Genomic DNA, 55,188 nt, shown 5'->3' with positions numbered 1-55,188 from the left:
TGCTCACCCAGTCCGCCGTTGCCATGCTCTCGCAGGCCAACAGCATGCCTCAGATGGCTCTGCAGCTCATCGGCTAAGCATCATCCTCAACGAGGAAACGTTCCAGGGGAGGCTCGCGAGAGCCTCCCCTTTTTGTATGAAGAAAGCCTCCCGCCAGGCGGGAGATCTCCAAAAAGCCTCGAGCATCGCACAAGCTCAAAAATCTTCTTTTGATTTGCCGCCACCCTGCCGCGGTCTGTCAAGGGCGGCAGGCTGGTCAAAAGCGGCAGGCGTCGTCCGGCGCTCAGGCCGGCTTGTGGTTGTCCGCCGGGGGAGCGACGGGGGAGATGTCGGCATCAACGATGTCGTCCGCCGTATCGCCCGGCCGGGCAGGAGGGACATCCGAAGGGATCTCCGCGATCGGAGCGGCCGGCTGGGACGCGGGATCCGCGGCGGGCAGGGCATTGAGGGCCGCGGGCGGGATCTCCAGCGGCGTTTTGCCGTCAGGCAGCAGGATGATGCCGGTGCGTTCCAGCACGGTCTGACGGAAGGCGTATTCGCGCTCCATCTGATGATGCCGGTAGAGGAAGAACTGGCGGGTCACATAGCAGACGGTAAGGAAGATGACGAGTCCGCCCACGATCCAGGGCAGATAGATCAGCAGCGCGCCGCCCAGATGGCCGAGCGTGTCCACCAGCCCGTCCACGAAGAGCAGCAGTCCGCCGAAGACCAGCAGGGAGAGCAGGATGACCACCGTGGGCGCATGGCGTATGATGCTGTAGAAGCGCTCCACATGCGGCGGCAGAGGCGTTGCGGCAGCCTGCCCGGCGTTCTGCGCTCCCGCAGGCGTCTCCCCGTCGGCCGGGCGTTCCAGCGTCCGGGCCACCATCAGGCCGGAAAGATGCAGGATCAGCAGGAGGCCCACGGGCAGCAGCAGGGCGGCCAGCCCCCAGCCCAGCCAGGGAAAGCGCGGCAGCGGCGGTCCGCCGGGCTCGACGGGCTCGGCATGCATGATGCCGTAGATGGCGGAGGCTCCGCCCACGGCCAGCTCCAGCAGGAAGATGGCCACAAGCAGATAGATGATGACGTCCTTGTGGCGGCTTTCCGCCCAGTGGGACGCGTGAGTCGTGGTGGATGATGCGGGCTTTTTCATGTACCAGTCTGTAGCAGAAAGCCCCGCAAGTGACAAGGCGGCGTGGAAAGCCGCTTGCCCCTGCGCATCTTCTGGCATACTCTCAGGAGGGAGGAGCAAGACCATGCATGTGCTTGTCACCGGCGCTGCCGGCTTCATCGGCTACCACCTTGCACAACGGCTCGTGACGGACGGTCACAGCGTCGTGGGGCTGGACAACTGCAATGACTATTACGACGTGCAGCTCAAGCGGGATCGGCTGGCCCGGCTGGAAGGGCGGCCCGGCTTCCGCTTCGTCGAGGCGGATCTTGCCGACGGCGCAGGCATGGAAAAGCTCTTTGCGGCCGAGGGCTTCAGCCATGTGGTCAATCTGGCCGCCCAGGCCGGGGTGCGCTACAGCCTGCAGAATCCTGCCTCCTACATCAGCTCCAATCTGGTGGGCTTCGGCAACGTGCTGGAAGGCTGCCGCCACCACAAGGTGGAACACCTCGTCTTTGCCTCCTCTTCCTCGGTGTACGGCCTGAACACGCATCAGCCTTATTCCGAGCATGCCGCGGTCAACCATCCGGTGAGCCTCTATGCCGCCACCAAGAAAAGCAACGAGCTCATGGCCCATGCCTACGCCCATCTTTACGGGCTGCCCTGTACAGGCCTGCGCTTCTTTACGGTGTACGGGCCCTGGGGCAGGCCGGACATGGCGCTCCAGCTCTTCGCCCATGCCATCATGCGGGACGAGCCCATCAAGGTCTTCAATGAAGGCCGCATGCGCCGGGACTTCACCTACATCGACGACATCGTGGAGGGGATGGTGCGCCTGCTGCCGCTGGCGGCCCGGCCCGATCCCCGCTGGGATGCCGATGCGCCCGATCCCGCTGCCAGCAGCGCCCCGTGGCGCATCTACAATATCGGCAACAACCGGACAGTGGAGCTCAACGACTTCATTGCCGCCCTGGAGGAAGCCCTCGGCCGCACGGCCCGCCGGGAGCTTTTGCCCATGCAGCCCGGCGACGTGCGGGCGACCTGGGCCGACATCGACGATCTTGCCGCCGCCACGGGCTTTGCGCCGCTGACGCCCCTGAAAGAGGGCATGGCGAAATTCGTGAGCTGGTTCAAGGAATATTATCACTATGCATGACATCCCTCTGCCCACGCCGCAGCGTCCCGAGATCCTGGCCCCGGCAGGCGATACGCCCTCCTTTCTGGCGGGACTCGCCGCCGGAGCCGACGCCATTTATCTGGGGCTCAAGCATTTTTCCGCCCGTATGCAGGCGGAGAACTTCAGTCTTGCCGAGCTGTCCCGCCTGACGGATCTTGCCCACAGCGAACAGGCCCGCGTCTATGTGGCCATGAATACGCTGGTCAAGCCCGGCGAGCCGGCGGCCGCCTACCGTCTGGTGCACCGGCTGGCCCGTCAGGTGAAGCCGGACGGGCTCATCGTGCAGGACCTGGCCTTTGTGGACATCGCCCGTCAGGCCGGCTTCGAGGGCGGGCTCTTCCTGTCCACGCTGGGTAACCTCACCAGTCCGCAAAGTCTGCGGACCGCAAAGGCGCTGGGCGCGAGCCGCGTCATCCTGCCGCGTGAACTCTCCATCGACGAGATCCGGCTCATGGGCGAGGCCTGTCCCGACGGGCTCGATCTGGAATGCTTCATCCACGGCGCGCTCTGCTATTGCGTTTCCGGGCGCTGCTACTGGTCCAGCTACATGGGCGGCAAGAGCGGCCTGCGCGGCCGTTGCGTACAGCCCTGTCGTCGCGTCTACCGGCAGGGGGGGGGCGCCGCCGCGGCCCTGCTCCGGCAGGCCGAACAGCAGAACGCCCGGGAAGAGGTCCGGCACAAGGGCCGTCAGCTGCGGGAACTGCAACCGCAGGGCCGGGAAGGGCGCGACCAGCGCCGTTCGCCGGGCAAGGGGCGTGAGGGCCGCTTTTTCTCCTGCCTCGACCTCTCGCTGGATGTGCTGGCCAAGACGCTGCTCAACATCCCGCATCTGGTTTCCTGGAAGATCGAGGGCCGCAAGAAGGGCCCGCACTATGTCTACCATGTGGTGACGGCCTACCGCATGCTGCGGGACAATCCCGGCGATGCGCAAGTCCGCAAGGACGCCGAGGAGATCCTCGAGCTGGCGCTGGGCCGTCCCGGCACCCGGGCACGCTTCCTGCCGCAGAAGGACAATACCATCCCCACCTCCCCTTCGGGCATGACGAGTTCCGGTCTGCTGGCGGGCAAGATTCGCATCGAGCAGGACGGTCGCGTCACCCTCAAGCCGCATTTCGAGCTCCTGCCACAGGATTATCTGCGCGTGGGCGTGGAGGATGAACGCTGGCACGCCACGCTTCCGGTGACGCGGCGCATCCCCAAGGCCGGCACGCTGCTCCTGCGCCTGCCCCGGCACAAGACGCCCAAGGCTGGTACGCCGGTCTTCCTCATCGACCGGCGGGAACCGGAGCTGATGGCGCTGCTGCGGGAATGGCAGTCCCGGCTTGCGGCCTTGCCCGTGCGGGAAAGCCGGGCCGTGGAGAAAGCGCCGGTCTTCCCTCCGGCCGTCAAACCCTCGCCGCGCCCGGATACCGTGGTGCGGCCCGGTCTGCCGCAGGGGCGGGAGACGCGCGGCGGCCGGCAGCAGATCACCGGCCTCTGGCTGTCGCCGCGCACGGCGGACATCTCGCGGACCGTGGCCCCGCGCATCAGCTGGTGGCTGCCGCCCGTCATCTGGCCCGAAGAGGAAGAGGCCCTGCGGCGGCGCATCGAACGGCTCTGCCGCGAGGGCGCGCGGCATTTCGTCTGCAATGCTCCCTGGCAGAAGGACCTTTTCCCGGCGGACCTCAAGGGAGATGCGCTCGACCTTGTGGCCGGCCCCTTCTGCAACATCGCCAATGCGGCGGCGCTTGCGGTCCTGCGGGACATGGGCTTTGCCGCCGCCTACGTCAGCCCGGAACTCTCGCGTGAGGACTATCTGGCGCTGCCGAAACAGAGTCCGTTGCCGCTGGGCATGGTGATCGCCGGTTTCTGGCCCGTGGGCATAAGCCGTTTCGGCCTGCTGGGCGTCAAGCCCAACGAGCCTTTCCTGAGTCCCAAGGGCGAGGCGTTCTGGGCGCGCAACTACGGCGGCAACATCTGGATATACCCCGGCTGGCCGCTGGATCTCGGCGAGCAGCGGCAGGAACTGCAGGCCGCGGGCTACAGCTTCTTCGCCCGCCTTGAGGAGCATGTGCCGCAGGGCCTGCCGGAGGCCCGCCGCCCCGGTCTCTTCAACTGGGAAGGGGCCTTGCTGTAACTAGCCTTTGGGGGGAAGGGGGATCCCTCGCCTCGCGCGGGAGGGGGCCCCCTTCCCTCCAAGCCCCCCATCCCTTCCCCAGCGCGCTTTTACCAGACGAAATTTCGGTGTACGAGGTAGGCGCTCACTAGCCCTTCCCCAGCGCGCTTTTGTCTGGGGCTGCGAATCCATCCAGCCCAGCTTTTTTCCGCAACACCGCCATGTCCGACATCTGCCTCCCCACTTCCGTCGCCGCGGCCCGTGCCGCCTTCCCCTGCGGTCTGGAACAGCCGGCGGGCGCGTATCGTTTCGGCGCTGACGCCCTGTTGCTGGGGGCCTGGGTGGCCCGCTGCCTGGGCGAGAGCGCCGCCGTCCCGGCGGTGGCTGAGCTGGGCTGCGGTTGCGGGGCGGCGCTCTTTGCGCTGCTGCTGCATCCCGCCCTGAGCGGGGAGCCTCCGCATGTGCTGGGGATGGACAGTGAAGCGGCGCTGTGCGCCGCCGCCCGGGAGAATGCGGTGCGGCTGGGGCTGTCAGGCTGCCGTTTTGTCCGGGGGGATGCGGGAGATGCCGCTGTGTTGCGGCAGTGCGGCCGGCATGCCTTCGGCGCGGTGCTGGCCAATCCGCCATACGCTCTGCCGGGCAGGAAGGCGGCGCGGCCGCTCAGGGCGCAGGCCTTGCAGGGCGGAACGTCTCCTGCCGGCGGGAGAGGAGAGGAGGCAGCGTCCCGCCCGGCGGTACTGGACGTGTTCTGCCGGGCCGCCGCCTCCCTGCTGAACCATCACGGCCGTTTTTACGCCATCTTCCCGGCCGCGGAGATCAGCCGTCTGCTGTTTGCCCTGTCCGCGGCCCGTCTGGGACTGCGGCGACTGCTGCCCGTGCATCCCGACCGGCGGCATCCGGCGATCCGCCTGCTTGTGGAAGCCCGGCGGGAGGCGGCTGCGGACTGTCGGCTGCTGCCGCCGCTTTTTCTGCATGAGGAGGACCGGACGGACGGCCCGCGCTGGACGGCGCAGGCTCGCGTCTTCTGCCCTTGGCTCGACGGCGGGGACGAGGCCGGTCGCCGCTGAGGGCGGATTCTGGCCCGGACGTGTCAGGGTCTGCCCGGTCCTGCCCGGACCGTTGCCGTATGTGCCATGCCATATGGTCCTTCCCCCCAAAAAAAAGACCGCCAGACGCGGCACGTCCGGCGGTCTTGATCTGGCATGAGGCGGCCTACTGCGTGGTCTTCATGTCCTGCACGATGCTGTTGAGCGTGCTGGTCTCATGGGCAAGGTCATTGACGGCCTGTGCCGCCTGTTCCATGGCCGAGGCGTTCTCGTTGGCCACCTTGTTGATATCGGAAATGGAGCGGTTGATCTCCTCGCTGGCGGCGGATTGCTGCTCGCTGGCGGCGGCGATGGCGCGCACCTGGTCCGCGGCGCTCTCGGCAAGCTGGACGATCTCTTCAAGCGCCGTGCCGGAGGTGTTGGCCAGATCCGTTGCCTCATTGATGCCGTTGACGGCCACGTCCACCTGGTGGATGGACTCATCCGCGCTCTGCTGGATGCTGCGGATGGCCTGGCCCACCTCGGAGGTGGAGGCCATGGTCTTTTCAGCCAGCTTGCGTACTTCATCGGCCACCACGGCGAAGCCGCGCCCGGCCTCGCCGGCGCGCGCCGCCTCGATGGCGGCATTGAGGGCCAGCAGATTGGTCTGATCGGCAATATCGGAGATGACGCCCATGATCTGTCCGATGGAAGCGGCGCTTTCACCCAGCTTGCCCATGTCGTCCTTGAGCACCAGCGAGAGCTGATGCACGCCCTCGATGCTGCTGACCACCTTGCGAACGATCTTGGCGCCGTCCTCAGCCTTGAGCCGCATGGAATTGGAGACTTCCGCGGCGCTGCCCGCGCTGCGGGCGACTTCCATGACGGTGGCGTTCATCTCGTTCATGGCCGTGGCCGTTTCGGCGGCACGGTCCGCCTGCTGCTGCGCTCCCTGGGCGGAGAGCTGCACCTGGGCGGAGAGCTCCGTGGCGGCCGAGGAAATGACGTTGGTCGCGCCTTCCAGTTGTTCCGCGGCATGGAGGATGCCTTCGCGCTTGGCCACTTCCGCCCGCTGGAACGCCTTGGTGGCGGATTCCGTCGCTTCCCTGGCCTTGGCCGTTTGTTCTTCCGCTTCCCTGGCCTTGGCCTTGGACATCTCGATGCTGCTGGTGAGGTTGTTGACCATGTCGCCGAGCGTCAGATGCAGCTTGAGCAGCTCGCCATAGAAAAGCTTGCTGTCGGGAATGGCGCTGTAATCCCCCCTGGAGACGGCATCGGCGGCCTGGAGCATGATGCCGAGGGGCCTGGTGATGCTGCGGGTGATCAGCAGAGCGATGACAAGCGCAATGAGCGTGATGCCTCCGGTGATCAGCAACAGCCGCAGGACGGCCGCGTCGCACTGGGCATAGATCTCTTCCTCGGCCTGCACGGCGGCCAGTTTCCAGCCGTTGGCGGTGGTGAGCACGTTCACGCGGGCGGGCGTCCCGGCAATGGTCGTGGTCTGGATGCCGGAGCCGGCCCGCATGATGGCGGCATACCCCGGATCAGGCAGCTCCTTGCCCACGAACTTGCCCACATTGGCGGCGGTGATGGGATCGCAGAGGACGCGGCCCGTGCCTTCCAGCACCAGAAAGTGCCCGGTCTTGCCGAAATTGAGCCGGGACAGCATGTTCGAAAAGCTCTTGAGGGAAACGTCGATGCCGACGATGCCGGCCAGCTTGTTGTCCGGCCCCAGCATCTTCTGGGTGACGGCAAAGACGATATCGCCCGTCAGGGACACATAGGCTTCGGACAACAGCCCGTCCTGGGAGGAGGCCGCCGTGGACGTGAACCACGGCCGCTTGCTGGTATCGAAGCCGGCGGGGACCTTCATCTCGGCAGCGCCTGTGGCGTATGCCCCGTTGGGGAAGCCGACGTACACCTCAAGGTAGTCGGCATTCTTGCCGCTCATGTTACGGAGGGGGACAAGAGCGCTCTTGACCTCCGGGCTGCTGACGGCTGACGCATAATCGCTGTCCTGGGTGGTGGAAGCGAAATTGGGCATCTTGTCGGCCATGCCCTGGAGTTGCTCCGTGGACGCCACCAGGGCGGCATTGGTCCGTGCCGTACGCAGGAAGTTGTCCAGATAGTCGTTGAGAAGATCAAGCTGCCTTCCTGTCGACTGGGCAAATTCGTCGTCGGCGTCATCGCGCATCTGCATACTGGCAAAGAAAATGCCGCCGCTTGCCGTAAGGAGAATAGTCAGGAAAAATCCCAGAATAATACGCAGTTTTATACTCATTCGCCCTCCTGCCGCCGGTCGGCTCGCGACCACGCGTTGACTGCTTCCTTATCCCTTAACGGCAGGATTCGTTTCGGCTATAGGCCGGGGCGGAGCTTGTCCGCATCATGCGTCGGATGTGTTGTCGTTCCCCTCCGTACGCAGACGGGCATAGTCGATCTTGCCGGAACCGAGCAGCGGCAGGGCGGCAAGGCGGCGGACCCGGCGCAGCATGTGCAGACCGGAGAAGCCCTCCGCCTGCAGGACGGCATTGACCTCGGCGCAGCTCAGGGGCAGCGTGGTATAGAGCGTCAGTTGCGGCTGATCCGCCGTATAGATCGCGTCCACGGCAAGGCAGGGGCCGTCGCCGTCCTTCGCGGTGAAATGTCGTCGCAGCGTCTCTTCCAGCTGCGGCAGGGAGATCATCTCCCCGCCCAGCTTGAGGAAGCGTTCCCGCCGCCCGGCAAAGCTCATCAGGCCTGTGGCGTCCGCCCGGACGAGATCGCCGGTGCAGTACCAGCGCCGGCCGTCCAGCATGACGAAAGGATCGGCGGGGGCGCTGTCCTCCGAGGCGAGGTAGCCGGCGAACACATTGGGGCCGCGTACGAGCAGCATGCCTGTCTGGCCGGTCGCGAGGCGCCGGTAGGGCGGATACGGGGAGACCACGGCCACGTCCACCGAGGGCAGGGGGCGTCCGATGGTGCAGGGGTGGGGATCCTGCGGCAGGTTGACGCTGATGACCGGGGAACATTCGGTCACGCCGTAGCCTTCGCACAGCAGACCTCCGCCGGTCTGGCGGGCAAACTCCGTGTACAGACGCTGCGGGCAGGCCTCAGCGCCCACAAAGCCCAGCCGCAGGGACTCCAGATCGCCGGGGCGGGCCTGGCGCAGCAACCCGTCGAGGAAGCTTGGCGGCGTGACCAGCAGGGTGGGTCGCCAGCGGCGGCAGAGTGCGGCAAGCCGTCCTCCTTCGGCGGGGTTGGCATGGTAAACCACCGGCATGCCGAAGCAGAGCGGCAGCACGATATTGCCCGTCAGGCCCAGGGAATGGAAGGGCGGCAGCATGGCCAGCATGACGTCGTGGCTGTTCAGGGCCAGCACGCCGGCCACATCGCGGCAGTTGGCCAGGATGTTGTCGTGCGTCAGCGGCACGCCCTTGGGCGAGGATGAGGAACCGGAGGTGAAAAGGATGGCCGCCTGTGGCGAGACGGCCTGTCCCACGGCGCAGCTTTCCCAGCCGAGCAGCGAGAGACGGGCCCGCAGGAGGCCTTCCAGCCGCAGGCTGAGCGGCAGGGCGGCCGCCGCTTCCTCCAGCAGCAGCCAGTGGGCTCCGCTTTCGGCCACGGCCTTGTCGAGCGCGCGTTCGTCGAGGCGGCGGAGCAGCGCGCGGGCGCTGATCAGATGGTGGACATGCGTCAGCGACAGCGCATGCCGCAGGTTGCGGACGCCGGTCGTCCAGTTGAGCATGACCGGCGTATTGCCCGAGAGCAGCACCGCGAGCCAGGCGACGGCCGCTGCGGCGGAGGCGGGCAGCATGATGCCGAGATGCCGGCCGCTGCCGAAGCGCCGGCGCAGGAAGAGGGAGAGGACGACGGCGCGCGTCCAGACGTCGCCTGCCGTCAGCATCCGCCCGCCGTCGGCCAGCAGGGGCCGTGACGGCATGGTGCGGAGCTGGCGCAGGATGGTCAGCGGCAGGCTGGTCGCCCGCGGCAGAACGAGGGGCCGTTCGGGCAGGGCCCGCAGGCAGGCCGACCAGCGTGCCGCCTGCTCCCGCGCGGCGTTTTCCTGCGCGGCGGAACGCGGGACAAGCTGCCCGCAGGCGGCCAGCAGACAGTCGTTGACGGTCAGCAGATCGCCTGGTTCCACAGCGTCCTGACCGGACAGGGCGGCGAGTTGCAGGCTCAGGTCGACGGCGGCCAGGCTGTCCAGCCCGAGGTCGGCGTCCAGCCGCTGTTCCGGTCGCAGTTCCTCCGCCCGGGGCCGCAGGGGGGAGAGCCCGGCCAGCAGCCGCATGACCTTCAGGCGGGCATCTTCATCCAGGGCCGCCGGCGGCCGGCAGTCGCTATGGCATTCGCGGAGCGCCAGCGGCTGGTCGGGGAGCGCCGCCTCGTGCCGGGAGAACGGCACACGGCGCAGCACATCCGGGGCGGCGGCGTAGCAATCTTCCAGCAGGGCATTGAGCGCCGCCACGCCCTCTTCGGGGCGCGGCAGGGGCGCGGGCCGGACAAAGGAGATGCGTACCTCGCGCCGGCGGAGGAAAAAGATGCCGTTGCGCAGCAGGGCAAGCAGGCCCCGCAGCAGGGCGCGGCCCAGCACGGGCGCGCCATCGGCCCAGCTGAAGGAAGAGCCCCAGAGTCCCTGTGTGCGAATGACCAGGGGCACGCAGTCGGGCACGGCCCGCAGCAGGCGATAGGCTCCGCTGTTGCCGCCAAGATGCGTGCGGCCGTCATGGCTCAGAGTGCCGGAGGGATAGACGAGCAGATGCTCTCCCTGCTCCAGGGCCGCGGTGCAGCGGGCAAGACTCTCCTGTACCTGACGGCGGGCGGCGATGCCTTCCCGACGCAGGTCGGGCAGGGGGATGCAGCGCATGAAGGCCGCCAGCGGGCGCAGCCAGGGCCGGCCGATCTGATGTCTGTCCGCCAGGGGGCGCGGCGACAGCGGGGCAAGCCAGGCGCAGAGGATGACCGGATCCACAAAGGCGGGATGGTTGGGCAGCAGCAGCAGGCCGTGTCCGCGCGCCTGGGCGTCGGCGGCGGCCTGACGGAGGACATCCTCTCCCTCGAGGCGCACCCGGTAGCGCAGGGAGAGCAGTCCCCGGAGGCCGGCCCCCAGCAGGCGGCGTACGGGATGGAAGGCGGGACGGGCATCGTCCTGCCCGGCGAGGCGCGGCAGGCGGGCGATGGCGGCGGCGAACAGGGCCGCCGTCACCAGGGCGATCACGCCCAGCAGGGCCTGGCCTGCGGCCGGGCTGAGCAGCGACAGCGGGGAATAGCAGGCCCCGGCAAGCAGCATGGCAAAGAAGGAGAAGAAGTTGCACAGGCCGAGGATGCGTCCCTTTTCCTCGGCTGCCGGGCGCAGTTGCAGGTAGCTGGAGACGGGGACGATGTAGAGGCTGCCGCAGATGCCGATGGCGGCGTAGCAGAGGCAGAGCAGGGCAAAGCGCCATGCCGCCGGCGCATGGGGGACGCAGGACACGAGCAGCAGCAGGATGCCGATGGTCGCCGTCGCCGCGGGGACGGTGCGCTGCCAGTGCTGCTGCCGCCGTCTTGCCGTCAGCAGAGCGCCGCCGCAGATGCCGAGCATGAGCGCCCCCGGCAGCAGGCTGGTCAGTGTGGCGCTGAGGCCGAGCTGACCAAGGCCGAAGGCATTGATCTCCAGCAGGACGAGGACGGACAGGCTGTAGAAAAAGGCGTCCGCGCACAGGCAGAGAAAGATGTCCCGGCGCGGGCGCAGACGGAGGAGCGCCACGGCGGAATGCCAGACCCCGAACAGCGGGAAGGGAGGGAGCTCTTCCCGCTGTGCGGCGGCGGGACGGAAGGGGATGAAGGCCACGGAGGCGAGTCCCAGCCCCGCGACGAGCAGTACCGTCACGGCGACCAGCCAGCGCCCGAAGGGAATGAGGGTGGCGAGCCAGCGGCATTCCAGGGCCGCGCCGGCCAGCGCTATGCCCAGCAGGATGGCCAGCGTGGTGGAGAGCTTGAGCAGCGCGTTGACCTGCGGGACCTGCGCGCTGGGGAATACCTCGGGCAGGGAGCTGTTGAGGGCCGGGCTGAACAGGGTCGAGCTGACACCCATGAAGAAGAGCATGGTCAGCATGCCCCCCCAGTTGAGGGTGAGCAGCCCCCAGGCCCCGGCCAGCATGGCGGAAAGTTCCAGCAGCTTGGCCGCCAGTACCACGTTGCGCTTGGGGAAGCGGTCCGCCAGCCAGCCGGCCCAGGAGGAAAAGAGCACGAAGGGCAGCGAAAAGAGGATCGTGCCCCAGGACTGCATGTCGTTGAAGTGCAGGCTTACGGCAAGCAGAAGGACGGCCTGCTTGAAAAAATTGTCGTTGAATGTGCCCAGCGTGTAGCTGAGCCCCAGCGTCATGGCCTGGCGGGCTAGCTTCTGTGGCATACGCGTGCTCCTTGCGGCATCTGCGTATGGCGTCAGGCCTGTTCCGTCGCGCCCTACCCGGTGGGGGCGGCATCGCGTTCTTCCGCGGCCAGCTCCGCGACGGCGTAATCCCGCACGCGATCCAGCATCTCCAGCGTGAAGGGGAGATCCCGCCGGTAGAAGACCTCTTTGCCCGAGCGTTGCGGCCGCAGCAGGCCGGCGCGCACCAGGACGGTCACATGGTGGCTGACGGCGGTACGGCTCATGCCCACGGCATGCACCAGCGCGCTCAGGCTGATGCGTTCGCCTGGTTCAAAAAGCAGGAGGATCTTCTGGCGCGTGGCATCTCCCATGGCGGAAAAGACCTGCGCCACACGCTCCCAGTCGTCCGGCAGGGCGGTGATGTAGTGGATGTTCATGCCCCTGTGTAGACGGCGGGAATGTGGCTGTCAAGGAATACGGTAGAGGGAGGGGAGAGCTTTGTCAACTAAAAAAGTAGTTATTTAGATTTTTAGATTGAAAGGCGCGGCGGAACGGGCCAAACGACACACGGGGATGTCGTATGCGCTATGCACGGCTCAGCGGCCGTTCAGGCAGTGCCGCGCCCAGAGTTCCAGCATGAGCAGGGCCCAGAGTTCGCGGGTGTTGTTGGCTGTCCCGTCCATGTGCTGGGCGACGAGGCGGCGGATCTCGGACTGGTTCACCCATTCCCGGATGGTGCATTGGGTGCTCATAAGCGCATCAAGCACCAGCGTACGCAGCGGGCCGCGCAGCCAGCCTTCCAGCGGGACGACGTTGCTGACACGCCGCCGGAATACCAGATCGTGCGGGAGGTGGCGCAGGCCGACCATCTTCATCAGCCACTTGGTTTCGTAGCCCTTGCCGGAGCTGCCGGGACGGCGGTCGGGCATGCGGCGGATGCGCATGCCCACGGGCAGGCTCATGGCGAAATCCGCGATGTCGTTGTCCAGCATGGGGATGCGAATATCCACGGCATGGGCGGCCGTGGCCATATCGATGCGCGGCAGCAGGCGGCCGGCAAGGAAGTGGTCCAGTTCGAAGAACTGGATCTTGTCCAGCCAGGTGGCGCGCGGGCAGCGGGCAAAGGCCCGCAGCATGAACATGATGGTCAGCTGAGGATCGGCCGCGCCGCGCAGATCCATGGAGCAGAGGCTTTCCTTGCGGTTGCCGAAGAAGAGGGCGACCTGGCTGTAGTAATAGCTTGCGCAGGGGTCCATTTCGGAGAGCAGGCTCTTGCCGCCGTAGGCGTGCGGCACGGTCTTGGTCAGCTCGGTATGCACCTTGCGCACCTCGGGCGGCAGATCCGGCGTATCGTAGAGGAAGGGCGCAAGATAGCGGGCATAGCCGCCGAAGATGTTGTCCGTGCCGCTGGTGGTCACCGCGGCCCCCACATGCTGACTGGCCATGCGGGCAAGCCGCCAGGAGGTGAGCAGCGTCGGGTCGGCGAAGGGCTCGCCCATGTGGGCGACGATATCCGGCAATTCTTCCGTGACGCTGACGTCCAGCTCGCCGCTGACATGGCGCGTGCCGCAGATCTCCGCAGCCTGGGCAGCCTGACTGTTGACCCCGTGGTCGGCATCCACATAATCCAGCGAGAGGCTCAGCATGTCGCCCGTCTGACGGGCCGCCTTGCTGGCAAAGAGCGTGGAGTCCAGCCCCCCGGAAAGGAAGAGGCCCGTCCCGGGCGTGACATGCCGCCGGGCCATGCGGTCCAGGAGGCTGTCCAGTTCCTCGATGGCTTCTTCGTCGCTGCCCGTGAATTTGCGGTCGCCGTCCACGGTCCAGTAGCGCAGGAAGAAGGCGGCACGACCGGGCTGCCACTCCAGCCAGCTTGCCGGTTCGAGCTTGTGGATGCCTTCAAAGGCCGTCAGCGGCGCGGGCGGCATCATAAAGGTCAGGTAATGAAAAAGGGCATTGTCGTTGGGGCGTCGCTCCAGGGCCGGATGCTTCAGCAGGGACATGACCTCCGAGGAAAAGAGGATGCCCTTGCCCGAAGAGGCGTAGTAGAGGGGCTTTTGCCCGAAACGATCCCGGGCGAGATAGAGCTTCTGATCCCGCAGATCCCACATGGCGAAGGCGAACATGCCGTTGAGCCGGTCAAGGCACTGCGGCCCCTGGGAGAGGAAGAGATACGAGAGGATCTCCTCATCCTGGCGGCTGCGGAAGACATGGCCGCTTTTTTCGAGCTCCTCGCGCAGTTGCGGCGCATTGTAGAGGTGACCGTCCAGCACGATGAGGTAGCGGCCGCACGGGCTGAGGAAGGGGCGCTTGCCGCTGTCGCCCTCCGTCTCGCTGCCGCAGTAGCCCATGATGGCCTTGTCGCCAAGGCTCCCCTGCTGCGGGGCGTTTTTCCCGCGGTGGGACAGCGCGTCAAGCATGGCCGCCAGGGCCGTACGGTCTTCATCCCCCACAACTTCCGAGGTCAGGACACCACAGATTCCGCTCATATTCACATCCTTGGGGCACGGACCTGCCCGCTCCCCTCGCGGATGACGAGGCAGGGCAAAGTCTTTTGGTTATCATGCAGCACTTGGCGACAATAGACAATAGCCGTTCCCGTGGCGGGAGGGCCGCTGCGAGCCGGCGCGGGGCGTCAGTTGAAGTTGATGGCGATCTTGAGACTGGGGGCCTCATACTGACTGAAGAGCGCCATGCGTCCGCCGGTGGCGGGACGGGCGTTGTCGGTCAGCGTGAACGGCTGGTCGCAGACCCAGCGGTCGATGGTGTCGCCAAGGGTATAGACCTTGCCGTCCTTGACGCGCACGGCATGGACGTAAAAGACCGTATTCTTGCTGTCCACCTTGAGATGGAAGGTCTTGCCGGGCTGGATGCTGTACCAGCCGTCGGTGGACCAGTGCCCGGACGGGCGCAGATAGTGCACGGCCATAGCCACCACGGAGCGGGAATTGTTGTTGGCTTCGATGTCCAGCGCATGAGCAAGGCCGGCACTGCACAACAGGCCGCAGACGAGCAGCAGGGGCAGGAGGAGAAAACGCATGGCAGATCTCCCGTATGTTGACGGTGAACGGCGCGCGGGATGCCGCGCCCTTCCAGCATGCCAAAGGTGACCCGCAATGTCGAGGCCCGGGGGAGACGCCGGGGCATGCGGCCGCCCGGACGCGGAAGGCCGCCCCTGCGGACGGCCTTCCTGCGGATGCCGGCATGCGGCGGCTGGCTGTCGCCCGTCAGGCGGCAAAGGTGTAGCCGGCTTCCAGCGCCTGGATGTTGGCGGGGATGAGTTTGGCGTAATGGGCGTTGACCACGCTGTGCATGGCCTGCTTGACCGCTTCCGGGTCCAGGGCGCCGGTGGCCCTGAGCCACGCGCCCAGGGCGACCACGTTGGCCATCTTCACGTTGCCCAGTTTATGCGCCATGTCGTTCACCGGAATGTAGACCGTCCTTTTGCGGGCATCCAGCAGGTCGCGGGAGACCAGCGAGGCATTGACGATCTGCACGCCGTCTTCCCGCAGGCGCGGCTGAAACTTGTGCAGGGAGGGTTCGTTGAGGATGATGGCGGACATGGGCCGGTTGACCAGCGGCGAGCCGACGGGATGCGTGTCCAGTACCACGGTGCAATTGGCCGTGCCGCCGCGCATCTCCGCGCCGTAGACGGGGATGAAGCTCACCTCGAGGCCCTGTTCCAGTCCGGCCTGTGCCAGCAGGTTGCCGATGAGCATGACGCCCTGTCCGCCGAAACCGGCCATGATGACATCCTGATAGCCGTTCATGCCCGCACCTCGCTCTGTCTGTCCGCCTGTCCGGCGGCGCGCTCCCCGCGTACGTCCCGGAAGACGCCCAGCGGGAAGACGGGGATCATCTCCTCGCTGATGCGGCGGTTGGCCTTCAGGGCGTCCAGATGCCAGTTGGTGGGGCAGCCGGCCAGCAGTTCCACGAAGCTGAAGCCGAGCCCCTGCACCTGACAGGTGAAGGCCGCGTGCAGGGCCTTCTTGGCCTGCCGGATGTGCTTCACGCTGTCCAGGGCGCAGCGTTCGGCATAGGCCACGCCGGCAAGGCCGCTCATAATCTCGCTCATGTGGATGGGGCCGCCCTCGCCCAGCAGATGCCGCCCCAGCGGGGTGGTGGTGGTCTTCTGCCCCAGCAGGGTGGTGGGGGCCATCTGACCTCCGGTCATGCCGTACACGGTATTGTTGATGAAGACGGCCGTGATGTTTTCGCCGCGATTGGCGGCGTGCACGGACTCCGCCAGTCCGATGGCCGCCATGTCGCCGTCCCCCTGATAGGTGAAGACGATGCTTTCCGGCCGGGCGCGACGTATGCCCGTGGCCACGGCGCAGGCCCGCCCGTGCGGGGATTCCACGGCATCGACGTTGAAATAATCGTAACTGAAGGCCGAACAGCCTACCGAGGCCACCAGGATGGTCCGCTCCGCCAGGCCCAGCTCGTCCAGCACTTCGCTGACCAGACGGTGCGCGATGCCGTGATGGCAGCCGGGGCAATAGTGGGTGGGTCTGTTCGCCAGGGTCGGGGTGGCGTCAAAGACCAGTTCTTCGCCCGCGCCGGGGCGCAGGCGTTCGTCCGAAGTCGCGTCCTGCATGTCAGTCCTCCCTGAGTGCGGTGAGAATGGGCTCCACGAGGTCGTCCGCGCCGATGAACAGGCCGGGCATGATGCCGTGCCAGCTGACCGTGGAGCGACGGGCCAGCACGTCCAGGGCAAGGCGCACGTCCTCCACCATCTGGCCGGTGTTCTGTTCCACCACCAGCAGGCGACGGTCGCGCGCCACACGGCGCAGCGCCGCTTCCGGAAAGGGGAAGAGCGTGATGGGGCGGAACAGCCCCACGCGGCAGCCCTGTTCGCGCAGCTGGCGGACGGCGCTGCGGGCGATGCGGGCGATGGAGCCGAAGGCCACCACGATGAGCTCGGCGTCCTCGCACTGCCATTCCTCCCAGTCCGCATGGGCGCGCATGGCTTCATACTTGCGCATGAGCAGCACATTCCGCTCGGCCAGCGCGCCCTCGGCCAGATAGACCGACTTGAGCAGGCGCGGCGTCGCTTCCGGCCCGCGTTTGCCGTAGCCTTCCAGCCGCCAGGAGGCGGAAAGGGCGGCGTAGTCGTCGGCCGTCAGCGCGTCGGCTGGCGGCTGGCGGCGCACGCCCTCCTTGATCTGGGCCACGATGGCGTCGCCGAGCACCATGACGGGGTTGGCGAAAGTGAAGGCCAGACGGAAGGCGCGGAACATGAAGTCATAGCATTCCTGCGCCGTGGACGGGGCAAGTACGAAGTTGCGATGGTCGCCGTTGCCGCCGCCCTTGACGGCCTGAAAATAATCCCCCTGGGAAGGACCGATGTCGCCGAGGCCCGGGCCGCCGCGCATCATGTTGACAATGACGCCGGGGATCTGGCTGCCCGCCATGTAGGAAAGGGATTCCTGCATGAGCGCAATGCCGCAGCTTGAAGAGGACGTCATGGCCGGGATGCCGCAGGCCCCCGCCCCCAGCAGCATGGCGCTGGCGGCAAGTTCGCTCTCGGCCTGCACGAACTGCCCGCCGTTTTCCGGCAGCAGGCCGCTCATGGCCTCGGGGATCTCGTTCTGGGGGGTGATGGGGTAGCCGAAATAGCAGCGGCAGCCGGCGTCCAGAGCGCCGTAGGCCACGGCCTCGTTGCCCTTGATGAGGATGCGTCCGTCATTCATGCCGTTTTGCCTCCGCTCTTGTCGCGGAAGACGCGGATGGCCGTGTCGGGGCACATGACGGCACAGGAGGCGCATCCCGTGCAGCGGCCTTCCGTTTCCATCACTTCGTAGCCCTGCCGGTTGAATCGCCCGGCGGGGCGGATGATATGCGCGGGACAGGCTTCCACGCACAGCCGGCAGCCCTTGCAGCGCTCTTCCAGAAAAACGATTCGTGACATAGATGATTACCCTTTGCGATCGCGGTATGCGCAGCGGTCGCCAAGCCGTATTTGATTACTGTTCAGCCGAACAGTCAAGCGGGAAAGTCGCTTGACTTTTGCCGCGTGGCGCTTTTTGCGTCGTATTCCCCCGGCAGGCTTGACCTTGTGCCCTCTATTTCCTACCCCAGGAAGCGGGGCCGCCCTCCCGGAGGGAAGGGCGGCCGCCTTGCGTCCCGCGGGGAGGAAGGGCGCGGGGCGTCAGGATCAAACCGACGGAGGAGGCTGCCGTATGGTACTGGGGAACAATGGTGCGGGCTTGCTGCTGGCGCTTTTGACGGCGCTGTTCTGGGGGGCCTTGCCGCTGGCGGTGAAACACCTGCTGCCCGTCATGGATGCGGTGACGCTGGTCTGGCTGCGTTTTTGCGTGGCGGCGGTCTGGATATGGTGCGTTCCGGCCGTCCATGCGTCGCGCGGGCCCCGGCAGTCCGCGCCGGTCGCCGCGGCCGCCGCGCCGCCGTCCCGCCGGCGTACCTGGCTGCTGTTGCTAGTGGCCTCGGCCGGTCTGGGCGCCAATTTCGTGTTCTTCAATTCTTCCGTGGCCTATCTCAGCGCCTCGGCCTGTCAGATCCTGGCCCAGGCGGGGCCGGTGCTGCTCCTGCTGGGCGGGGTCTTCATCCTGCGGGAGGCCTTTTTGCCGGTGCAGGCCGTGGGGGTCATACTGCTGCTGGTCGGGCTTTTGCTCTTTTTCAACGTGCGTCTGGCCCTGCTCTGGGGCGGGGACGATGATTTTTCCTTCGGCATGCTGCTGGGGACGTCCGCGGCGCTGGTCTGGGCCTGTTACGGACTGGCACAGAAGATCCTGCTGCGGTATCTTGCGCCCATGCGCATCCTGCGGGTCATCTATCCCTGCTGCGCGCTGGGGCTCGCGCCGCTGGCCACGCCCGCGGACATCCTGCGCGTGGATGCGGTGCAGCTGATCTGTCTCGTTTTTGCCTGTCTCAATACGATCGTGGCGTACGGGGCCTTCACCAAGGCCATGAGCATCTGGCACGCGGCCAAGGTCAGCGCCGTCGTGGCGACCACGCCGCTGTTCTCGCTCGTGCTGGAAGTGCTGCTGAACCGTCTGTGGCCGGCGGCCTATCCGCTGGACAGCGTGGGCCTGCTCAGCCTGCTCGGGGCCTGCGTCGTCGTCCTGGGGGCGCTGGGCATCGCGGTGGGGCCCATGCTGCATCTGCCCCATCTGCCGCATCTGCCGCGACGGCATCGCTGAGGAGTGCGGGCGGCGGACCGGGAGCCGGAGCCTCCCGCACGGACGATTCCGGCCCCTCTGTTTCTGTGCGGGGCGTCGTTCAGGCCTGTTCCGCGGCCAGACGGAGCACCGCCGCCACGCAGTCTTCCAGCGAAAGACGATCCGTGTGGAGCACCAGATGCGGGTTCCGCGGCAGGTCGACCGGCGTCTCCGTTCCGGCCATCTGGCGCACGGCGCCGGCCTGCGCCGCGGCATACAGGCCCTTGGGGTCCCGCTGGCGGCGGACTTTCTCCGGCACATCCAGAAAGATCTCCCGGTAGCCGGGCAGGTTTTCCCGGTTCCAGGCGTGGATCTCGTGGAACAGGGAAATGGTGGCGATGATGACCGTATGCCCCTGCTCGGCCAGCAGCTTGCAGAAGCGGGCATAGGTGGCGGCCAGCTCCAGACGGCTTTGCCGGTCGAAGCCGGAGCGCGTCGCGCCCAGCACGGCGCGCAGTTCGTCGCCGTCCAGCAGGATGGACGGCGACAGGCGGTCCTGCAGGGCGCGGGCCAGCGTGCTCTTGCCCGCGCCGGAGAGGCCGGTGATCCAGAAAACGCGTCCTGTCCGTTCGGTCATGGCCGTTTCAGTCCGCGCGGCGGGCGATCCAGGCCCGCGTCGTGTAGGGGATGGCGATGCCGTCCCGGCCGAGCCCGGCAAGATACTGTTCGATCTCCGCGATGATGGACGCGAACTTGTCGCCCGCCTGACGGTGCAGGGTGGAATGGGAGTGCCAGGCCTCCACGATCTCCGCCGGACTCTGGACGTGCCGCACTTCGCCTTCCACGGGGGTGATGTCCGTGAACAGACCGGAATCGCGAATGACGCCTGTCTGATCCTCGCGGCGCGTGCCGTAGCCGTATTCGGGGATGGCCTTCTTGATGATGTTTTCGATCTCCTGCTGGACGGGATCCTGCAAATCCCGGTGATTCCAGAGACAGACGAACCATTTGCCGGGCTTGAGCAGGCGATGGGTCTCGGCCAGCGCGGCGGCGCGGTCGCAAACGTTGAAGGAGGAGCCGAAGGAGACGAAGTCGTACTGTCCTCCGGGGCGTCCGGTGTGTTCGCCCGTCCCCTCGAACCATTGGACGGCGGGAAGATCCGCCGTGCGCTGCCTGCCCAGCGCCCGCATGGCGTCGTTGGGCTCCACGGCATCCACCCGGCAGCCGAAGCGGGCGAGCGGCAGGGTGAGGTGGGCGACGCCTGCGCCGATGTCACAGACGTGATCCCCGGCGTGCAGACCGGCGATGCGGAAGATGTCCTGCAGGGCGGACGGCGCATAGTCCGGCCGCTTGAGGTAGCTTTGGGCCAGCGAGGTATAGTCCCAGGTTGTTTTCATGGATTCTCCGATGGCAGGGGGCGCTTCGGCGTCGTCAGAGCGCATACCCCGGTAGTCGTGCCGTTTACTTCGCCCGGCGGGCGATCCAGGCCCGCGTCAGGTATTCGGCTTCGATATCCCGCAGATCCGCCGTCCTGTCCCGGACATAGGCAAGAAAGGCGGCGAACCGTTCTTCGCCAAGCTGCACGCGCACGTCATTGACGGACTCCCACAGGCCCAGGTAGCGTTGCGGGCTCTGGTGCTCGATGTGGCGTCCTTCAAGGTAGATGACTTCGTCGAATTCCTGGCGGGCGGCAAGGCGTTCCGTCAGCTGGTTGCAGAAGGCCGAACGGCCGGAAGAGACCCGCCGCATGTCCGGGGCCAGGCTGTGCAGATGCGCTTCGATCTCCACCAGCAGCGGATTGGATTCATAGTAGCGGGTATTCCAGAGGGCCATGAAGTAGCCGCCCGGCTTGAGCAGGCGGTGGAACTCCCGCACGGCGGCGTCAAAATCCGGCCAGTGGAAGGAGGAGGCCATGCAGGCCAGATCGAATGCTCCGCTTTCCAGTCCGCTGTCCTCGGCCGATCCGGCATGCCAGACGATGGCGCAGGCGCCGTTCTGCCGCTGTCCGGCCGCGCGCATGGCGTCGTTGGGTTCCACCGCGTCCACGCGTGCTCCGGCCGCCGCCAGCTGGCGGGACCAGATGCCCGTACCCGCGCCGGCATCCACGCAGCGGGGCTGTGCCTGTCCGCTCAGGCGGACGAAGACCTCGGCGATCAGGGGCGCATAGCCGGGACGGTAGTCGGCGTATTTTTCCGCCAGAGCCGTAAAATCACCATGTTTCATGCGGGATACCTCCTGCTCCATCTTTGAGAAAGCTGTGCGCGCATGCGAAAGGCTGCGCCTCCTCAGCGCCAGTCATGCTCCCAGCCGCCCTGCTCAAGACGGCTCTCATAGGCGCGCAGATCGTCCTGATCGTCCACCTCGCACCAGCGCCCCCGGACGGGCACGGCCGCCACCGGGACGTGGCGCGCCAGGAGCAGGCGGAGGAAGTTCGTCATATCGGTACGGTCCACCGCGTCGCCAAGCTCCCGGCAGACGTCGGCAACGGTCCGCCAGCCCTGCGGCGTCAGCCGCAACAGGCCCATGTACTGTCCGTGGATGTCGTCCAGCCCGCAGGGCTTGCGGCCGATGTCGCACAGCAGACCGTCCCGGCAGGCGAAGCTTTCGGCGTCCGACAGCGGATCGGCGAACCGGACGCGCCAGAGGGATTCCCACTGCGTATCGTAGGTGATGGCCACGGGGCTGTCGCCGCCGCCGGCGCACAGGGCGCGCACATGGTCCGCCGGATAGACGATATCCGCATAGCTGATGACCACTTCCGTCTCGCCGCCGGCAAAGATCGTCTCCAGCCACGGACCGGCGCACAGCAGGGAAGCCAGCATGTTGCATTGCGCCCAGCGCGGATTGTCCACCGTGGCAAAGGCCCCGGACGGCAAGCCGGCGGCCTCGGGCACGAGGCGCTCCGCCAGATAGCCGCGCACCACCATGATCTGGCGCGCGCCGGCGGCGTGCAGGGCGTCATACTGCCAGCGCAGCAGCGGCCTGCCCGCAAGGGAGACAAGACATTTGGGCCTGTCGTCAGTCAGTTCACGCAGCCGGGAACCACGCCCGGCGGCAAGGATCAGCGCTTGCATTCATACCTCGGCATGCAGGGGAGTTATACGTTTTCCGGCGCAGTCCAGCAACAGCAGGCCGGCCTTGCCGGCACGTTCGTAGAGGATGCCGCCGCAGCCGATGGCGGCGGGCAGGCCGTATTCCGCACAGCGGATGGCCATGTGGGAATTGGCCCCGCCGTAACAGGTGACAAGGCCCGCGATGTCGCGGGTGAACAGCCAGTCATAGCCGGGATCCGCGCTTTCGATACAGACGATGTGCCCCCGCAGTTCCCCGGCGCGGGCCTCGCCGCCGTCCAGCACCGCCACCGGGGCCTCCACGCGGCGGTGGGTGATGAAGTTGGGTTCGCTGCGCTGCTGGGTCGCCACATAGACGTCCCGTTCCGACCGGATGAGGGGCGCGAGCCGCAGCGAACGGGCCAGCTCATGCTGGCGGCGCTGTTCCGCAATGACGGAAAGATAATAGGGGCGGGCCTCATCGGGGAGGGGGGCGTGCAGGCTGCCGGCAATGACGTCCAGCGGCAGCATGGCGCAGGCCTCGCGGTCGAGCTCCAGCCGTTCGCCCCAGGCGGCGATGGTCTCCAGCACGGCGCAGACATGGCGGGTGAAGATGAACTTGATCCATTCGCGGCCGGCAATGGCCCGCCGGGCATAGTCCAGCAGATGAGGCGGCGTGCAGTCCAGCCCGGTCTCGTCCAGCAGTCGGCTCAGGGCCTCATGCTCGGCGGGCGTCAGGGCAAAGGCCGCGGGCGGCGGCGGTTCGGGGGACAGGGTGGCGTCGGCGAAGAGATCGCGCCGGGCATAGCAGGGGACCAGCAAGTCGTAGGTGCCGGGGCGGAGATGTCCGTACCGTTCCATGAAGGCGGGACGCCGCTCGGGATGGCGCACGGCCTCGGCAAAGTCGTGTGAGAGCTCGCCGGAGACCGTGCGGATGGTACGCTTGAAGGCGGCCAGGCGCTCTTCGCTCAGGGCCTCGCGGCGCACGGCGGAGCGCAGCAGGCTTTCCGCCATGAAGGCATGGCGGGCGGCGATGGAAAAGGGCAGCGTGCCCCATTCCCGGCATTCCTCCAGCAGGGAGGTAAGCGAGGCCGCCAGCGAGAACGGCGTCCCCGCCGGCAGGGCGGAAAGCGCGAGGGAGTGTTGCCGCCGCTCCAGCTCGCGGGCATCCTGAAAGGCTTTTTCCAGACTGCCGGGCGCGGGCGTCTGCCCGGCCGGGCGCAGGGCCCGGCTGGTCAGGCGGCGCAGGGCGGCCTTGAAGGTCAGGTGTTCCGTGGTGGAGAGCGTTTCCGGGTAGCGCTCCCGGAAGGTGGCGTCAAAATCGAAGTCCAGCACCGTGGGCACGATGGCGAATTCGACCTTGTCGTGCAATTCGGGGTGCGCGTCGAGGCGGTCCAGCCAGGCGTCCACCAGACGCTCGGCCAGCGGATCGGGGATGCCGTCGGGCAAAAAGGAGTTGAAGCTGGCGCGCACGTCGATGTACGGGCGGCCGGCCAGGGAAAGCATGAGTTCCACCGGCGGCAGGGCCCGGTAACCCATCTGCCGGCGTGCCAGACGCCAGACCTGCCGGGTGATGATGTCCCGGTACAGGCTCATGGCCAGCGGGCGCGGCGTGATACCGATGATCTCCGCCGGGTTCCAGTCCGGCATGACGCCGAGCATGCTCCGCCTGCCCGCCAGCCCCGGGCGCGGGGCCATGATGTCGCGGGCATAGGTCTCCACATGGCGGATGTGACGGGAAACGGCCTCCGCCACCTGGGCGCGCCAGTGCCGTGCGGCGGCGATGGGGCGGGCCTGCAGCAGGTGCACCACGGCCCCCGTGTCCACCACGAACTCCACATCCAGCGGCAGGCCGGCAAAGAAGGCTTCCAGCCGCCGCACCAGATCCAGCACGGCGCGCAGACGGGGCGAATCAAAATATTCCGCCCTTACCCCCCGGTAGATGTAGACCGTCTTGCTGATGCCGCTGCCGCTGGTGATGGTGTCCGTACGTCCTGAGATATCGTCATAGTTGATGACATAGTAGGGGGAACCGTCATCCAGCGTGCGGGTCATGACCACGCCGCTCATGGCCACATGGGGGATCATGGGCTGGACGAGCACCTGATCCGCGTCATGACTGTAGCGGGAGACCACCTTCATGATGGCGCCCCGCAGGGCCGCGACATCCTGCGAGGGCACATGCAGCACGCTGTCGAAAGCGCCCGCCAGGGACGCCGTGCCGCTGTCCTCCCCGCGGGCGGACGACCGCACGGCCAGCGAGACGGCGGGAAAACGCGTCGCGATCTCGGCAAGGACGGCCTCCGGTTCGGCCGTCCAGCGGGCGCGGGTAAAATAGAGCAGGGGAGGCACCGGGAAGGCGTGGGCATGCAGCAGGGCCAGGGTCTCCGCCTTGGTGTCGGGGGTCGGGTGTGAACCGGTGGAAGATGCCGTCATGGTGGACAAAGGCCTCAGTTGAGGGTGAACAGCCCCTGCATGAGGGGCAGATCACGGGGCGCGGGAGCCGCCTCGCGTTCCGGGTGCCAGAGGATGCCCCGCCACGGCAGGACGGCATGGGCGAATGCTTCCACGCTGCCGTCCTCGGGACAGATGGCCTGCGGGATCAGGCAGGCGGGCAGGCGGGCGGCCTCCAGTCCCCAGGCATGATAGGAATTGACCTCCCCTCCGCCTTCACGGGGCAGGCCGCCGGCGCGCACATCCGCCGCCTGCCAGACGACGGCATGGCGCGCGGCCACATGCCGCTCCCGCGCGAGGGGGACGAGCTCCGCTCCGGCCCGGCAGGCCAGCAGCTGGGCCCCGCGACAGACGCCCAGTACCGGCAGGCCTTCCTGTTCGGCCCAGCGGAGCAGGGCCGTTTCCGTGGCATCCCTGTCCGGCGTGGCGCCGAGGTCGTCGCCGCCGGTCAGGAGCAGCCCCCGGACGCCCTGCCGCCGGGCAAAGGCCACGCAGGCCTCCCCCGTATTGGGCAGCATGAGCCAGTCCGGCGCATAGCCTCCCAGACGTCCGAGCCTTTCAAACAGGACAGGCCAGTCACGGGCCAGCGCATCACGCGTCTCGCCGTGGTCGGAGCGAACGACGCGCATGGTCACGCCTATACGGCGGGTGTGTGGCATACGTTCCCCATGAGTGCTGCCGGACAGCGAAAAAACGGGATTTTTTTCTGGACAGACAAAGGATGTCCTTAGCATCGGCTTCCCGCCCCTGTCCAGACGTATTTCCCCGCTTCCAATGCTGAACGGACGGCCTCGCCGGGGCAGGCGGAGACCGTCCGTCCATGATGTGTGCGCCGGATATGCCGTTACGGCTTGACCGGTTCCCGCGTGAGGTCGTCCTTCGTTTCGCGGGCATGCCGGATGAACACGGCCCGGACGCCGGCGATCTCGCCAAGGCCCAGCAGGTTGGTCTTCACCTGGAAGCCCTGCTTGCGCAGCCGGGAGGCCCAGCTGTCCGCGTCCTCGCCGGCAAGGTCGTTGCGGGCGTGGTCGCCGGCCACGACCATGAAGGGTTGCAGCCAGAGGGTCTTCAGCTTGCGGGCGGCAAGCTCCCGCGCAAGGTCATCGAAGGTGCGCGAGCCCTCCACCGTGGCCATGAACGTCAGGCCGTCCGCCTCGACAAAGGCCCGGCGTATGCCTTCAAAGACAAGGTCGGCCCGGCCGTGCGCCTGTCCGTGGCCCATGAGCACGAGCCCCTCCCCGGCGGCGCGCCCGGGGCAGCTTTGCAGGACGGCCGCCGCGACTTCGCGGGCATCCTGCCGGGATTCCAGCAGGGGCCGGCCCAGATAGACGGCCTCGAAGCGGCCGGGATGGGCCTTGACGTCCAGCAGCACGGCCCGTTCCAGCGCGCTGAACTCTTCCCCGGGCATGACGTGCAGGGACTGGACGCGGACGACCTTCACCCCCTTGCGGGCAAGGGCCGCCAGACCGTCGCTGATGCCGCCCACGGGCGTGCCGCGCGCGGCCAGCTTCTTACGGATGATCTGGGACGTGTAGGCCCACTCCACGGCGGCCTCGGGGAAGGCCTCCCGGAGATCGTTATCAAGAGCTTTCAGGGCGGGCACGGCTTCGGGCACGCTGGTGCCGAAGGCCACGATGAGCAGGCCCTCACGCGGCCCTGTCTCCGCCTGAGCGGCGGGGGGCAGGCCGACGAGCCAGATGGCGAGCAGCAGGATGAAAAAACGGGAGAAATGCTGGATGTGTGACATGGATCCTCCTCAATGACGCGTTAAGGTGTGGATGGAGAGCGGGTTTCGGACTTGAGGGAATATGACGGCCCATGCCGCCGGCCTTCGCTTCGCCTTCACCGCTTGCGCGACTGGCTGTTCGGACAGGCTGCTGTCCGTGAAGCTCCGTACCCTCTTACCGCAGCGCGACTGTTTCCGATTCGCACGGAATTCCCCGCGATATGCTTTTTCTGCCTAGGTGAGGAAAGCCTCCCTGTCAAGCGGGCCGGACGGGACACGCCGCATCCGCCCGCTCGAGCGGCCTACTGCCGCAGATCCACCACGCGCCTGGATTTGCTGAAGGTGCGCGGCAGGCTGCCCGGATCGCAGATGCGCACGTCCACACGGGCCAGGATGGCCTTGTGCAGGCGGCGGCCCAGATGTTCTGCCAGGGCGGCGTCGCCGTCGGCGGACGCCCGCGGGGCGCGCTCCACGGTGAGCGTCATGTGATCGAGCGCCCGCTCGTCCCGGCGCAGCTCCACCTGATACTCGCCGCCCAGTTCGGCATAGCCGCCGATGACGTCCATGATCTGCCCCGGATAGATGTTGACCCCGCGGAAGATGATCATGTCGTCCGAGCGGCCGAGGATGCGGTCATGGCGGGGCATGCCCAGGCCGCAGGAGCATTCTCCGGGCAGCAGGCGGGAAAGGTCGTGGGTGCGGTAGCGCAGCAGCGGCACGGCCTCCTTGCGCAGGCTGGTCACCACCATCTCGCCCACCTCGCCCACGGGGAGGGGCTGGAGCGTCTCGGGATCGACCACCTCGATGATGAAGAGGTCCGCCCAGTAGTGCAGGCCCTCGTGAGCATCGCAGTCCATGGCCGTGCCGGGGCCGTACATCTCGGTCATGCCCGCGATGTCGTAACTGGCCTCGAGGCCCAGCTTGCTCTCGATGGCCAGGCGCATCTTTTCGCTGCGGGTCTCCGAACCGCAGATGACCTTTTTCAGCTTCAGCTCGTCGCGGATGCCCGTCCGCTCCACCTCCTCGGCCATGAGCAGGGCCATGGACGCCGTGGCTCCGAAGCAGGTGGCCCCCAGATCGCGCAGCAATTGCAGGTGCATGTCCAGATTGCCCGGGCCCACGGGGATGGTCAGCATGCCGAGCTTCTCGCTGCCACGCTGGAAGCCCGCGCCCGCCGTCCAGAGGCCGTAGCCGACGGCCACCTGCATGCGGTCGGCCGGGGTCAGCCCCGCCAGCTCGTAACAGCGGGCCATCTGGAGACTGAAGGTCTCGATATCCTTTTGCGTATAGGCAAGGATCTTGCGTTTGCCCGTGGTGCCGCTGGAGGCATGGATGCGGACGATCTCCTCTTCCGGTACGCAGCAGAGGGGCAGGGGATAGCCCGCGCGCAGGTCGTCCACATCCACCGTGGGCAGGCGGCGCAGGTCATCCAGACTGCGGATGTCGCCGGGCTCGACGCCGCAGGCGGCGAGCTTTTCCCGGTACTGGGGAGAGCGCAGGGCCTGCGCCACGGTGAAGCGCAGGCCGTTAAGCTGGATGCGGGCCAGTTCATCAGCGGTATAGCTGGGAAGAAAACGGTAAGCCATGCCGAACACCTCTTGTAGAGCATCTTCCGTTTGGAACGCATTGCGCTCCAAACCATACGGCCTGTCGTTTCGCGGAAAACGTGCGGTTTTTCCGCCTGATTTTGGCCGGGCGGCGCTGCCGTCCGCCACGGGCATTGTGCGCGTTTCCCGCGCCTGCCGCAAGAGGGCGTCCGTCTTCCCCGTCCCTTCCGGCGGGCGGGCCGCCCGACCGGGACGGCTCAGCGGGGATGGCCGTCGCGGGCCGCCCGGCGTTCCTGCCGCTGCCGCCAGAAGCGCCGGGCCAGCTTCAGCAGGACGTAGGCCCCCGCCAGCAGGAGCACGAAGGCGATGCCGAGCACGCCCCAGGCGTGCATGCCCGCGCCTTCCCAGAGGCCGAGCACCCAGAAGAGCAAAAAGCAGCCCACCAGAAAGGCGGCCCAGCCCAGTGCCGGGCGGCGTTCGATCTGGGCGAAGAAGCTGATGCCCGCGGCAAGCGCCGCCACGGCCACGACGCTCATCACGAGCAGGGCCAGAAATTCCACCATGAGAGTCTCCGTTACTGTGTTGGGGTGAAAACGTCCGGGGCGGGGCTCCCGGTTCAGGGGCGGCGGGGCCGCAGGGGGAGCGGTTCCTCCAGATCGACGCCCTGAGCGGTGATGCGGGCCCGGAAGGGATGGATCTCCACCCCGGCCGCCACGGCTTCATACAGCAGCTCCGCGTAGTCGGGGTCGATGAAGTCCGCCGGCGCGAAACATCGGCCGTCCGCCCGCTGCACCAGATAAAACATGGCCGCCCGTTCGCCGCAGCGTACGATGTCCATGAGTTCCCGTAAATGCTTGCGGCCGCGCTCCGTGGCCGCATCCGGGAAGCAGGCCGCATCGTCTTCGGTCATGGTGACGTTCTTGCATTCCACCCAGAGCGGCGGCCTGTCCGGCGCGGTGAAGCGGGCGTCCAGCCGGCTTTTTCCGCGTACGGCCTCCCGGCGGCAATGGGTGTAGCCGGCGGCAAAGGGGAGCCGTCCGGCATGGAAGGCGGCCTCCAGCAGACGATTGGGCACGGCGGTATTGACCCCGACCCAGAATCCCCGCCGCCCGGGCAGGGCGCCGCCGCGACCGTCCGGGAGGACATCGCCCAGCCAGACGGCCTCCTGCGTATAGGCCAGCTTGCGGGCGGGGTTGGCGGCGGGGCTGGCCAGCATGGGACTGCCCGGACGGGTCAGCCCCAGCATGCTGCCGGAATTGTTGCTGTGCACCCAGACATCCCGGCCGTCCAGGCGCATCTCCACGCTGAAGCGTTTGTGGCGGCGCAGGAACGTACCGCAGACGCAGGGGGCGACAAACGGCAGGAGCGGGGCGGGGCGGGGGGAGCTGGACTGCGGCATGAAGGGCCTCGTTCGCCGGGCGGCGTCGGTTTACAGCGTTGGGGGAAATGGCTACCCTTAACCGTTGTCCCTGCTGACGGATGGGCCGCCCCGCAGGACAGCCAAGCTTGCAAGGAGTCCCACATGCAGATTTCCGAACGGTTGCGCACCATCAAACCTTCCCTGACCCTCAGTGTCAACACCCGCGCCATGGAATTGCGCGAACAGGGGGTGCAGCTCATCAGCCTTGCCGTAGGAGAGCCGGATTTCCCCACGCCCAAACATATCTGTGAGGCGGCCAAGGCCGCCATCGACGCCAATTTCTGCCGGTATACCGCCGTGCCCGGCATCCCCGAGCTGCGGCAGGCCGTGGCGGGGTATTTCAAAAAGGTCTACGACGCCGACATCAAGGCCGAGAATACCATCATCTCCGCCGGCGGCAAGCATGCGCTCTACAATTTCGCGCAGGCCACCATAAATCCCGGCGACGAAGTGCTCATCCCCGCGCCGTACTGGCTGAGCTACCCGGACATCGTCTGTCTGGCCGGCGGCGTGCCCGTCATCGTGCAGGCCTCCGCCGCGCAGGGCTTCAAGATCACTCCGGCCATGCTGGACAAACACGTCACCAGCCGGACCCGGCTGCTTATCCTCAATTCGCCCAGCAATCCCACCGGCGCGGTCTATACCGCCGCCGAACTGGACGCTCTGCTGGAGTGGGCCCATGCCCACGGCATCTTCGTGCTCTGCGACGAGATCTATGATCAGCTCGTCTTCGCGCCGGCAAAGATGGCCAGCGCCATCCATCATTTCGTGCGCCGCCCGGACGAGATCGCCATCCTGGGCGGCCTTTCCAAGAGCTTCGCCATGACCGGCTGGCGCGTGGGCTATCTGGTGGCCCATGCCGACCTCATCAAGAAGATCTCCAGCATGCAGGGGCACAGCACCTCCAACATCTGTTCCATCGCTCAAAAGGCGGCCGTGGCGGCGCTCAACGGTTCGCTGGACTGCCTCGCGCCCATGCTGGAAGCCTTCCAGCGGCGGCGCGACATGGCCATGCAGGCCATCCGCACCTGGCCCTGGGCCGTCTGCCCGCAGCCCGACGGGGCCTTCTATCTGTTCGTGGACGTGAGCGGCTGCTACGGCGGCAGCGTGAAGAACTCCACGGAGCTGTGCACGCGTCTGCTAGATGAGGCCCATGTGGCCCTGGTCCCCGGCGCGGCCTTCGGCGACGACAACTGCATCCGCTTCTCCTACGCCGTGGCCGATGATGTGCTGGCCAAGGCGCTCGAGGCCTGCGGCAAGGTGATGGCAAAGCTGGCTTCAGAAAAATAACATATTGAAATAATTTGTTAATTTTTGAAGAAAGATTTTTTTGCGTTCTTGAAAATTTTTCGTTGACAACGGGGGGTGTTTTCGGCAATATCCATCTTGTCCGAAGGGGTTGTAGCTCAGTTGGGAGAGCGCTTGAATGGCATTCAAGAGGTCGGGAGTTCAATTCTCCCCAGCTCCACCAGAAGATACGGGGACTTCTCAGAAGTCCCCTTTTTCTGTTTTTGCAGCCGGCGGGATCTGTTCACGCCGGCTTTTTTGCGTCGCGTGTTCGCGGGGCATGCTGTGCCGATGCGGCGAGCATGCGGGCTTCAGCGGGATGCGGCGGATGCGACTGTTGACGCGGCGGGCAGCCGTGACGTTTCCCGCAAGGGGGGCTCGGGAAGAAATGCGGGAGTGACAGTGTGCGGCGAGTGGATGCCTCTTGTCCGCCTCCTCACTGAGGATACGGGAGCACACGCCGGACGCTCCCGGGGAAGGATGCGCCGGGATGGGGACACAGGCGGACGCGGCGTATCGTGTTCCGCGCTGCGCTCTGATCAGACAGCCGCATCTGGCGGCTTTGGAACCGGAAAGGATACGGATTCAGGGGACAGGGGAGCTGGGTCCGACAGCCCGTCGCGGGGCGTGTCTCAGCGCCCGCCGCCGTCCCGTGCGGTCTTGCGGCCGGAACGGAAGGGCCAGGCCGCGCGGGGGGCCGGGTCGGCCTGCTGCCGGGGCTCACCGCGCCGTCGCTGTCCGTTGCCCGCGGGCCGCTCGCGTTCAGTGTTCCGGCCCGGGTCGGGTCGTCCGAAATGCGGCATGAGGATACGGTGCTGGCGCAGGCGGTCGGCGTCGCTGCGGGCCACATAGATCGGTTCGCCGCTCTCGTCGCAGCCGGCGTAGAACATGGCCGTGGCCAGACTGCCCGGCGTGGGGATGAAGCATTGCGTCTGCTGCGGGCTCCAGTGACGGCGGGCCAGCCACTGGGCCAGTTCGCGCATGTCCTCATCCGTGCAGCCGGGAAAGCCGCTCATCAGATAGGGGACGACATACTGTTCCCGGCCAAGACGGCGGCTCTGGCGTACGAAACTTTGCAAAAAGGCCTCAAAGACATCGAGCGGCGGCTTGCGCATGCGTTCCAGCACTTCCGGCACGCAATGCTCCGGGGCCACCTTGAGCTGACCGCCGGTGAATTCGCCGGTATAGGCGGCCAGCGCGTCAGGCTCGCGCAAGGCGAGATCCGCCCTGATGCCGCTGGCCACGCGTACCTGTCGCACGCCGGGCAGGCGCTGTACGGCCCGCAACAGCTCCACATGGCGCATCTGCGGCGTGATGAAGGAGCGGCAGACCGTGGGGAAGCAGCAGCTCGCGCGGCGGCAGCGCGGCCGGCGGCCGTCGGCAAGGCGTTCGCTGTCCAGCGCGCAATGGCCCTGCCACATGTTGGCCGTGGGGCCGCCCACATCGGAAATGGCAAGACCGCCACGGCGCGAATTGCTGTTTTGCGCCAGCTCCGCCGCTTCGGCAAGGATGGAATCTTGTGAGCGGGAAGAGATGCGCCGCCCCTGATGCAGGGCCAGCGAACAGAAGGAACAGCCCCCGCCGCAGCCCCGGTGACTGGTGATGCTGGTACGCAGCATCTCTTCGGCCGGGACGGGCTCGGCATAGGCGGGGTGGGCCTTGCGGGTGAAGGGCAGGCTGTAGAGGGCGTCCATTTCCTCCGTCGTCAGGGGCGCGGCCGGACGGGCCAGCACCACGGCGCGGGAGCCGCCCACGGGCTCGAAGGCCCAGCGGTCAAGCCCATGCACCTGCTGTTCCAGCAAACGCGTCTGGCGCAGGAGCTGGGCGGGCTCCTCCTTGAGCTGTTCGTGCGAGGGCAGGAGCATGCCCACGCTGCCCGCCAGCTCCGGCGGCAGATTGGCGGGCTGGCCGCCCGCCGTGAGACCGTCCATCCAGGCCGACCCGTCGATGCCGCGGATGTCTCTGTCCTCGCGCAGGCGGCGGGCGCATTCCAGCGTGGCGCGCTCGCCCATGCCGTAGAGCAGCAGATCCGCCTTGGCGTCCATGAGGATGGAGCGGCGCAGGCTGTCCGTCCAGAAGTCGTAATGGCTGACCCGCCTCAGGGAGGCCTCTATGCCGCCCAAGATGACCGGCAGGCCGGGAAAGGCCTGCCGCGCCAGATTGGCGTAGACGATACAGGCCCGGTTGGGGCGGGCTCCGGCCCGCCCGCCGGGCGTGTAGGCGTCATCATAACGTTTTTTGCGGAAGGCCGTGTAATGGGCCAGCAGGGAATCCAGCGCGCCGGCGCTGATGCCGGCGAACAGGCGCGGCCTGCCCATGACCAGCAGGTCGTCCGGGCTTTCCCAGCGGGGCTGGCAGACCAGCCCGACCCGGAAGCCGTGCGCCACCAGCCAGCGGCCCAGCAGCACGCTGCCCATGGCATAGTGGTCCACATAGGCGTCCCCGCTGATGAAGAGCACGTCCAGCTCGTCCCAGCCCAGCGCGTCCATCTCCCGCCGGCTCATGGGCAGGAATTCCGGTTGCGGCGCGCCGAAAGGCGTGCGTGCGGGCACGACGACCTGTGCCGGGGCCTCGGGCACGGCGGCAAGGTCGACGCCGGGACAGGCGGCCCGGCGGCCTGGCTGGGGGATGGGGACGTTACGCGGCATGGACGAGCATCCTTGTCCGGCTATTTCGCAGGCGGCATGACCAGCGGCACATCCTCACCAGCGGGAGCGGCGGGGGCGGCCTCCTTCTGGGCGGGAGCGGGCATGCCCGCGCGGCCCTTGGCGTGATCCACCGCAAAGCCGAACCATTCCTTCTCGCTGATGCTGCCGTCCTTGTCCGTGTCGATGGCGGTGAAGGCGCCTTTCTGCATGTTGGGGTAGGCGGCGAAGAATTCTTTTTCGCTGACCTTGCCGTCCTTGTCCGCATCCATCCTGGCGAATTTTTCCGCCGCCGCGCCGTGGCCGGATTCCATGCCCGGCATGGCCTGAGCGGCGGTGGAGAGGGAAAGGGCAAGGGCGCACAGGGCGGCGCAGGCCGTCATGGCAAAGGGAACATATTTCATGTGGGAGCTCCAGTCCGGGACGCGGCCCGGTCAATGGGGGGAGAGGGGGACGGCTCAGGCGGACAGCGAGGCGATGAAGACCTGCATGTCGTCCGGCTGGCCGGGCTTGTGATCCTCAGGGTAAAGCAGGGCGGACATATAGAAGAGCGAATCCAGCCGCAGGGCATTGTTGGCGCTGGCCGAAAAGCAATGCAGACGATGGCGCAGGCGTTCGCGTTCCTGCGCGTCCATATCCGCGGGCAGGGCGGCCAGCAGGGGCGCGACATCCTTGCTGATGGCGGCCAGCAGGCGGGCCTTTTCGTGCATGCCTTCGGAATGGCCGGGCAGATCGCCCTTTTCCAGGCAGGCAAGGGCCCGGTTTTCCGCGGCCATGACCGCGGCGTGACGTTGTTCGAGCCATTCCCGGAGCGCGGCGCAGGGGGTAGCTGACATAGGGGGTCCTCCATAAGGGCGGAAGGGACGCTGGCCGAAAGGAGGTCGAGTCCCGGCCGTGCGCCCCTTCCGCAGTGCTGATGCCGCCTCCGAAGGGAGGCGGAAAAGGGTCTGGAGCATTTCCACTTTGAAACGCGTTGCGTTTCAAACCATATGGCCTGGCGTTTCGCGAAAAAACGCGGTTTTTCCGCGCACTTTCGGCCGGGCGGCGCTGTGCTGCCGCCTCGCATCTTGCCTTTTTCAAAGGCAAAATGCTCTAATCCCAGTGACGCTTGTCCTCGATGGGGCGGATCTGCGGCGGCAGGCTGCCGGGCGCAAGGATCTTCAGCTCGGGACGCAGCTTGATCTTTTCGCGGAACTGATGCAGCAGCTCTTCTTCGCGCTTGAAGCCGCTGGTCTCGATGAAGAGCGTCATCTCATCGATGCCGCCGGGGTTGGTGACTTCGATCTGCCAGCGCTTCACTTCCTCGAAGCGGCTCATAACCTGTTCCACCTGATGCGGATACACGAACATGCCCATGATGCGGGCCGTGGTGTCCACGCGGCCCACGATGCTGCCCAGGCGCGGGCTGGTGCGGCCGCAGGCGCAGGGGCTGCGGTCGATGTAGGACAGGTCGCCCGTGGCAAGACGAATGAGCGGATAGGTCTTGTTGAAGGCCGTCACCACGATCTCGCCCACTTCGCCATCCTTGAGCGGGATGCCCGTGTCGGGGTGGCAGATTTCCACATAGCAGCGGTTGGCGATGTGCAGGCCGGTCTTGTGGAAGCATTCGTAGCCGATGCAGCCCACGTCCGCCGTGCCGTAGCCCTGACGCATGATGAGGTCGTACTTCTTTTCCATCTGGGAGCGCATCTTTTCGGAAAGGCGCTCGCCGGTGACGAAGGCCACTTCGAGGAAAAGGTCCTTGCGCAGGTTGAGGCCCTTTTCCTCGGCCTTCTGGGCAAGGTGCATGAGGAAGCTCGGCGTGCCCACATAACCGCAGACGCGCAGTTTCTGCATGACGTCCAGCTGCGTGGTGGCGTCCGACGGGCCGGCCGGGATGACCGCACAGCCCAGATTGCGCAGCGGCTCTTCGAACATGAGGCCGGCGGGCGTCAGCTGGTAATTGAAGGTGTTCTGCACGGCGTCGCCGGGCCGGAAGCCCACGGAATAAAAGGCTTCGGTATAGCCCCAGTAGTCCTCGGCGCGATCCTCGGGGTCGAAGATGGGGCCGGGCGAAAGGAAGATGCGCTTCAAGTCCCCGATGTCCTTGGTCAGCAGGCCGCCCAGCCGCGGGCCCATGGACTGGAGGAAGATGAGCTCTTTTTTCTTGAGGATGGGGATATGCTTGATGTCGGAGAGGGTCTTGAACTTCTCCACATTGAATTGCGCGCGGTCGAAGCGCTTCTTGACGTCTTCCGAATAGCGGTAGGCGTAGGAAAGGAGTTCCTTGAGCTGAATCAGGCAGTACTGGCGGCGCTCGCTTTCGTCGAGCACTTCGCGGCGGCTGTAAATGCCTTCGGTGCGGTCTTTGCGGGTCATGGCATCACCTTGTCAAGGTTTTTGGAGAGTGCCCTGTGTTAGCCAATTGCTGTGCTTTTTGCAAGAACTTTTTTTTAAATACTGTTATTTCAATGTATTATATATCATTTGTTCGGGGACTGGCCGGCGTCTGCGCCGCACGGCGGCGCAGGATGCGGCGCTTGAGGCTGTCATAGACCGGTTCGCCGCCCAGCCGCGCGGCCACCAGCGAGGCCGTCAGGGCCGTCAGCAGGACGGCGGGGGCGGAGAAGGGACAGCGCGCCATCTCCACCACCAGGGCCGCGCCGGTGAGCGGGGCGCGCACCGTGGCGGCGAACATGCCCCCCATGCCCAGGACGAGCAGCAAGGGGATCTCGTCGGCGTGCAGCCAGCCCTGTGCCAGCAGGGGGCTGGCCACGCAGGCCCCCAGCAGGCTCCCGGCCAGCAGCATGGGCATGAGCAGGCCGCCGGCCACGCCGGAGGCAAAGCTCAGGCCGGAATGGAGGGTCTTGCCCAGCAGCAGGAGCAGCAGGAAGCCCAGCCCGCCGCCCAGCAGCACGGGCGAGGCCAGGTCGAGCGTCTCGATGCCCACGCCGCCCACGAGTCGCGGAACGGCGGCCAGCAGCAGGGCGCTCAGGCCGAAGGGGAAGGCCGAGCGCAGCCACGGCGGCAGCCAGGTCAGAGAGTCCTGCCAGAGGGTCAGACGGATGATGACTTCATTATACATGAGGCCGGCCACCCCGCACAGCAGGCCCATGCCCAGGGCCAGCCCGTACTGGGGCAGGCCCGCGTCCTTCCAGACGGCAAAGGGGAAGACCGGCCCGAAATCGAAGAAGAGGACGAGCGCCGCCCAGGCCCCGAGGGCCGAGAGCGCCGCAAAGAAGAGCAGGGGCAGGCCAAGCGGGCTGCGCATCTCCTCGAAGGCGAAGAGCAGGCCCGCCACCGGCGCGCCGAAGGCCGCCGTGAGCCCGGCCACGCTGCCGCCCACGAGGAAGCGGGAGTATTGTTCCTCCGGGCTGTGCCAGAGCCGCCCGACGCCCGCCCCCACACAGGCTCCCATCTGGATGCACGGGCCTTCACGACCCACGGAGAGGCCGGCGCTCAGGGCCGCCAGCGTGGCCACGAACTTGCACCAGAGCACGCGCCGCCAGCGCATGGGCGGCAGGAGGCCGGCCGCCATGAGCTCCACCTGGGGTATGCCGCTGCCGCTGATGAGCGGCTCATGGCGCAACAGGAGATGGGCGACCAGTGCCAGCAGGGCCAGGCCGCCGAGAATGCAGGCCCAGGCCCACGGGGTGTCCGCGACATAGAGTTGCAGCCAGAAGGAGGCGTGGAGTCGGATGATGTCGTAGAGCCGGCGAAAAAGACCGATGATCCCGCCGGCGATGAGGCCCGTCAGCAGGGCCTGTCCGCAGAGACGCCAGGCGCCGAGGCGTTGCAGTTCCTGCGCTTCACGCAGGAAGAGGGGGAGCGGATGACGCTGGTCCATGTGTGGTTCCTGTGGCTGGGAAGTACCCGGAAGGCTCGGGCGCGCTGCCGCCGGGCCGGGGGAGTATGCCGCCGGAGCGGCGAGAATTCAAGGGCCGGGGAAAAAGATGAAAAAAGGACTTGCCAAACCTTTTGCTTTGGCGTACAAGCATTCCTGTCACGACGGTTCGCCGTCAGGGCCGAGGTAGCTCAGTTGGTAGAGCAGGGGACTGAAAATCCCCGTGTCGGCAGTTCAATTCTGTCCCTCGGCACCATGAGGAAGGTAAGGGCCCATGCTTCGGCATGAGCCCTTTTTTTGCGGCAAGTTGTCCGCGGAAGGCCCGCTGCCAGCAAGCCGCAAAAAAAGGGGATGCTGTCGCATCCCCTTGTGCGGGCGTACGGAAAAAAGCTTATTGCTTATTGCAGGCTGAGCGCGATCGTCCGTTGATAGCCGGACAAGCGTTTTTTCTGGCGGCGCGACCCCTGCAGGGCCGACAGGATGCTGCTGTGGGCCGAGCGGGCCAGCCCGCTGAGTTCCTTTTGCAGGTCGGCAATGCGCAGGAGGCGTTCCAGATAGGCAGGCCTGTCCTCCTGGCCGAGATTGTCCCAGGCCTCCTGGGTCAGCGCCTGACGCTGTTCGGAGAGTTCCACGGCAAGGTCATAGTTCTTGCCGCGCAGGGCCTCGCGTTCCAGCCGGCCCAATTGAAAAGCCTGATCCAGCAATTGCAGCGCGCGTGACATGGGTCCCTCCGGCGGCCGTTCAGGCTTTTTGTTCCTGCATGGCCTTGTGTACGTTCTGGCTGGTGGTGCGCCATTCAAGGCAGAGGGGCGCAAATTCGTATTCGAGCAGGTCGGCCAGCAGGATCCAGTCCTCGCTTTCGAACACTTCGGTCATTTCCGAGAGCAGATCGGTAAATTTTTCCTCCCGGATGTTGAGGTCGTCGCTCTTGACGCCCTTGAGGTACTGGGTACGCAGCAGGGCAAGCATGCTCATAAAGTCGCGGTTGACGTCCAGCAGGTCCTGCAGCAGTTCGAGCGCGTCGGTATTGGAGGCTTCGCGGAAGAGGCGCGCGATCTCGTGGGCGGCCTTTTCCATCATCAGGGCGACTTTTTCCATTTCGCCCGCGATGGCCAGCGCCATCTCCGAGGCTTCGACGGAGCGTACTTCCACGGAAGTGATGGAGGCAGTGGAGATGTCTTCGGCCTGATGGGGATAGATCTCGGAGAACTGTTCGTTGTTCACCAGCACATCGGTGACCACGCGATTTTCCATCCCCTCATCTTCCATAACGTCCACGAGGATTTCCTCGAGATTGGCAAAGTTGGAGATCTCCTTGCCGCTGTTACGGCCGTCCACAATGATCATAAAACCTCCTCGCATCAGCGAACAATAGAAGCTCCCGTCGGGAGGCGGGAACTTGCCGGCAAAATTTTCCCTGAAAGGGTTTATCGAGCATAAAGCAAAAAACGTACCTTATCAAGACGTCAGGAGCGCGGTCAGCAACCGTATGTGGTGGGCAAGACGCTCGGAAAGCCTGGCCAGCGCCGCCAGATCGCTGCCGCGGGCCTGCCGCGCCTCATGCCAGAAGTAGCCCAGGGAGGTCAGCTCGTCCCCGCTTTCCAGAAGGCGCTGGATGTGGTCGCAGGCACGCAGGAGGAGCTGGCCCATGCGCGGATGAGCCGTCGCCAGCCGGCACTGTTCCGGCAGGGCGGCAAGGAAGTGGGCGGCCTCCTGCAGGACGGGCAGCAGCGTACGGACAGTGCCCGACAGCCGCGCGGCGTCCACAACATCCGCCGGGAGCGGGGATGGGGAAGAGGCCGGCATGCCGTCCAGCTCATCAAGAAGCCCTTGCCAGAAATGGCGTTGCAGGTGCAGCCAGAGGCTGCGGTCTTCATGCTCGTGTCCGCTCAGGCAGGCGAGATCGACAAAGCCGGACACGGGGTCCCGCGTGGTTCGCCAGACGCGCGCCTCCTGCCGCAGGCCGTCGTCCACGCCGCTTTCCCAGCGGCCGGACGCCAGCCAGCCCAGGGCCAGCCGCAGGACCGTACGGGGCGAGATGTGCCGGCGGCAGCCGCCGTCATGCGGGCAGGTCTGCCGGAAACCGCAGGGGTGGCAGGGCAGGGCGGGTTCAAGGCAGCAGCAGCCTTCCAGATAGGGGCCGGTATCCCAGGCCTGGGCCGTCGCCAGGAAGATGGCCAGCGAGGGGATGCCCAGGCCGGCGGCAAGGTGCATGGTGCCGGTGTCGTTGGTCACCAGCAGGCGCAGGCGCGAGACGAGCCCGGCCAGCGCGGGCAGGCTGGTGGCGCCCACGGCGTCGAGGAACGGACCGCGCGCATGCTTGGCATAGGCGCGGGCCAGCGGCTTTTCGGAGGCGGTCCCCAGCAGCACGGGGCAGAGGCCGGCCGAGCGCCACAGGCCGTCCCCCACGGCGGCAAAGGAGCTTTCCGGCCACTGTCGGGCGGGGTGGCTGGCGCCGAGCTGCAAACCGACAAGACCGCGACAGCCTTCCGGGGCGGCGGCAAGCAGGCCGTCCACCTGCTGACGCAGGGCGTCGCTCGGCGGCAGCAGGCGGCCGCCGTGCGACGGCTCGTCAGCGGCGGCCGGGTGGCCGAGGGCCCGGATGGCGGGCCGGGCGGCCATGCGGAACATGTCCTGCATGTTGAAGGGAGCGTTGCAGCGTTTGAGGGTCGTGCCGCAGAGGTAGGCGGCCCAGTTGCCCTGACAGAAGCCGAAACCCTCGCGGTCCAGGGCAAAGCCTGTGACGGCCTCGGGGGAGGGGGCCAGCAGGGAGGCCAGCAGGCGGGCCGGCAGGGTGGCCGTCAGATTGACGATGTGCCGCGGCGCGGCTTCCTGCCGCAGGCGGCCTACGAAGTCCAGCAGCAGGGCGGGGGCGTCATGCCAGCTCCGGCCCGGCCCCTTGCCGTCCAGCCGCCGGAGGAATTCCGCCCCCGGCAGGGGCCAGGCCTCGGGAAGCGAGCGCAGCAGCGGCAGGGCCGCCGCGAAATTGTCCAGACAGACGAGCCCGGCCCGCAGGCCGGCCCGGCGGCAGTCCTCGAGCAGCGCCTGGCTTTGCAGCAGATCGCCGAAACGGGTGAGGTTCAGAAAAAGGATATCTACGCTCATGCGGGGCGAAACAGGCGGCGTGGCTGGTTGAGGGGGGGCAACGCGGTCATGCGGCCGGGGGGCGGCGCGTGCCGGCCCCCCCGGCGACCTTTTCCGACGGGTGGGGCAAGCCCTTTCAGGCCGTGCGGTTCGTGGCGCCGTCCAGCATGTTCAGGGCGAGGGCTTCCTCTTCCTTGAAGCGGCCTTGTACCGATGCTCGTATGCCTTCGGAATGGCCGCCGAACTGCCCGGAACGGATGTCGTAGACGTTGGAGATGAGGCCCCGCTCGTATTTCTTGCCGCTGCCGCTGGTGGCGGCATCCGCCTGTTCAAAGATACGCACGGCGCCGCGCGGGCCGTGCTGGACGGCGGTGCTCCAGATGACTTCCCGCATGATGGGCGACAGCTCCGCCATGTTCAGGCGGGTACGTTCCGTGATGCCGGCCACGGCGGGGTCATAATGGCTTTCCCGGATGAAGGATTCCTGCAGGCTGCCGAAGCGCTCCGGCTGTTCGGCGGCGATGTTTTTCCATTCCTCGGGCATGGCCCCTTGCCGGCTGCCGGTATTGGCCGGTCCGGCGCTGCGCAGCCGCCGGGCGATGTCCGGCGCTTCCGTGTCGAGGAAGGACAGGAAGGCGTCCATGCTGCCGACGCGGGACGCGATCTGGTATTTGCCGTAGGACGTGCCGCCCTTGCTGTCGTAGCCGATGGCGGAGATGCCGGCTTTGCCGGACTCAAAGCGGGCGGACAGGGAGCCGATCTCCTCGCCGCCGTAGGCGGCTTCATGGGAGTGCCGCTTGCGGGCGGTACGGCGGCGTCCCCGCGCGGCGGCGGCATCGGACGGGTTGTGCGTGCGTACATAGTCGTCGCTGCTCAGCTCGCGGATGACGTTCTGGTCCCGCAGGGAGAGGCTGAGGCCGGGCAGCTGACGGGCCACGCTGAAATTCTGGGCGCTGGAGAGGAGGGAATCCCCGCTGCCTTCCAGCGTCTGCATGAAGCCTTCCAGAGCCTGCGTGCGCTTGATGTCCAGCGACGCGTCGGAGAAAAGCTGGCCCTGCATCACTTCGCTGGGCGTGCGTCCGGCCAGGGCCGAACGGTGCAGGGGCGTCATTCCCCGTCCGTGCAGGGGCATGCCCGGCAGTTCGGAGCGCATTGGAACGGCCTTGCCGGAAGCGGCCGCATCCGCGCTGTTGTCGGCGGCGGTGGCCGGGGCGGCCGTACCGTCCTTCGTCTGGGCCGGCGTCTTTTCCGTACCGGCAGGGGCGTCGGCGGACTGCGCCGGGCGGGAGACGCCCGCCGCCTCTTTGTGGAGCATGGCGGCGAAGGTGTCGGCCTCGGCGGACTTGCGCCCCTGCGTCAGGGAGAGGCTGGTTTGCTTCTCCATAGGGGGCCGGATATGGGGCAAAGAATTGGTCATGTTCTCCCTCCCGAAAAGTGGCCGTGCCGCCTCCAACGGAAAGCCGACATGGCGCGGAAAGGAATGCAAAAAATGTGCGCTTTTATTTTTTGTCAGATATTCTGAATAATTGTTTGCGTCATTGACTGGTTTTCGGCAGCATGGCAGGAGGGAGGGCGCATACGTTCGTCAAGATGACGACATGCGTTCGGCACGCATTTTTCGCGGACCGCCGCCCGATGAGGCCTGAGGCGATCTGAAACAGACATCCCCGGCAGATGCGGACTGCCGGGGATGTCTGTTTCCGTGAGGATTATTTTTTGCCGCCGGAGCTCTTCTTGTCCGTTACGGCGGGCTCTGCCGCGGCGTGCGGATCTTCCGTGCCGGCGGCATGGTGCAGGATGGGGGTGCAGATCTCCGCCGCCAGCTTGCTGCCGATGTCCGGGGGCAGGTTCTGGGTGGTGTCCAGCACCTTGTGCGCCTGTAGCCCGAGCCGCATCTGGCTGCTGGCCACGGCCTGCCGGTTGGAGATGTTCCGCAGGGCCTGCTTCTTGCCGGCGCGCGGCACGCGGCGCAAGACCAGCAGGGCGTCCGTCACCAGCGCGGTATTGCCCGCGCCCGACAGATCGGCGGGAGCGCCGTAGCCGGCGTCCACGCGCTGCCTGAGGATCTCCGTCGCCGAGGGAGCGCAGGTCAGGACGGAGATCTGGAGGATATAGCCCGCCTGGCTCGGGTTCTGGGTCAGTTCGATGCCATGCGTCCGCAGACGCTGGGCGATCTCGTCATGCAGATTGTTCACCAGCGCCGTGCTGTCCCGCACGTTGACGTAGGCCACATCGGCTATGTCCGTTCCGGCTTCGTCAAGCTTGCCGTTACGGTAGACGTCCAAGGGGCCGGCCTGTCCGCCCTGCTTCACGCAGGCGCTGGAAAGCAGCAGGCAGGCCAACAGCGGCAGCACGAAGGATTTTCGTAAGTGTTCCATGAGCTCTATCCGTTTTGTGCGGCATTTCCGCCGAGGGGGAAAAGAGGAAGCGTCGGCGGCCGTTCCCGCGGACGGTCCATGACGGTGTTCTGCCCGGAAACCGGGAGAGCTTTCGCTGACGCGCGTGCTCCATACCGCCGCGCCATCCGCTTGCCGGGGGCGCGTGCAGGGCGGCCGGAGGGCGTGGACTGCCGTCCGTCACAACCGGCGGCACGTCCCGTCAGATCATCCGGCGTCGTCCCCTCGCGACCGCGCGGGGCACGGCTGCCATTTGACCAGCTTTCGCCGGCCATGTCCAGTGCCGCCGCGGCCGTGCGGGCTCCTCCGAGCGGGCAAGGCGGCGCGGGATCAGCCGCCGTCCGCAAGGGCGGGATGCCGTGGTGGCGTCACTTCTCGTGCCCGCCGCCGGCGGTCGAGGTCGTGACCGCCGCGCTGATGCGCTGGGCCAGCTTGTCCTGCAGGGTGGGCAGCGCCTCGTCGCGGGAGCTGACGCCGTCGGCGCTGACGACGATCTCTTCCAGCTTGTCCGGGGCCTTGTCCCGGGCCAGACCGACATCCGCACGCATGGCCCAGAGGGTCTTCGTCCGGCTGTCCAGCGCCGAGACGCCGATGCCCGTGGCCGCGCCCACGCCCGCGCCGATGAGTGCGCCGCTGCGGCCGCCCGCAAGCCCCCCCACCAGCGTGCCCAGCAGGACGCCGGTAGCGGTGGTCCCCAGGGTCTCCCGGGCATCCATGCTCGAGCTGCCCGCCGGGAAGATCTCCCGCACGTCCACGCGCACCACCAGTGTCCCGGGGCCGGGGCTGTCGGCCATGTTCATGCCGGTATCGCTCTGGAGGTAGCCCATGATGGTGTATTTGAGGTCTTCGGCATTGATGCCGGCCCCCGAGACATCCAGATAAAAGGAGGTGTTTTCGTCCACACGGACCGGCGCGAGGGCGCCGCTGTCCGGGCGTGCCCCGCAGCCCGCCAGAAGCAGGCAGAAGCAGAGCGGAAGAAGGGCCAGGTATGCGCCGATGCGCTTGCGACGGCAAGAAAGCCTCATGTTGTCCTCCCCAGGAGCGGGACGGAACGCCTTGTTGTCCAGGACGTCGCCCGATACCTCCTGACAGGGGATGCCTCGCGTGTCGCGGACGCCGGAGGGACATCCCGTTTATTCAGCCATACGGCATTCCGGCCAGGGAGACAAGCGGACCGCGCCGCCGCAAGTCGGAGGAAAAAAAGAGAGGGGTACATCGATCTGTCCTGTCGGGCGTTTCCGCCGCGATGCCGGAAGCGGGCGGGGCGCGTTGCGGAAGGCGGGCAGCGTGCCCATTCCTACGAGGCCGGAGCCGGCTCGGTCTCCAGCGTCTTGCGGATGCGTTCCGCAAGCTTTTCGCAGAGGATGTCCAACGGATTTTCCCAGAGCGGTCTGCCGGAATTGATGATGATCTTCTGTTCCTCCGGCGCTTCGCCGCGTCCGATGCTCACACTGGCCCGCAGGCCCAGATCTCTCTTGCTTCCCTGCTGCCCTCACTCATAACATGGCCCAGGGTCGCGCCTGTGGCGGCGCCCAGGACTCCCCCCGCAATGACGCTCGGGACGATGCAGCAACAAGCGGAGTTCATCAGGCCGTGGGCGGCCCCCACCACAGTCCCCGGCACGGCGGCCACCGTCAGGGCAACAGCCGTGGCTCCCATGGTCGTCAAATAATTTTTGCGTGTCATGCCGGCAAGATAGATGCCCCGCACCTCCACACATACCGCCAGCGTGCCGGGGCCGGGGCCGTTTGCGGCCTCCACCCCGCCGGCGGTCTGGAGCTGCTCCCTGATGGCGGCGGTCAGGCCGTCGACGCGCATCCCCCTTTTCTGGACTTCCTCCGTCGAGACTTCCAGAGTAAAGGGCGTATCCTTTGCGATCGTCACCGAGGGGATTGTGCCGCTGTCCGAAAGTTTGGCTCCGCAGCCCGACAGGAACAGGCAGCACGCCGTCAGCAGGACGATGAGATGGCGCAGGCCGGCATATTTTCGTACTCGAGCAGCCATGAGGAGTCCTTTGGGCGGTAGAGACTACTTAAATAAAAAACTAGTTTTTTATTTATCAGGAGAAACGTCTTGTCTACCCGTCCCGATGACCCGAGGGAAAGAATCGGAATCTGCGCGACGCTGCCTGCCCTGTTGCGCCATGAAGAAGAAAGAAGTAACCACAAGAGAAGCGGGGCGGGCGGGAGCGGGACTGGTCCAACCCGGCGTATGTCGTCGAAAACGCGGCAAAAGCGTTCCCCAGCGCCGGCGGCATGCGCGTGGGCCTCTTGACGCTGCCGCATTTTGCCGTATTCTCGCCTGCGAAACTGGAGAGGGAGCAGAGGCATGGGCAAAGAGCTGATCATCGTGGAATCGCCTGCCAAGGTGAAGACCATCAAGAAATTCCTGGGGCCGCATTACATGGTGCTGGCCAGCGTGGGCCATGTGCGCGACCTGCCGTCCAGCTCACTGGGGGTGGACGAGGCCAACGACTTCGCCCCCCAGTATCAGGTCATCGACAACAAGAAAAACGTGGTCAGCGAGCTGCGCGCCGCTGCGGCCAAGGCCGAGACCGTGTATCTTGCGCCCGACCCCGACCGGGAAGGGGAGGCCATCGCCTGGCATGTGGCCGAGCTCATCGGCGACAAGGCCAGGGACATCAAGCGCATCCAGTTCAACGAGATCACGGCGCGGGCCGTCAAGGACGCGCTGGCCCACCCCCGCGCGCTCAACCGGGATCTTTTCGAGGCCCAGCAGGCACGGCGGGTGCTCGACCGGCTGGTGGGCTACAAGATCTCCCCCCTGCTCTGGAAGACCATCAAGCGCGGCATTTCCGCCGGCCGGGTGCAGTCCGTGGCGCTGCGGCTCATCGTGGAGCGGGAGGACGAACGGGATGCCTTCGTGCCGGAAGAATACTGGCAGTTCCGCGCCCATCTGCGGGGCGAGACGCCGCCGCCCTTCCGGGCCGAACTGCACAAGCTCAACGGCAAAAAGGCCGTCATCCCCCATGCCGAGGCCGCCCGGGCGCTGGAGGATGCCCTGAACGGGCAGCCCTGGCGCGTGGAGAGCGTGGAGCAGAAGGAGCGCGAGCGCGCGCCGCAGCCGCCCTTCATCACGTCCACCCTGCAGCAGGCGGCCAACCAGCGCCTCTCCTACACGGCCAAGCGCACCATGACCATCGCGCAGCGCCTGTACGAAGGCGTGGAGATGGAGGACGGCAGCATCACGGCCCTCATCACCTATATGCGTACGGACTCCACGCGCATCGCCGATGAGGCCCGTACGGCGGCCCACGACTTCATCGCCGCCACCTGGGGCAAGGACTACCTGCCGGCCAAAAGCCGCGTCTACAAGGCCAAGAGCGGCGCGCAGGACGCGCATGAAGCCATCCGCCCCGTGGACGTGACCATCACCCCGGACAGTCTCAAAGGGCATCTGCCGCCGGATCAGTACAATCTTTACCGGCTCATCTGGTCGCGCTTCGTGGCCTCGCAGATGGCCGGGGCGCGCTTCCACGACACTACGGCGCTCATCGCCTGCGGGCCGAGCCAGTGGCGCGCCAAGGGCGAGCGGCTGCTCTTCCCGGGCTTTCTGGCGGCCATGCCGAGGAGTCAGGACGAGGCGGACAGCGAGCTGCCCCCGCTGACGCCGGGGCAGGAACTGGCGCTGGACAAGCTGGAGAAGGAACAGAAGTTCACCCAGCCCCCGGCCCGCTACAGCGAAGCCAGCCTCGTACGCGAGCTGGAAGAGCGCGGCATCGGACGACCGTCCACATACGCCAGCATCATCTCCACCCTGCAGGACCGCGAGTACGTCAGCCTCCAGGACAGGCATTTCATCCCCACGGATCTGGGACGCATCGTCTGCAGGCAGCTCGTGGAGCACTTCGGGCGGCTCATGGACGTGGGCTTCACGGCCAGCATGGAAGAAGGCCTCGACAAGGTGGCGGAAGGCAAGGAACAGTGGGTGGACCTGCTGCATCACTTCGCCGACGACTTCAATCCCACCCTGGCGGCGGCGGCCAAAAACATGCAGTCCGTCAAGGGGGGCATTCCCACGGATCTGACCTGCCCGGACTGCGGCAAGCCGCTGGTGATCAAGTTCGGCAAGGCCGGTCAGTTCCTGGCCTGCTCCGGCTATCCCGAATGCCGGTACACCAGCAATTTCCAGCGCAATGCCGACGGCGCGCTGGAGATCGTCGCCCCGCAGAAACAGCAGCTGGAAAAGGTGGGCGAATGCCCGCGCTGCGGCAGGGACCTGGTCGTCAAGCGTTCCCGCACGGGCAGCCGCTTCATCGCCTGCACGGGCTATCCCGACTGCGATTATGCCGCGCCCTTCTCCACGGGCGTGCTCTGCCCGCGCTGCGGCGAGGGGAGGCTCGTGGAAAAGAGCAGCAAGCGCGGCAAGATCTTCTATTCCTGCGACCAGTATCCCAAATGTGACTTTGCCCTCTGGGACAGGCCCGTCCCCGAGACCTGTCCGCGCTGCGGCTCCCCGTATCTGGTGGAAAAGAAGTCGCGCGACGGCGTGAAGATCATCTGCCCCGTCAAGGGGTGCGGCTATGTGAAGGAGGACGATCATGCCTAAAAAGCCGAAGCCGGAAGACGGCAAGCGCCGGAATGACGAGCGCATCCCCGCAGGCGCGGTGACGCCGCCGCCTCCGCCCCGCATCACGCCGTTGAGCAGTCCGCTCGGGCTGGAGCAGCGCATCGCCGACCTGCTGGAGGCCGGGCAGCGGGCCGTCCTGATGACCGTGATCAGCCGGGAGGGCTCCGCCCCGCGCGGCGCCGGCACGCGGGCCCTGCTGACCTCACAGGGCCTGCTGGGGACCGTGGGCGGCGGCGCGCTGGAAGCCGCCGCGCTGGAGATGGCCCGCCAGTGTCTTGCCAGCGGTCTTTCCGCCTGCCACCGTTGCAGCATGGACGGCAGCGCCGACACGGACATGATCTGCGGCGGCAGCATGGAGGTGCTCTGCGAAAGTCTTTCCGTCGCACAGGCCCCGCTGTTCCGTCAGGCCCAGCGGGCCCTGGACCAGGGCATCGACGGCATCTGGTCGGTGGATGTCACCCGCGAGAGCCTGCCCCGGCGCGTCCTCTATCTGGAGCGGCGGCCCGAGGCCCTGCCCGACGGCAGGACGGCGGATGTGCCGCTCATCCCGGAGGATACGCCCAATGTCATCATCGGGTTGGATCCGGCCCGCGCCCTGCTGGACAAGCGCAAGGGCAAGGCCGGGCTTGTGGATACGACGGTGGCCCGCGTCTACATGGAGCCGCTGGATACGCCCCCGGTGCTGCTGCTGTGCGGCGGCGGGCATGTGTCGCTTGAGGTGGCCACGCTGGCGCACGCCTGCGGTTTCGTGGTGGATGTGGTGGACGACAGGGCGGAATTCGCCTCGGCCGAGCGCTTTCCCATGGCGCGCCACTGTTTCGTGCTCCAGGCCTTTGCCAATCTTGTCCGCGCCTGCGGCATCGGCAGGCGGCATTATGTGGCCATTATGACGCGCGGGCACAGTTTCGATCGCGAGGTGCTGGTGCAGGCGCTGGAAAGCCATGCCTTCTATATCGGCATGATCGGCAGCCGTTCCAAGAAAGAAAGCGTCTACGCCGCCCTGCGCAAGGAGGGCGTGCCCGATGCGGAGCTGGCCTGCGTGCGCTGCCCCATAGGGTTGCCCATCGGGGCGGATTCGCCGCAGCAGATCGCCGTATCCGTGGTGGCCGAGCTGCTGGCCGCCCGCGCCGGGACCTTGCAGCGACTGCGCATCGACGACTGATACCGCCCGGCCGCAGGCGTCACGCCGGGCGGCTTCCCGTTTTTTTGCGAAGGAGTTTCCCGTGGTTCAGCTTTTCATCGTCCTGCTCCTCCTGAGCGCCATCGCCATTATTTATATGGAAGCCCGGCGTCGCCTGCTGGTACAGCGCCGCCTCATCGCCGCCATCAAGGCGGAGATCGCCGACGATACCCGCATGACGGCCCAGGTCGGCGTCTATGCCGGTGCGGATCAGAGCACGGTGGTCATCGGCGTCTCCGAGGAGATGGGCGGCTTCTATTACCGTGTCGTGCGGCAGCATGCCGAAGCCGGACGCGGCAAGATCAATCTTTGCAACGTGACCTCCGTGGACCTGATCGTCGACGGCCTCATCCAGGACATCGCCGAGAACAGCTCGGACATGCCCACGAGCACGGCCAAGGCCACGGACATCTCGGCCCGGCTCCTGAGCCAGTACCCGCCGGACAAGGTCAACGAGATGCAGCGTATCGAACTGCGCGTGGCCTATCTGAGCGAGACCGGCGGAGAACATTCCCTCGAGCTGAGCGCCCTGCGCCCCAGCATGACGCCCCGGCGCCGCAACCGTACCCAGATACTCAAGAACGCTCTCTGGTGGTGCGTCTTCATCCGCCTTGCCGCGCAGCATACCCGTCTTGCCGCGGCGGGCCTCTATACGGGCGATGAAGGCGACGAATAAAGGTTGAAAAATTTTAGTCAATGAAATCAGCAGGTTGCAGAAAAAACATACGTATTTTCAACCTGTTGGAATCATTTGGTTTTTAGGGAGCAGAAAGAGGCGACATTTCCGTCGCCTTTCTTGACACAAACGGCGAAAGTATGTTTTTCGACAGTTTGTTCCCCCCTGCGGAGGAAAGTGCCTAAAGAAAGTGCGCTGTCTGCCGCCGGGGAAGACCGGGCTGCATTCGGCAGGAAAGCGCGTGCGCCGTACGACGCCTTCCGCTGATTGCAGCCGTGTCTTCTGTCTTCCGCGTCCGCTGCGGCGGCAACTATTGTGAAAAGCGGGCAACCGCTTATGGAGTTTTGTGACGATGCGTACTCGTAAGATGTTTTCAGCGGCGCTTGCCCTCCTCGTGCTTGTCCAGCTTGCCGCCTGCAAGGGCGAAGAGCAGGCGCAGCAGGGGGGGAAAGGGCCGCTGGTGAGCGTTTTTCATGTGGAGGCCAAGGACCGGCCCTGGACAGCCCAGTACCAGGCCCAGGCTTCCGGTTCCCGTTCCGTGGAAGTGCGTGCCCGGGTACAGGGCATCATCGAGAAGCGCCTGTATGATGAAGGGGCGTTCGTGAAGGAAGGGCAGCTGCTTTTCCAGATCGAGCGTGACCAGTACGAAGCGCAGGTGCAGCAGGCCCAGGCCCAGTACGACAGCGCTGCCCGCGAATGGCAGCGCATCCGCCCCCTGTACGAGAAGAACGCCGTTTCCCAGAAGGACCGCGACAACGCCCGCGCCGCCTACGACAGCGCCCGGGCCGCCCTGCGCCAGGCCAAGATCAATCTGGACTACTGCCAGGTGGTGTCGCCGGTCTCCGGCTACAGCTCCAAGGAAAATTACACGCCCGGCAACCTGGTGAGCAATAACTCCCTGCTCACCTATGTGGAGCAGACCGACCCCATGTACATCGACTTCTCCATCGCCGCGCCGGAGCGCATGCGCCGGCAGCAGCTGGCGGCGGAAGGTCGTCTGCGCTTCCCGGAAAACAATCTCTATAAAGCCCGTCTGCGTCTGCTGGACGGCAGCATGAGCCCGGTGGAAGGGGTCATCAACTTCATCGACAGCCGCGTGCAGCCCACCACCGGGGTCATCAAGGCCCGGGCCACCTTCGATAATTCCTCCGGGGCCATCATGCCCGGGCAGTATGTGCGCATCTTCATGGAAGGCGACGTGCTGGTGGACGCCATCCTCATCCCCCAGAAGTCCCTGCTCATCACCCAGAAGGGGTCCTTCGTCCTGACCGTGGACAAGGACAATATCGTGCATTCCGTGCCCGTGACGGTCAGCGAGACCGTCGGTGACATGTACCTTGTGGACTCCGGCCTCAAGGGCGGCGAGGTCATCATCAGCGAAGGTCTCGTCAAGGCCCGTCCCGGTCAGCCCGTGACCCCGCAGAATCAGGACGTCCAGGCGGCCGCGCCCGGACAGGAGAAGGGCGGCAAGGCCGCCGCATCCGGCGGCGACGGCAAGGAGGCCGGCAAGGACGACAACGCGGAAAAGGCCGCCCAGTAGGTGATGCGTCATGGCTGCCTCCGCTAAACCCAATCTCTTTTTGAGACGGCCGATCCTTTCGTCGGTCATCTCCATCGTCATCACGCTCGTGGGCGCGCTGGCCATGAAGGCCCTGCCCATCGCCCAGTATCCCGACCTTGTGCCGCCCACGGTCAACGTGTCCGCGTACTACCCCGGCGCTTCGGCGGAGACCATCGCCGCCACCGTGCTGGCTCCGCTGGAAGTGAACATCAACGGCGTGGAAAACATGCTCTACATGACGTCCACGGCCTCATCCGGGTCCGGCTCCGGTTCGGTCAACGTCTACTTTTCGCTGGGAACCAACCCGGACATGGCGCTGGTCAACGTCAACAACAAGGTAAACCTTGCCCAGACGACCCTGCCCGAGAGCGTGCGCCTGCAGGGCGTGACCGTGACCAAGCGTTCGCCGGCCATGCTGCAGGTCATCGCCATGTACTCGCCCGACGGGCGCTACGACGAAGTCTTTCTGCACAACTACATGCAGATGAACGTGGCCGACGAACTCAAGCGCGTGCCCGGCGTGGGCGACGTGTCCGTGTTCGGCCAGATGGACTACGCCATGCGCATCTGGATTCAGCCGGACAAGCTGGCCAAGTACAACCTGTCCGTCAGCGACATCGCCGCCGCCATCCAGGAGCAGAACTCGCAGTTCTCGCCCGGCCGCCTCGGCGACCCGCCGCTGCCCCAGAATGCCGAGCTTTCCTGGCAGATCGACACCAAGGGCCGCTTCAGCACGCCGGAGGAATTCGGCGAGATCATCGTACGCACCGGCGAGGACAGCGCCATGCTGCGCCTCAAGGATGTCGCCCGCATCGAGATGGGCGGCAAGGACTACAGCGTCAGCACCGAAATGAACGGCATGAAGGCCCGCGGCATGGGGGTCTACCTCCTGCCGGGCGCCAACGCCATCTCCACCGGCGACGCCGTGACGGCCCGTCTCGAAGAGCTGGCGAAGAGCTTCCCCGACGGCGTCGCCTACAAGGTCATCGTGGATACCAACGACTTCGTCATGGAATCCATCAACGAAGTCATCCATACCCTTGTGGAAGCCATGATCCTCGTGTTCATCGTGGTCTATGTCTTCCTGCAGAGCTGGCGGGCCACGCTCATCCCCTGCATCGCCGTGCCGGTGTCCATCATCGGGACCTTCGCGGGCATGTACGCCCTCGGCTACACCATCAACACCCTGACGCTCTTCGGCATGGTGCTGGCCATCGGCATCGTGGTGGACGACGCCATCGTGGTGCTGGAAAACGTGGAACGCATCATGTCCACGGAGCATCTGCCGCCCAAGGAAGCCACGGCCAAGGCCATGAGCGAAGTGACGGCCCCGGTCATCGCCATCGTGCTGGTGCTCTGCGCGGTGTTTATCCCGGTCTCCTTCATGGGCGGTCTGGCCGGCCAGATGTACAAACAGTTCGCCATCACCATCTCGGTGTCCGTGGTACTCTCCGGCATCGTGGCCCTGACGCTGACCCCGTCGCTCTGCGCGCTGCTGCTCAAACCCCATGCCCATGACCATCAGCCGGCCAGGCCCTTCGTGGTCTTCAACTATCTGTTCACCAAGACCACGCACAAATATGTGCGCATCGTGCGCTTCATCAAGGATTCCGCGCTGCGGGCCTTCGCCCTCTTCGCCATCATGATCGCGGCCACCGTCTGGCTGTTCAAGGTCGTGCCCGGCGGCCTCGTTCCCAATGAGGACCAGGGCTACATCCTCGGCATGGCCATCCTCGACGACGGCGCGGTGCAGTCCCGCACGACGGATGTGACGCGGCTCATCGCCGACAGGCTGCTCAAGAATCCGGCCGTGGAGACCGTCATGTCCATCAACGGGCTGGACATCACCTCCATGTCCACCAAGAGCAATTACGGCACCTTCTTCGCCACGCTCAAGCCGTGGAGCGAGCGCAAGACCCCGGAGAGCAGCGCCGACGCCATCAGCGCCAGCGTCATGGCCGTGACCATGATGCAGCCCGAGGCCGTGACCATCGGCTTCACGCCGCCGCCCATCAGCGGCATGTCCACCACGGGCGGCTTTGAATGCTACATCCAGATGCGCGGCGACGGCACGAGCCAGGATCTCGAGGCCATGGCCAACAAGTTCGTCACCGCGGCCATGTCCACGGATGAGAACGGCAATCGCCGCTATCCGGCCATCGGTTCGCTGCGCAGCCTCTTTTCCACCGGCGCGCCCCAGCTCTACGCCAATCTGGACCGCGACCGCTGCAAGGACATGGGCATCAGCATCAGCGACGTCTTCACGGCCATGAACGCCTCCTTCGGCGCCATGTACATCAATGACTTCAACTACCTCGGCCGCACCTTCCAGGTGCGCATGCAGTCCGAGGCCGACTACCGCCTGCTGCCCGAATCCCTGCACGATGTTTTCGTGCGGACGAATCAGGGAGAAATGGTGCCGCTGTCGGCCATTATGACCCTGGAGCGGCGTACCGCGCCCCAGACCATGGAGCGGTACAACGTGTTCCCGGCGGCCCACCTCATGGGGGATCCCGCGCCGGGCTATTCCTCCGGTCAGGCGCTGGCGGCCATGGATCAGGTGGCTGCCGACGTACTGGACAGCAATTACGCCCTTGGCTGGGTGGGTTCCGCCCTCCAGGAAATGCTGGCCAGCGCGGATACCACCATCATCTTCGTGCTGGCGCTGGTCATGGTCTTCCTGATCCTTGCCGCCCAGTACGAAAGCTGGTCCCTGCCGCTGGCCGTGCTCACGGCCGTGCCCTTCGGCGTGTTCGGCGCGCTGGTGGCCACCTGGCTGCGGGACCTCTCCAATGACGTGTACTTCCAGGTGGCGCTGGTGACCCTCGTGGGGCTGGCGGCCAAGAACGCCATCCTCATCGTGGAGTTCGCCGTCGAGGCCTGGCGTGACGGGCGCAGTCTGGACGTGGCGGCCATGCACGCCGCCCGCCTGCGCTTCCGCCCCATCGTCATGACCTCCCTGGCCTTCATCCTGGGCTGCGTGCCGCTGGCCATCAGTTCCGGCGCGGGCGCCAACAGCCGGCACGCCATCGGTACGGCCGTGGTGGGCGGCATGCTGGCCGCCACCTGCCTTGCCACTCTGTTCATTCCGTTCTTCTTCCGGTTCATCATGTCCGTTTCCCTGCGCCTGCAGGGCAAGCGCGACCCCAATGAAGGGAAGGGACGCTTCGAGGAGGACGACATATGACCGCGTTTCCCCGTCTTCGGGCGCTGACCGCGTGCCTGACGGTGCTTTTCGTGCTGGGGGGCTGCTCGCTGGCCCCCAAATACGAGCGCGAGACCTTCGACATGCCGAGCCAGTGGCGCAAGGTGGATCTGAAGACCCAGCCGCTGTATACGGACTGGTGGAAGCGCTTCAATGACCCGGTGCTGACGGCTCTGGTGGAAGAAGCGCTCAAGAACAATCTCGACCTCTCCGAGGGCATGGCGCGCATCGAATCCGCTGCGGCCCAGGCCGGGGTGGCGACCTCCGCCCTCTTCCCGCTGGTGACGGGCGACGCCGGCGCGGGCGCTCAGAGCATGTCCGAGCGCAGCGCCAACTACAGCACCTTGGCCGACCGTTCCTACACCACTTACCAGGGCGCGCTGAGCGCCGCCTGGGAGCTGGATTTCTGGGGCAAGTATCGCAATCAGCGTACCATGCTGACGGATGTCCTGATGAACACCCTGCTCAGTCAGGAAGCCCTGCGCCTGTCCATTGCCGGTCAGACGGCCCAGAGTTACTTTGCGCTGCTGGCGCTGGACATGCAGCTTGCCACGGCCAACCGGACGCTCAAGAGCCGCGAGGAATCCTTCGGCATCTATACGAGCCGTTATCAACAGGGCGACATCACCGAACTGGACTGGCAGCGGGCCCGTGCGGAAGTGGAAACGGCCCGCTCGCAGCTGCACAGCGCCATGGTGGCAGTGGATTCCGCGGAAGCCAGCCTTGCCGTGCTGCTGGGCCGCTCGCCGCGCGAGATCATGGACGGCGCCATCCAGCGCGGCCGCTCCATCGATGACATGCCCTCGCCGCCCGTGCTTCCCGAAGGTCTGCCGTCGGAGCTGCTCATGCGGCGGCCCGACATCCGGGCCGCGGAGTTCCTGGTCATGGCCTATAATGCCAATATCGGCGTGGCGCGTGCCCAGTTCTTCCCGTCCATCTCCATCACCGGCGCGCTGGGCACGCTGAGCGCCTCTTTCGGCCACCTGTTCACCAATCCTTCGGGAACATGGAACTACGGGGCCACGGCCAGCGTGCCGCTGCTGGATTTCGGCTACAACTGGTATAACCTCAAGGATGCCGAGGCCCAGAAGAAGGCCGCCATCGCCACTTACCGCAAGACGGTGGGCGAGGCCTTCTCCGACATTCGCTCCGCCTATGTGGCGCAGCGCGAAGCCAACGCCATCGTGCAGAGCTACCGGACTCAGGTGGAAAGCCTGCGCCGGGCGGTGGACATTGCCCGCCTGCAGTACGACAACGGCTATTCCGACTACCTGACCGTGCTGGATGCCGAGCGACAGCTGTTCAACGCCGAGCTCTCGCTGGCCAATGCCCTGCGTGACCGCCTCTATGCGGTGGTGAGCATGTGCATGGCCCTGGGCGGCGGCTGGCAGGATCCCGGCGTGACGCCCGGGCCTGTGCTGGTGGACAGCGACAAGCTGGTGGAAGCCCAGCGCACCGCCGGGCCGAAGACGCCGGAAGCCGTGCCCGCGGCGGCGCGACCGGTTTCCTAGGACGTATCGCCTTCAGGCCACACGCGAGGCGACGGCACAACGAAAGACGCGTCCGCCCGCGGCGATCCGCAAACCGCCTGATCACCGAACGGGCCCTGCCGAAGCAGGGCCCGTTTCTTGTATGAAGAAAACCTCCCGCTAGGCGGGAGGTTCAAAAAAGCTTAAAGCTTTGCGTATGTTATAAAAACTCCTTT

The 55,188-nt window shown here is 66.3% G+C and carries 44 protein-coding genes, 2 tRNA genes and 1 riboswitch; of the genes, 13 read left to right on the top strand and 33 right to left on the bottom strand.

What is annotated here, in order from left to right; translation table 11 throughout:
- Positions 1–283: 283 nt before the first annotated feature.
- Positions 284–1,132, bottom strand: a complete 849-nt coding sequence (locus Q0J54_RS05460) for a hypothetical protein (RefSeq protein WP_296304446.1) — start codon at positions 1,130–1,132, stop codon at positions 284–286.
- A gap of 103 nt (positions 1,133–1,235) precedes the next feature.
- Between Q0J54_RS05460 and Q0J54_RS05455 the strand changes: the two genes are divergently transcribed.
- From Q0J54_RS05455 to Q0J54_RS05445, 3 genes are all read left to right on the top strand, one after another.
- Positions 1,236–2,246 carry an NAD-dependent epimerase gene (locus Q0J54_RS05455; protein WP_296304445.1) on the top strand — a complete coding sequence of 337 codons (1,011 nt, stop codon included), beginning with the start codon at positions 1,236–1,238 and terminating at the stop codon, positions 2,244–2,246.
- Entirely contained in the window at positions 2,239–4,383 is a 2,145-nt protein-coding gene (locus tag Q0J54_RS05450; RefSeq protein WP_296304443.1) for a U32 family peptidase, read from the top strand. Before Q0J54_RS05455 ends, Q0J54_RS05450 begins: the two co-directional genes overlap by 8 nt.
- 200 nt (positions 4,384–4,583) lie before the next feature.
- Positions 4,584–5,429, top strand: coding sequence for a methyltransferase domain-containing protein (locus Q0J54_RS05445; RefSeq protein WP_296304442.1), 846 nt, complete (start codon positions 4,584–4,586; stop codon positions 5,427–5,429).
- A 145-nt stretch (positions 5,430–5,574) separates the two neighbouring features.
- Here Q0J54_RS05445 and Q0J54_RS05440 read toward each other — a convergent pair whose 3' ends face one another.
- The 9 genes from Q0J54_RS05440 to Q0J54_RS05400 all read right to left on the bottom strand — a co-directional run bounded on the left by Q0J54_RS05440 (position 5,575) and on the right by Q0J54_RS05400 (position 17,629).
- Positions 5,575–7,668: a methyl-accepting chemotaxis protein gene (locus Q0J54_RS05440; protein ID WP_296304441.1), complete on the bottom strand. Its 2,094-nt coding sequence runs from the start codon at positions 7,666–7,668 to the stop codon at positions 5,575–5,577.
- 105 nt (positions 7,669–7,773) lie between these two features.
- Complete coding sequence (locus tag Q0J54_RS05435; RefSeq protein WP_296304440.1) at positions 7,774–11,760, bottom strand: MFS transporter; 3,987 nt, start codon at positions 11,758–11,760, stop codon at positions 7,774–7,776.
- 53 nt (positions 11,761–11,813) lie between these two features.
- On the bottom strand, positions 11,814–12,158 hold the full coding sequence (locus tag Q0J54_RS05430) for a helix-turn-helix transcriptional regulator (protein ID WP_296304439.1): 345 nt from the start codon (positions 12,156–12,158) through the stop codon (positions 11,814–11,816).
- A gap of 159 nt (positions 12,159–12,317) precedes the next feature.
- A complete protein-coding gene (locus Q0J54_RS05425) occupies positions 12,318–14,207 on the bottom strand; it encodes an asparagine synthase-related protein (protein ID WP_296304438.1) in 1,890 nt (629 codons plus the stop codon).
- 146 nt (positions 14,208–14,353) lie between these two features.
- Positions 14,354–14,758 (bottom strand): DUF1036 domain-containing protein, encoded by a 405-nt coding sequence (locus tag Q0J54_RS05420; RefSeq protein WP_296304437.1) that lies wholly within the window; start codon positions 14,756–14,758, stop codon positions 14,354–14,356.
- 187 nt (positions 14,759–14,945) lie between these two features.
- Complete coding sequence (locus Q0J54_RS05415; RefSeq protein WP_296304436.1) at positions 14,946–15,488, bottom strand: 2-oxoacid:acceptor oxidoreductase family protein; 543 nt, start codon at positions 15,486–15,488, stop codon at positions 14,946–14,948.
- Positions 15,485–16,315, bottom strand: a complete 831-nt coding sequence (locus Q0J54_RS05410) for a thiamine pyrophosphate-dependent enzyme (RefSeq protein WP_296304435.1) — start codon at positions 16,313–16,315, stop codon at positions 15,485–15,487. The genes Q0J54_RS05415 and Q0J54_RS05410 overlap by 4 nt, the downstream gene beginning before the upstream one ends.
- A 1-nt stretch (position 16,316) precedes the next feature.
- Complete coding sequence (gene vorB, locus Q0J54_RS05405) at positions 16,317–17,411, bottom strand: 3-methyl-2-oxobutanoate dehydrogenase subunit VorB (RefSeq protein ID WP_296304434.1); 1,095 nt, start codon at positions 17,409–17,411, stop codon at positions 16,317–16,319.
- Positions 17,408–17,629 carry a 4Fe-4S dicluster domain-containing protein gene (locus Q0J54_RS05400; protein WP_296304433.1) on the bottom strand — a complete coding sequence of 74 codons (222 nt, stop codon included), beginning with the start codon at positions 17,627–17,629 and terminating at the stop codon, positions 17,408–17,410. Before Q0J54_RS05400 ends, vorB begins: the two co-directional genes overlap by 4 nt.
- Positions 17,630–17,900: 271 nt before the next feature.
- On the opposite strand from Q0J54_RS05400, the gene Q0J54_RS05395 reads away from it, so the two are divergent.
- Positions 17,901–18,881, top strand: coding sequence for a DMT family transporter (locus Q0J54_RS05395; protein ID WP_296304431.1), 981 nt, complete (start codon positions 17,901–17,903; stop codon positions 18,879–18,881).
- Between the two features lie 79 nt (positions 18,882–18,960).
- Here the strand turns inward: Q0J54_RS05395 and Q0J54_RS05390 are convergent, their stop codons facing one another.
- From Q0J54_RS05390 to sfsA, 10 genes are all read right to left on the bottom strand, one after another.
- Entirely contained in the window at positions 18,961–19,476 is a 516-nt protein-coding gene (locus Q0J54_RS05390; protein WP_296304430.1) for an adenylyl-sulfate kinase, read from the bottom strand.
- A gap of 7 nt (positions 19,477–19,483) precedes the next feature.
- A complete protein-coding gene (locus Q0J54_RS05385; RefSeq protein ID WP_296304429.1) occupies positions 19,484–20,236 on the bottom strand; it encodes a methyltransferase domain-containing protein in 753 nt (250 codons plus the stop codon).
- Between the two features lie 64 nt (positions 20,237–20,300).
- Positions 20,301–21,062, bottom strand: a complete 762-nt coding sequence (locus tag Q0J54_RS05380) for a class I SAM-dependent methyltransferase (RefSeq protein WP_296304428.1) — start codon at positions 21,060–21,062, stop codon at positions 20,301–20,303.
- A gap of 62 nt (positions 21,063–21,124) precedes the next feature.
- On the bottom strand, positions 21,125–21,913 hold the full coding sequence (locus tag Q0J54_RS05375; protein ID WP_296304426.1) for a phosphocholine cytidylyltransferase family protein: 789 nt from the start codon (positions 21,911–21,913) through the stop codon (positions 21,125–21,127).
- Complete coding sequence (locus tag Q0J54_RS05370; RefSeq protein WP_296304425.1) at positions 21,914–24,325, bottom strand: PEP/pyruvate-binding domain-containing protein; 2,412 nt, start codon at positions 24,323–24,325, stop codon at positions 21,914–21,916.
- A gap of 14 nt (positions 24,326–24,339) precedes the next feature.
- Positions 24,340–25,002: a gamma-glutamyl-gamma-aminobutyrate hydrolase family protein gene (locus Q0J54_RS05365; RefSeq protein WP_296304424.1), complete on the bottom strand. Its 663-nt coding sequence runs from the start codon at positions 25,000–25,002 to the stop codon at positions 24,340–24,342.
- A gap of 185 nt (positions 25,003–25,187) precedes the next feature.
- Positions 25,188–26,090, bottom strand: coding sequence for a sirohydrochlorin cobaltochelatase (locus tag Q0J54_RS05360; protein ID WP_296304423.1), 903 nt, complete (start codon positions 26,088–26,090; stop codon positions 25,188–25,190).
- 19 nt (positions 26,091–26,109) lie between these two features.
- Positions 26,110–26,313: riboswitch (cobalamin riboswitch) on the bottom strand.
- Between the two features lie 58 nt (positions 26,314–26,371).
- Positions 26,372–27,655, bottom strand: coding sequence for a phenylacetate--CoA ligase family protein (locus tag Q0J54_RS05355; protein WP_296304421.1), 1,284 nt, complete (start codon positions 27,653–27,655; stop codon positions 26,372–26,374).
- A gap of 218 nt (positions 27,656–27,873) precedes the next feature.
- Positions 27,874–28,179 (bottom strand): hypothetical protein, encoded by a 306-nt coding sequence (locus Q0J54_RS05350; RefSeq protein ID WP_296304420.1) that lies wholly within the window; start codon positions 28,177–28,179, stop codon positions 27,874–27,876.
- A 53-nt stretch (positions 28,180–28,232) separates the two neighbouring features.
- Complete coding sequence (gene sfsA / locus Q0J54_RS05345) at positions 28,233–29,015, bottom strand: DNA/RNA nuclease SfsA (RefSeq protein ID WP_296304419.1); 783 nt, start codon at positions 29,013–29,015, stop codon at positions 28,233–28,235.
- A gap of 123 nt (positions 29,016–29,138) precedes the next feature.
- Here sfsA and Q0J54_RS05340 point away from each other — a divergent pair, with 123 nt between their 5' ends.
- Entirely contained in the window at positions 29,139–30,326 is a 1,188-nt protein-coding gene (locus Q0J54_RS05340; protein WP_296304417.1) for a pyridoxal phosphate-dependent aminotransferase, read from the top strand.
- A 105-nt stretch (positions 30,327–30,431) separates the two neighbouring features.
- Positions 30,432–30,507, top strand: a tRNA-Ala gene (locus tag Q0J54_RS05335).
- A gap of 448 nt (positions 30,508–30,955) precedes the next feature.
- On the opposite strand, the gene Q0J54_RS05330 is transcribed toward Q0J54_RS05335, so the two are convergent.
- The 5 genes from Q0J54_RS05330 to Q0J54_RS05310 form a co-directional block, all read right to left on the bottom strand.
- On the bottom strand, positions 30,956–32,827 hold the full coding sequence (locus Q0J54_RS05330; protein ID WP_296304448.1) for a YgiQ family radical SAM protein: 1,872 nt from the start codon (positions 32,825–32,827) through the stop codon (positions 30,956–30,958).
- A gap of 164 nt (positions 32,828–32,991) precedes the next feature.
- A complete protein-coding gene (locus tag Q0J54_RS05325; RefSeq protein WP_296304415.1) occupies positions 32,992–33,372 on the bottom strand; it encodes an EF-hand domain-containing protein in 381 nt (126 codons plus the stop codon).
- A gap of 54 nt (positions 33,373–33,426) precedes the next feature.
- Positions 33,427–33,804 (bottom strand): hypothetical protein, encoded by a 378-nt coding sequence (locus tag Q0J54_RS05320; RefSeq protein ID WP_296304414.1) that lies wholly within the window; start codon positions 33,802–33,804, stop codon positions 33,427–33,429.
- A 256-nt stretch (positions 33,805–34,060) separates the two neighbouring features.
- Positions 34,061–35,326, bottom strand: coding sequence for a phenylacetate--CoA ligase family protein (locus Q0J54_RS05315; protein WP_296304413.1), 1,266 nt, complete (start codon positions 35,324–35,326; stop codon positions 34,061–34,063).
- Positions 35,327–35,423: 97 nt separating this feature from the next.
- Positions 35,424–36,794 carry a chloride channel protein gene (locus Q0J54_RS05310; protein ID WP_296304412.1) on the bottom strand — a complete coding sequence of 457 codons (1,371 nt, stop codon included), beginning with the start codon at positions 36,792–36,794 and terminating at the stop codon, positions 35,424–35,426.
- A gap of 177 nt (positions 36,795–36,971) precedes the next feature.
- On the opposite strand from Q0J54_RS05310, the gene Q0J54_RS05305 reads away from it, so the two are divergent.
- Positions 36,972–37,047, top strand: a tRNA-Phe gene (locus Q0J54_RS05305).
- 142 nt (positions 37,048–37,189) lie between these two features.
- Here Q0J54_RS05305 and Q0J54_RS05300 read toward each other — a convergent pair.
- From Q0J54_RS05300 to Q0J54_RS05265, 8 genes are all read right to left on the bottom strand, one after another.
- Positions 37,190–37,513: a hypothetical protein gene (locus tag Q0J54_RS05300; RefSeq protein ID WP_296304411.1), complete on the bottom strand. Its 324-nt coding sequence runs from the start codon at positions 37,511–37,513 to the stop codon at positions 37,190–37,192.
- Between the two features lie 19 nt (positions 37,514–37,532).
- Positions 37,533–38,138 carry a hypothetical protein gene (locus tag Q0J54_RS05295; RefSeq protein ID WP_296304410.1) on the bottom strand — a complete coding sequence of 202 codons (606 nt, stop codon included), beginning with the start codon at positions 38,136–38,138 and terminating at the stop codon, positions 37,533–37,535.
- A gap of 111 nt (positions 38,139–38,249) precedes the next feature.
- Complete coding sequence (locus tag Q0J54_RS05290) at positions 38,250–39,896, bottom strand: glycosyltransferase family 9 protein (RefSeq protein ID WP_296304409.1); 1,647 nt, start codon at positions 39,894–39,896, stop codon at positions 38,250–38,252.
- 115 nt (positions 39,897–40,011) lie between these two features.
- Positions 40,012–41,292 (bottom strand): hypothetical protein, encoded by a 1,281-nt coding sequence (locus Q0J54_RS05285; RefSeq protein ID WP_296304408.1) that lies wholly within the window; start codon positions 41,290–41,292, stop codon positions 40,012–40,014.
- A gap of 292 nt (positions 41,293–41,584) precedes the next feature.
- A complete protein-coding gene (gene traT, locus Q0J54_RS05280; RefSeq protein ID WP_296304407.1) occupies positions 41,585–42,253 on the bottom strand; it encodes a complement resistance protein TraT in 669 nt (222 codons plus the stop codon).
- A gap of 386 nt (positions 42,254–42,639) precedes the next feature.
- Complete coding sequence (locus tag Q0J54_RS05275) at positions 42,640–43,296, bottom strand: hypothetical protein (RefSeq protein ID WP_296304406.1); 657 nt, start codon at positions 43,294–43,296, stop codon at positions 42,640–42,642.
- Between the two features lie 272 nt (positions 43,297–43,568).
- Entirely contained in the window at positions 43,569–43,721 is a 153-nt protein-coding gene (locus tag Q0J54_RS05270) for a hypothetical protein (protein ID WP_296304405.1), read from the bottom strand.
- Positions 43,718–44,275 (bottom strand): hypothetical protein, encoded by a 558-nt coding sequence (locus tag Q0J54_RS05265; protein WP_296304404.1) that lies wholly within the window; start codon positions 44,273–44,275, stop codon positions 43,718–43,720. The genes Q0J54_RS05270 and Q0J54_RS05265 overlap by 4 nt, the downstream gene beginning before the upstream one ends.
- A 324-nt stretch (positions 44,276–44,599) precedes the next feature.
- Here Q0J54_RS05265 and topA point away from each other — a divergent pair, with 324 nt between their 5' ends.
- The 6 genes from topA (at position 44,600) to Q0J54_RS05235 (ending at position 54,994) form a co-directional block, all read left to right on the top strand.
- Positions 44,600–46,840 (top strand): type I DNA topoisomerase, encoded by a 2,241-nt coding sequence (gene topA, locus Q0J54_RS05260; RefSeq protein ID WP_296304403.1) that lies wholly within the window; start codon positions 44,600–44,602, stop codon positions 46,838–46,840.
- Positions 46,833–48,023, top strand: coding sequence for an XdhC family protein (locus Q0J54_RS05255; RefSeq protein ID WP_296304402.1), 1,191 nt, complete (start codon positions 46,833–46,835; stop codon positions 48,021–48,023). The genes topA and Q0J54_RS05255 overlap by 8 nt, the downstream gene beginning before the upstream one ends.
- A gap of 61 nt (positions 48,024–48,084) precedes the next feature.
- Positions 48,085–48,717, top strand: coding sequence for a thioredoxin (locus Q0J54_RS05250; protein ID WP_296304399.1), 633 nt, complete (start codon positions 48,085–48,087; stop codon positions 48,715–48,717).
- Positions 48,718–49,069: 352 nt separating this feature from the next.
- Positions 49,070–50,257, top strand: a complete 1,188-nt coding sequence (locus Q0J54_RS05245) for an efflux RND transporter periplasmic adaptor subunit (protein ID WP_296304398.1) — start codon at positions 49,070–49,072, stop codon at positions 50,255–50,257.
- A 10-nt stretch (positions 50,258–50,267) separates the two neighbouring features.
- Positions 50,268–53,465, top strand: a complete 3,198-nt coding sequence (locus Q0J54_RS05240) for an efflux RND transporter permease subunit (protein WP_296304396.1) — start codon at positions 50,268–50,270, stop codon at positions 53,463–53,465.
- Entirely contained in the window at positions 53,462–54,994 is a 1,533-nt protein-coding gene (locus Q0J54_RS05235) for an efflux transporter outer membrane subunit (protein ID WP_296304395.1), read from the top strand. The genes Q0J54_RS05240 and Q0J54_RS05235 overlap by 4 nt, the downstream gene beginning before the upstream one ends.
- The last annotated feature ends 194 nt before the right edge of the window (positions 54,995–55,188 follow it).

This window comes from uncultured Desulfovibrio sp., assembly GCF_944324935.1.
In the GTDB taxonomy this organism is placed as follows: domain Bacteria; phylum Desulfobacterota; class Desulfovibrionia; order Desulfovibrionales; family Desulfovibrionaceae; genus Desulfovibrio.
The sequence above is the reverse complement of the archived record's forward strand: the minus strand, read 5'-3'. Positions and strand labels throughout refer to the sequence as shown.

Bases quoted from the DNA above. Each gene is read 5' to 3' on its own strand.
- Q0J54_RS05445 (WP_296304442.1), top strand. From the start codon at position 4,584: ATGTCCGACATCTGCCTCCCCACTTCCGTCGCCGCGGCCCGTGCCGCC.
- Q0J54_RS05425 (WP_296304438.1), bottom strand. From the start codon at position 14,207: ATGAGCGGAATCTGTGGTGTCCTGACCTCGGAAGTTGTGGGGGATGAA.
- Q0J54_RS05240 (WP_296304396.1), top strand. From the start codon at position 50,268: ATGGCTGCCTCCGCTAAACCCAATCTCTTTTTGAGACGGCCGATCCTT.
- Q0J54_RS05340 (WP_296304417.1), top strand. From the start codon at position 29,139: ATGCAGATTTCCGAACGGTTGCGCACCATCAAACCTTCCCTGACCCTC.
- Q0J54_RS05295 (WP_296304410.1), bottom strand. From the start codon at position 38,138: ATGATCATTGTGGACGGCCGTAACAGCGGCAAGGAGATCTCCAACTTT.
- Q0J54_RS05455 (WP_296304445.1), top strand. From the start codon at position 1,236: ATGCATGTGCTTGTCACCGGCGCTGCCGGCTTCATCGGCTACCACCTT.
- Q0J54_RS05390 (WP_296304430.1), bottom strand. From the start codon at position 19,476: ATGACCGAACGGACAGGACGCGTTTTCTGGATCACCGGCCTCTCCGGC.
- Q0J54_RS05360 (WP_296304423.1), bottom strand. From the start codon at position 26,090: ATGTCACACATCCAGCATTTCTCCCGTTTTTTCATCCTGCTGCTCGCC.
- Q0J54_RS05350 (WP_296304420.1), bottom strand. From the start codon at position 28,179: ATGGTGGAATTTCTGGCCCTGCTCGTGATGAGCGTCGTGGCCGTGGCG.
- Q0J54_RS05375 (WP_296304426.1), bottom strand. From the start codon at position 21,913: ATGCAAGCGCTGATCCTTGCCGCCGGGCGTGGTTCCCGGCTGCGTGAA.
- Q0J54_RS05320 (WP_296304414.1), bottom strand. From the start codon at position 33,804: ATGTCAGCTACCCCCTGCGCCGCGCTCCGGGAATGGCTCGAACAACGT.
- Q0J54_RS05330 (WP_296304448.1), bottom strand. From the start codon at position 32,827: ATGAGCCGGCGGGAGATGGACGCGCTGGGCTGGGACGAGCTGGACGTG.
- Q0J54_RS05395 (WP_296304431.1), top strand. From the start codon at position 17,901: ATGGTACTGGGGAACAATGGTGCGGGCTTGCTGCTGGCGCTTTTGACG.
- Q0J54_RS05440 (WP_296304441.1), bottom strand. From the start codon at position 7,668: ATGAGTATAAAACTGCGTATTATTCTGGGATTTTTCCTGACTATTCTC.
- Q0J54_RS05460 (WP_296304446.1), bottom strand. From the start codon at position 1,132: ATGAAAAAGCCCGCATCATCCACCACGACTCACGCGTCCCACTGGGCG.
- Q0J54_RS05380 (WP_296304428.1), bottom strand. From the start codon at position 21,062: ATGAAACATGGTGATTTTACGGCTCTGGCGGAAAAATACGCCGACTAC.
- Q0J54_RS05315 (WP_296304413.1), bottom strand. From the start codon at position 35,326: ATGACCCGCAAAGACCGCACCGAAGGCATTTACAGCCGCCGCGAAGTG.
- Q0J54_RS05420 (WP_296304437.1), bottom strand. From the start codon at position 14,758: ATGCGTTTTCTCCTCCTGCCCCTGCTGCTCGTCTGCGGCCTGTTGTGC.
- Q0J54_RS05365 (WP_296304424.1), bottom strand. From the start codon at position 25,002: ATGCCACACACCCGCCGTATAGGCGTGACCATGCGCGTCGTTCGCTCC.
- Q0J54_RS05450 (WP_296304443.1), top strand. From the start codon at position 2,239: ATGCATGACATCCCTCTGCCCACGCCGCAGCGTCCCGAGATCCTGGCC.
- Q0J54_RS05245 (WP_296304398.1), top strand. From the start codon at position 49,070: ATGCGTACTCGTAAGATGTTTTCAGCGGCGCTTGCCCTCCTCGTGCTT.
- Q0J54_RS05355 (WP_296304421.1), bottom strand. From the start codon at position 27,655: ATGGCTTACCGTTTTCTTCCCAGCTATACCGCTGATGAACTGGCCCGC.
- Q0J54_RS05235 (WP_296304395.1), top strand. From the start codon at position 53,462: ATGACCGCGTTTCCCCGTCTTCGGGCGCTGACCGCGTGCCTGACGGTG.
- Q0J54_RS05410 (WP_296304435.1), bottom strand. From the start codon at position 16,315: ATGCAGGACGCGACTTCGGACGAACGCCTGCGCCCCGGCGCGGGCGAA.
- Q0J54_RS05275 (WP_296304406.1), bottom strand. From the start codon at position 43,296: ATGAGGCTTTCTTGCCGTCGCAAGCGCATCGGCGCATACCTGGCCCTT.
- Q0J54_RS05400 (WP_296304433.1), bottom strand. From the start codon at position 17,629: ATGTCACGAATCGTTTTTCTGGAAGAGCGCTGCAAGGGCTGCCGGCTG.
- sfsA (WP_296304419.1), bottom strand. From the start codon at position 29,015: ATGCCGCAGTCCAGCTCCCCCCGCCCCGCCCCGCTCCTGCCGTTTGTC.
- vorB (WP_296304434.1), bottom strand. From the start codon at position 17,411: ATGAATGACGGACGCATCCTCATCAAGGGCAACGAGGCCGTGGCCTAC.
- Q0J54_RS05370 (WP_296304425.1), bottom strand. From the start codon at position 24,325: ATGACGGCATCTTCCACCGGTTCACACCCGACCCCCGACACCAAGGCG.
- Q0J54_RS05265 (WP_296304404.1), bottom strand. From the start codon at position 44,275: ATGGCTGCTCGAGTACGAAAATATGCCGGCCTGCGCCATCTCATCGTC.
- Q0J54_RS05255 (WP_296304402.1), top strand. From the start codon at position 46,833: ATGCCTAAAAAGCCGAAGCCGGAAGACGGCAAGCGCCGGAATGACGAG.
- Q0J54_RS05285 (WP_296304408.1), bottom strand. From the start codon at position 41,292: ATGACCAATTCTTTGCCCCATATCCGGCCCCCTATGGAGAAGCAAACC.
- Q0J54_RS05310 (WP_296304412.1), bottom strand. From the start codon at position 36,794: ATGGACCAGCGTCATCCGCTCCCCCTCTTCCTGCGTGAAGCGCAGGAA.
- Q0J54_RS05435 (WP_296304440.1), bottom strand. From the start codon at position 11,760: ATGCCACAGAAGCTAGCCCGCCAGGCCATGACGCTGGGGCTCAGCTAC.
- Q0J54_RS05325 (WP_296304415.1), bottom strand. From the start codon at position 33,372: ATGAAATATGTTCCCTTTGCCATGACGGCCTGCGCCGCCCTGTGCGCC.
- traT (WP_296304407.1), bottom strand. From the start codon at position 42,253: ATGGAACACTTACGAAAATCCTTCGTGCTGCCGCTGTTGGCCTGCCTG.
- Q0J54_RS05290 (WP_296304409.1), bottom strand. From the start codon at position 39,896: ATGAGCGTAGATATCCTTTTTCTGAACCTCACCCGTTTCGGCGATCTG.
- topA (WP_296304403.1), top strand. From the start codon at position 44,600: ATGGGCAAAGAGCTGATCATCGTGGAATCGCCTGCCAAGGTGAAGACC.
- Q0J54_RS05385 (WP_296304429.1), bottom strand. From the start codon at position 20,236: ATGAAAACAACCTGGGACTATACCTCGCTGGCCCAAAGCTACCTCAAG.
- Q0J54_RS05430 (WP_296304439.1), bottom strand. From the start codon at position 12,158: ATGAACATCCACTACATCACCGCCCTGCCGGACGACTGGGAGCGTGTG.
- Q0J54_RS05300 (WP_296304411.1), bottom strand. From the start codon at position 37,513: ATGTCACGCGCGCTGCAATTGCTGGATCAGGCTTTTCAATTGGGCCGG.
- Q0J54_RS05415 (WP_296304436.1), bottom strand. From the start codon at position 15,488: ATGAACGGCTATCAGGATGTCATCATGGCCGGTTTCGGCGGACAGGGC.